Origin of the sequence: Butyrivibrio sp. ob235 (assembly GCF_900109475.1) — a bacterium.
Taxonomy (GTDB): Bacteria; Bacillota; Clostridia; order Lachnospirales; family Lachnospiraceae; genus Butyrivibrio.
Genome location: NZ_FOBE01000035.1, coordinates 1 through 42,199 on the forward strand (window position 1 = coordinate 1; position 42,199 = coordinate 42,199).

Annotated in this window: 48 protein-coding genes and 1 pseudogene; 3 read left to right on the top strand and 46 right to left on the bottom strand. The window is 41.0% G+C overall.

Annotation, left to right across the window (positions count from 1 at the left end; genetic code table 11):
* The 9 genes from BMW61_RS18240 to BMW61_RS18280 all read right to left on the bottom strand — a co-directional run.
* On the bottom strand, positions 1 to 342 hold a 342-nt coding region (locus BMW61_RS18240; protein WP_139176439.1), incomplete at its 3' end, for a GNAT family N-acetyltransferase.
* A gap of 26 nt (positions 343 to 368) precedes the next feature.
* Positions 369 to 644, bottom strand: coding sequence for a hypothetical protein (locus BMW61_RS18245; protein ID WP_242876809.1), 276 nt, complete (start codon positions 642 to 644; stop codon positions 369 to 371).
* 14 nt (positions 645 to 658) lie between these two features.
* A complete protein-coding gene (locus BMW61_RS18250; RefSeq protein ID WP_091824939.1) occupies positions 659 to 1,066 on the bottom strand; it encodes an iron chaperone in 408 nt (135 codons plus the stop codon).
* A 352-nt stretch (positions 1,067 to 1,418) separates the two neighbouring features.
* Positions 1,419 to 1,679, bottom strand: a complete 261-nt coding sequence (locus tag BMW61_RS18255; protein WP_091824942.1) for a hypothetical protein — start codon at positions 1,677 to 1,679, stop codon at positions 1,419 to 1,421.
* Positions 1,680 to 1,692: 13 nt separating this feature from the next.
* Positions 1,693 to 1,983, bottom strand: a complete 291-nt coding sequence (locus tag BMW61_RS18260; protein ID WP_091824945.1) for a flavodoxin — start codon at positions 1,981 to 1,983, stop codon at positions 1,693 to 1,695.
* Positions 1,923 to 2,168, bottom strand: a complete 246-nt coding sequence (locus tag BMW61_RS18265) for a hypothetical protein (protein WP_139176441.1) — start codon at positions 2,166 to 2,168, stop codon at positions 1,923 to 1,925. The genes BMW61_RS18260 and BMW61_RS18265 overlap by 61 nt, the downstream gene beginning before the upstream one ends.
* Positions 2,169 to 2,172: 4 nt before the next feature.
* Positions 2,173 to 3,015: an aldo/keto reductase gene (locus BMW61_RS18270; RefSeq protein ID WP_091824949.1), complete on the bottom strand. Its 843-nt coding sequence runs from the start codon at positions 3,013 to 3,015 to the stop codon at positions 2,173 to 2,175.
* A gap of 18 nt (positions 3,016 to 3,033) precedes the next feature.
* Positions 3,034 to 3,243, bottom strand: coding sequence for a nuclear transport factor 2 family protein (locus BMW61_RS18275; RefSeq protein ID WP_022762553.1), 210 nt, complete (start codon positions 3,241 to 3,243; stop codon positions 3,034 to 3,036).
* Between the two features lie 42 nt (positions 3,244 to 3,285).
* Entirely contained in the window at positions 3,286 to 3,807 is a 522-nt protein-coding gene (locus BMW61_RS18280) for a flavodoxin (protein ID WP_091824952.1), read from the bottom strand.
* Between the two features lie 146 nt (positions 3,808 to 3,953).
* Here BMW61_RS18280 and BMW61_RS18285 point away from each other — a divergent pair, with 146 nt between their 5' ends.
* Entirely contained in the window at positions 3,954 to 4,841 is an 888-nt protein-coding gene (locus BMW61_RS18285) for a LysR family transcriptional regulator (RefSeq protein ID WP_091824955.1), read from the top strand.
* A gap of 24 nt (positions 4,842 to 4,865) precedes the next feature.
* Here BMW61_RS18285 and BMW61_RS18290 read toward each other — a convergent pair whose 3' ends face one another.
* The 25 genes and pseudogenes from BMW61_RS18290 to BMW61_RS18410 form a co-directional block, all read right to left on the bottom strand.
* Positions 4,866 to 5,342: a pyridoxamine 5'-phosphate oxidase family protein gene (locus BMW61_RS18290; protein WP_091824958.1), complete on the bottom strand. Its 477-nt coding sequence runs from the start codon at positions 5,340 to 5,342 to the stop codon at positions 4,866 to 4,868.
* 52 nt (positions 5,343 to 5,394) lie between these two features.
* Positions 5,395 to 5,574 carry a DMT family transporter gene (locus tag BMW61_RS18295; RefSeq protein WP_049946215.1) on the bottom strand — a complete coding sequence of 60 codons (180 nt, stop codon included), beginning with the start codon at positions 5,572 to 5,574 and terminating at the stop codon, positions 5,395 to 5,397.
* Between the two features lie 234 nt (positions 5,575 to 5,808).
* Entirely contained in the window at positions 5,809 to 7,146 is a 1,338-nt protein-coding gene (locus BMW61_RS18300) for a serine hydrolase domain-containing protein (RefSeq protein WP_091824961.1), read from the bottom strand.
* 13 nt (positions 7,147 to 7,159) lie between these two features.
* Entirely contained in the window at positions 7,160 to 8,362 is a 1,203-nt protein-coding gene (locus BMW61_RS18305; protein ID WP_091824964.1) for a hypothetical protein, read from the bottom strand.
* Positions 8,363 to 8,381: 19 nt separating this feature from the next.
* Positions 8,382 to 8,858 (bottom strand): GNAT family N-acetyltransferase, encoded by a 477-nt coding sequence (locus BMW61_RS18310; protein WP_091825033.1) that lies wholly within the window; start codon positions 8,856 to 8,858, stop codon positions 8,382 to 8,384.
* 29 nt (positions 8,859 to 8,887) lie between these two features.
* Entirely contained in the window at positions 8,888 to 10,297 is a 1,410-nt protein-coding gene (locus tag BMW61_RS18315) for an MATE family efflux transporter (protein ID WP_091824966.1), read from the bottom strand.
* Between the two features lie 222 nt (positions 10,298 to 10,519).
* Positions 10,520 to 13,099, bottom strand: coding sequence for an ABC transporter permease (locus BMW61_RS18320; RefSeq protein ID WP_091824969.1), 2,580 nt, complete (start codon positions 13,097 to 13,099; stop codon positions 10,520 to 10,522).
* Positions 13,096 to 13,791: an ABC transporter ATP-binding protein gene (locus BMW61_RS18325; RefSeq protein WP_026498877.1), complete on the bottom strand. Its 696-nt coding sequence runs from the start codon at positions 13,789 to 13,791 to the stop codon at positions 13,096 to 13,098. Before BMW61_RS18325 ends, BMW61_RS18320 begins: the two co-directional genes overlap by 4 nt.
* Positions 13,792 to 13,904: 113 nt before the next feature.
* Positions 13,905 to 14,936, bottom strand: a complete 1,032-nt coding sequence (locus BMW61_RS18330) for a sensor histidine kinase (protein WP_091824972.1) — start codon at positions 14,934 to 14,936, stop codon at positions 13,905 to 13,907.
* A gap of 66 nt (positions 14,937 to 15,002) precedes the next feature.
* Positions 15,003 to 15,713, bottom strand: a complete 711-nt coding sequence (locus BMW61_RS18335; RefSeq protein ID WP_022762541.1) for a response regulator transcription factor — start codon at positions 15,711 to 15,713, stop codon at positions 15,003 to 15,005.
* Positions 15,714 to 15,902: 189 nt separating this feature from the next.
* Positions 15,903 to 16,622, bottom strand: a complete 720-nt coding sequence (locus BMW61_RS18340; RefSeq protein WP_091824975.1) for a CPBP family intramembrane glutamic endopeptidase — start codon at positions 16,620 to 16,622, stop codon at positions 15,903 to 15,905.
* A gap of 295 nt (positions 16,623 to 16,917) precedes the next feature.
* Positions 16,918 to 17,361, bottom strand: coding sequence for a MarR family winged helix-turn-helix transcriptional regulator (locus tag BMW61_RS18345; protein ID WP_091824978.1), 444 nt, complete (start codon positions 17,359 to 17,361; stop codon positions 16,918 to 16,920).
* A complete protein-coding gene (locus BMW61_RS18350; protein ID WP_175475291.1) occupies positions 17,348 to 17,956 on the bottom strand; it encodes an MATE family efflux transporter in 609 nt (202 codons plus the stop codon). The genes BMW61_RS18345 and BMW61_RS18350 overlap by 14 nt, the downstream gene beginning before the upstream one ends.
* On the bottom strand, positions 17,943 to 18,251 hold the full coding sequence (locus BMW61_RS18355; protein ID WP_139176443.1) for an MATE family efflux transporter: 309 nt from the start codon (positions 18,249 to 18,251) through the stop codon (positions 17,943 to 17,945). Before BMW61_RS18355 ends, BMW61_RS18350 begins: the two co-directional genes overlap by 14 nt.
* A 277-nt stretch (positions 18,252 to 18,528) precedes the next feature.
* Positions 18,529 to 19,071: a PadR family transcriptional regulator gene (locus BMW61_RS18360; RefSeq protein WP_091824986.1), complete on the bottom strand. Its 543-nt coding sequence runs from the start codon at positions 19,069 to 19,071 to the stop codon at positions 18,529 to 18,531.
* Between the two features lie 64 nt (positions 19,072 to 19,135).
* Entirely contained in the window at positions 19,136 to 19,864 is a 729-nt protein-coding gene (locus BMW61_RS18365; protein ID WP_091824989.1) for a 4Fe-4S binding protein, read from the bottom strand.
* A 590-nt stretch (positions 19,865 to 20,454) separates the two neighbouring features.
* Complete coding sequence (locus tag BMW61_RS18370; RefSeq protein WP_091824992.1) at positions 20,455 to 21,453, bottom strand: serine hydrolase domain-containing protein; 999 nt, start codon at positions 21,451 to 21,453, stop codon at positions 20,455 to 20,457.
* 107 nt (positions 21,454 to 21,560) lie between these two features.
* A complete protein-coding gene (locus BMW61_RS18375) occupies positions 21,561 to 22,256 on the bottom strand; it encodes a CPBP family intramembrane glutamic endopeptidase (RefSeq protein ID WP_091824994.1) in 696 nt (231 codons plus the stop codon).
* A gap of 58 nt (positions 22,257 to 22,314) precedes the next feature.
* Positions 22,315 to 23,178 (bottom strand): GNAT family N-acetyltransferase, encoded by an 864-nt coding sequence (locus BMW61_RS18380; RefSeq protein WP_022762534.1) that lies wholly within the window; start codon positions 23,176 to 23,178, stop codon positions 22,315 to 22,317.
* Positions 23,179 to 23,217: 39 nt separating this feature from the next.
* Positions 23,218 to 24,819, bottom strand: a complete 1,602-nt coding sequence (locus BMW61_RS18385; protein ID WP_091824997.1) for a hypothetical protein — start codon at positions 24,817 to 24,819, stop codon at positions 23,218 to 23,220.
* Positions 24,820 to 25,527 (bottom strand): ABC transporter ATP-binding protein, encoded by a 708-nt coding sequence (locus BMW61_RS18390; protein ID WP_022762532.1) that lies wholly within the window; start codon positions 25,525 to 25,527, stop codon positions 24,820 to 24,822. It abuts the gene before it with no gap.
* 866 nt (positions 25,528 to 26,393) lie between these two features.
* Positions 26,394 to 27,110: pseudogene (locus BMW61_RS18395) on the bottom strand (amino acid ABC transporter ATP-binding protein); the annotation flags it as partial.
* Positions 27,097 to 29,346 carry a transporter substrate-binding domain-containing protein gene (locus BMW61_RS18400; RefSeq protein WP_091825003.1) on the bottom strand — a complete coding sequence of 750 codons (2,250 nt, stop codon included), beginning with the start codon at positions 29,344 to 29,346 and terminating at the stop codon, positions 27,097 to 27,099. The gene BMW61_RS18400 and the pseudogene BMW61_RS18395, both read right to left, overlap by 14 nt.
* Positions 29,347 to 29,538: 192 nt before the next feature.
* Positions 29,539 to 29,979 (bottom strand): DEAD/DEAH box helicase family protein, encoded by a 441-nt coding sequence (locus tag BMW61_RS18405; protein ID WP_091825006.1) that lies wholly within the window; start codon positions 29,977 to 29,979, stop codon positions 29,539 to 29,541.
* A gap of 25 nt (positions 29,980 to 30,004) precedes the next feature.
* Positions 30,005 to 30,694 (bottom strand): aspartate/glutamate racemase family protein, encoded by a 690-nt coding sequence (locus tag BMW61_RS18410; RefSeq protein WP_091825009.1) that lies wholly within the window; start codon positions 30,692 to 30,694, stop codon positions 30,005 to 30,007.
* 238 nt (positions 30,695 to 30,932) lie between these two features.
* Here BMW61_RS18410 and BMW61_RS18415 point away from each other — a divergent pair, with 238 nt between their 5' ends.
* Positions 30,933 to 31,319, top strand: a complete 387-nt coding sequence (locus BMW61_RS18415; protein ID WP_091825012.1) for a hypothetical protein — start codon at positions 30,933 to 30,935, stop codon at positions 31,317 to 31,319.
* A 333-nt stretch (positions 31,320 to 31,652) separates the two neighbouring features.
* Here BMW61_RS18415 and BMW61_RS18420 read toward each other — a convergent pair whose 3' ends face one another.
* The 12 genes from BMW61_RS18420 to BMW61_RS22140 form a co-directional block, all read right to left on the bottom strand.
* The gene (locus BMW61_RS18420) at positions 31,653 to 32,594 is read right to left on the bottom strand and encodes an alpha/beta fold hydrolase (protein ID WP_091825014.1); all 942 of its coding nucleotides are present in this window, start codon (positions 32,592 to 32,594) and stop codon (positions 31,653 to 31,655) included.
* 22 nt (positions 32,595 to 32,616) lie between these two features.
* A complete protein-coding gene (locus BMW61_RS18425; RefSeq protein ID WP_022761821.1) occupies positions 32,617 to 33,273 on the bottom strand; it encodes a DUF998 domain-containing protein in 657 nt (218 codons plus the stop codon).
* Between the two features lie 124 nt (positions 33,274 to 33,397).
* The gene (locus tag BMW61_RS18430; RefSeq protein WP_049946212.1) at positions 33,398 to 33,880 is read right to left on the bottom strand and encodes a GNAT family N-acetyltransferase; all 483 of its coding nucleotides are present in this window, start codon (positions 33,878 to 33,880) and stop codon (positions 33,398 to 33,400) included.
* A gap of 66 nt (positions 33,881 to 33,946) precedes the next feature.
* Positions 33,947 to 35,260 carry an ABC transporter substrate-binding protein gene (locus BMW61_RS18435; protein WP_026498858.1) on the bottom strand — a complete coding sequence of 438 codons (1,314 nt, stop codon included), beginning with the start codon at positions 35,258 to 35,260 and terminating at the stop codon, positions 33,947 to 33,949.
* Positions 35,261 to 35,277: 17 nt separating this feature from the next.
* Positions 35,278 to 36,903 carry an ATP-binding protein gene (locus tag BMW61_RS18440; protein WP_091825017.1) on the bottom strand — a complete coding sequence of 542 codons (1,626 nt, stop codon included), beginning with the start codon at positions 36,901 to 36,903 and terminating at the stop codon, positions 35,278 to 35,280.
* Between the two features lie 198 nt (positions 36,904 to 37,101).
* Positions 37,102 to 37,902: an alpha/beta fold hydrolase gene (locus BMW61_RS18445; protein WP_091825020.1), complete on the bottom strand. Its 801-nt coding sequence runs from the start codon at positions 37,900 to 37,902 to the stop codon at positions 37,102 to 37,104.
* A gap of 64 nt (positions 37,903 to 37,966) precedes the next feature.
* Positions 37,967 to 38,644 carry a TIGR00266 family protein gene (locus tag BMW61_RS18450; RefSeq protein WP_022761826.1) on the bottom strand — a complete coding sequence of 226 codons (678 nt, stop codon included), beginning with the start codon at positions 38,642 to 38,644 and terminating at the stop codon, positions 37,967 to 37,969.
* Positions 38,645 to 38,768: 124 nt separating this feature from the next.
* Entirely contained in the window at positions 38,769 to 39,218 is a 450-nt protein-coding gene (locus tag BMW61_RS18455) for a DUF3795 domain-containing protein (RefSeq protein WP_207650202.1), read from the bottom strand.
* A gap of 1 nt (position 39,219) precedes the next feature.
* Positions 39,220 to 39,768, bottom strand: coding sequence for an NUDIX hydrolase (locus BMW61_RS18460; protein WP_091825025.1), 549 nt, complete (start codon positions 39,766 to 39,768; stop codon positions 39,220 to 39,222).
* Between the two features lie 15 nt (positions 39,769 to 39,783).
* Positions 39,784 to 40,125: a P-loop NTPase family protein gene (locus tag BMW61_RS18465; RefSeq protein ID WP_091825027.1), complete on the bottom strand. Its 342-nt coding sequence runs from the start codon at positions 40,123 to 40,125 to the stop codon at positions 39,784 to 39,786.
* Positions 40,122 to 40,955 carry a class I SAM-dependent methyltransferase gene (locus BMW61_RS18470; RefSeq protein WP_091825030.1) on the bottom strand — a complete coding sequence of 278 codons (834 nt, stop codon included), beginning with the start codon at positions 40,953 to 40,955 and terminating at the stop codon, positions 40,122 to 40,124. The genes BMW61_RS18465 and BMW61_RS18470 overlap by 4 nt, the downstream gene beginning before the upstream one ends.
* A gap of 558 nt (positions 40,956 to 41,513) precedes the next feature.
* Positions 41,514 to 41,666: a hypothetical protein gene (locus BMW61_RS22140; protein ID WP_155832016.1), complete on the bottom strand. Its 153-nt coding sequence runs from the start codon at positions 41,664 to 41,666 to the stop codon at positions 41,514 to 41,516.
* A gap of 162 nt (positions 41,667 to 41,828) precedes the next feature.
* Between BMW61_RS22140 and BMW61_RS18475 the strand changes: the two genes are divergently transcribed.
* Positions 41,829 to 42,199: DMT family transporter (locus BMW61_RS18475; protein ID WP_139176445.1), on the top strand; the 371-nt coding region annotated here is incomplete at its 3' end.

Consider the following 42,199-nt stretch of genomic DNA (forward strand, 5'->3'; position numbering starts at 1 on the left):
AGATGAGCCTATTCCCTTACTCCAGTATTTCGGCTCACCTATAAACTGATCCATAGCAAACACTATATGTCCATCGTCAGGATAGTCATATTCATCGAACAATTCACCACTCAATTGATAGGCCTGTGCATATCCGATGGGGGATTTCTTATACTCGATGATCATTCTGAATCCATCTGGAATTTCTTCCAAAAAATGTGCAGACAAAGTATCCATCGTAAACCTGACGTCACGACCTTCGTAATACTCCAGCACTCTCTTATCTGTCAACCATTTAAACATGAGTGGGAGATCTGTTTCCGTAAAATCTCGGATTGTTATTTCATCTTTTTCTATTTTCACGTAATCCTCCCCACAAACTGGAATTTCTAAAGCTCACATACCATGATGAATTCCTCATCATTTTCATTCATGATCCTCGTCCAGACAGCCCCAACTATTTTTCCGTCGTGGATCGCGACGAGGCAGTTGTCTCCAGACTTTGTACCGAAACCATCAGTGTATACGCGCAGCTCCGGTTTCTCTACAATATCTCTCGAAGGCGGCTCCACACCTTTCGGAATGAATATGGCTTCATATAAAAAGTCTTTGAGAAGGCCGAGTTCGTTTTCCCGAATACAACGGAACTCTATTGCGTTCTTCATACCATCTTTACACCTTATTTGGAATAGTTCTCAAAGCACCATTTTGCGATCCTTATGATCAGTGCTTCCGGTAAAGGCTGATCATAGGGGATCCGTATCGTGCCCTTGCTTACGTCATAATCGGAGAGTTCCTCCATAAATACAGCTGTAGCCTCATCACCGGGATAAATGCCCAGATGTTTCTTTGATGCTGCGAAATGAATGATATTACGACCTTTCCAATAAGTGGGCATCGACCAGGAGATCCGTTCCTCCGCGTCCGGTAGTGCATCACGAAGGATCTCCCGGATCTCCATTAATCTGGGCTTATATTTCTCATCCTGGGCAGCAATGTATTCATCAATATTCTGCGGTTTCACACAGTAATGGTCCTGGTTTTGTCTGCTGAACTCTCTGCCGCATTTCGGACATTTCCATGCCATGGCTTCACCTCTTCAAATCTCGATTCTTAATTTCACTGCCTTTAATTATACAGAATCCTTAGTCTTCACGAAATACCCTGGATCCGTCCAGCCATCTATGTCCCTCCTCTCCGTTCCACTTCGGTCGGCGCAAAGCCGATGTCCACTGGACATCGTGCGCCCTGATTTTGGGTAAAAGAAAAGAGCCGATTTCTCGACTCTCTCATTTCAGATATTAATCTTATTAAATTTAGTATTTCAAAAGATCCTCTGTTGTATTTGTCACTCCCAGAAGTTTTACCCCTTTTGGAGTAAACTTCAGATCAACATTCCAGCACTCCACGCCTTTTCCAAGCGCCTCGCGCATCACCGCTTATACTTCTTCAAAATTTGTGCTGAGAAGATGCGGCTTTATTTCAGTAGGCTCATACTGATGCACTGTCAGCAGGATTGCCCTCTCATGATCTTTAAGTGACATTGAATACCGGCACCTGTTCTGTAGAAAAATGAACAGAATAAAGATGAGACTCCCCGCGATCTCATGGAACAACTCTCCTATCAGAGAATATGCCATAAGCAGGGGCATCATGACCGTCATAGAGATATCAATTATGATCCTGATCTTCTTTTTCAAACAGCTCACTCCTCTAATATCCCAGTCCTGCTATCCATTCGCTGACTTTTTTCCTTACACTCTCCTGATCATTCTGACAGTCGTTTCCTCTTATGGCAAGTCCGTCTGAAACCGTTGCATCCGGGCATGCTGATGAGAGCTTCTTATCAAAGCCTGACAGCCCCGATCCTTCATGCGTTGAGAACGGGACTAGTGTTTTGCCTGCAAGACGATCCGCGTTATTTTCAAAGAAAGTGTACATGATCATCGGCCAGTCGCCCCACCAGACAGGCGCACCAATAAATATGGTGAAATACTGTGACAGATCAGGTACCTCCCCTGCATATGCAGGTCTGGCATTATCGTTCTGTTCCTGCTTTGCTCGTTTGCAACTGAATTATCCTGTTTTGCACCATCTTCTACACGGTTATCTGCGCTTCCACATGCGCTAAGACTTATTACCATAAGCGCTGTAAGAAACAGACTTAAGATTCTCACTTTTTTCTTCATATCATTATGCCTTTTCAAAATCAGGTTTCCATCCTGCAAACTGGACCAGCTGCTCATCTGTCCTGTGATAATATCTCTCATTCTTATCAAGTTTAGCGATCTTTCTCATCTCTTCGTCTGTCAGCTTAAAATCGAGAATGTTGAGATTATCCTTAATATGATCCACATTCTTGCTTCCGGGGATCACCACAAATCCCATCTGTGTATGCCAGCGGAGAATGATCTGCGCAGGAGTTTTTCCGTACTTCTTTCCAAGTTCGGCAAAAACCGGCTCATTTATCAGGCTCTTATCGCCGTGTCCTAACGGATACCAGCTCATAAGCTTGATCCCATACTTATCAAGAGTCTTTCGCAGTTCCTTCTGGGTAAAATAAGGATGCGCCTCCACCTGGATAAACTGCGGTGCGATTTCCCACTTCGTCTCAAGTTCTTCGATATACTTTCCTTCAAAGTTAGAGATACCGATGCTCTTTGCCTTGCCTTGCTTATAAGCCTTCTCAAGCAGTCTGTATCCTGCGAGCCAGTTGCCGGCCGGCTGATGGATATAAAGAAGATCTACGTAGTCTACCCCAAGGCGTTCCAGAGTCTCATCCACAGCATTTGGATTTTCATATTCACTGGGCCAGAGTTTGGTGGAAAGAAAGATCTCATCTCTCTTTACTCCGCTATCCTTCATGCCTCTTCCAACGGCCCGCTCGTTTACATATGCATTGGCAGTATCAATTAGGCGATATCCCATCTTAAGTGCTTCTCTTACACTGTTCTCTGCATCGACAGGCGAAAGCATAAAGGTTCCGATCCCGACTGCGGGACATTCCAGTTTATTATTAAGTGTTACATATTCCATTGCATAATCCTCCATTCATTAATATGTTGACGCCTTTGAACTCGTCAATTTCCATGTTCCATTTTCTTTTCTTAAGGTAAAATCTCCCTGCAGTCTCCAGCTTCCCTTTCCTCCACCATAAACCTCTGCGATCACTGTGCTGCATCCGATCATCCTTGCTGTATCTCCATCTATCATGTATTTCCAATAGAGCCTGTATAATTCTCTGATCTGTTCTTCCTCATTCATCGGCTCATTCCCTCTGCTCAGATGGATCCTGCATCCTTCTTCTTAAACCAGTCCGTTTGCTGCAAACCATTTTTTTACGGCATCTTTGGAATCTGCGGCTTTTGAACCCGTGATTGCAAGACCACTCTTTACTGTTGCCCCTTTAGCACATTTCTTTATATCACTCTCACTGGAACCCATACCGCTTCCCTCATTTGTGCAAAGCGGAAGGATGATCTTTCCTGTAAAGTCATATCTCTCAAGGAAAGTTGCGACTGCCATCGGGAAGGTCCCCCAGTAGTTCGGGTAGCCAAGTACTATGGTGTCATACTCATCAATACTATCAAGATAATTTGTAAGCTCAGGTCGTGCATTGTTCTGCTTGTCTTTCTTTGCTTCATCGATGCAGTACATGTATACCGGTGAATATGGATCCTTCATCTCGATCTTGAATGTATCCGCGTCGATCAGCTCTTTCATAAGACCTGCAACGATCTCTGTATTTCCGACCTTTACGTATCTCATTGCTCCGCCGAAATAGTTTTCATCCGCTCTTGAAAAGAATGTAATCAATGTTTTTGCCATCTTAATCTCCTCCGTTTATCTACAGGTGTTCACATTTATTTTTGTTTCTATGACTTGATTATCACGCAAAACACTTGAATAATCCAATTCAAATATCCTATAATTGATTTAATTTTTAAATAGCTGACTTTCAAGGAGATTTATCGATGACAACCAAACAGATAGATTACTGCATAGAACTGGCTCATACCCTTAACTTCAGCCGGGCGGCTGAGAACACATTTGTAAGTCAGCCAACCTTTTCTTATCAGCTAAAGCTTTTGGAGGATGAGGTAGGCTTTAAGATATTTGAAAGAAACGGCAAAGGAGCCACACTCACTCCGGCCGGGGCGCAGTTCGTAACCTATCTTTCCGGTATGCGTGAGGATATGAAACGCGCCATCGAACAGGGACAGAATTTCAGTGCCAGATACAGGGACAACATAACTGTTTCCATGATGGTCAGACAAGCCATATACTTTCTGCCCGAAGCTATCCGCATATTTGAAAAGGAGCAACCCGGTGTCCAGGTTACTCCTCTGTTTCAGTACGATAACGGTGTGGAAAGCTTTTTAAAGGATGAGTCCGACATCCTCTTTGCACTTATAGAACAGACTAAACATATCCCGGGAATCAACATCCACAAACTCTTTGATTCTGGTATCTACCTTATTACCGATAAAAACGATCCTCTGGCTAAAAAGAACATCATCACAGATGAAGACATCTACGGACGCACCCTCATGGTAGGCGGCGGCTCTCCGAACGCTTTACGATCCGTCCAGCAAAAACTAATCTCCTCCGGGAAGATCGAGTATTTTAACAGTCCCGATCACGACTCTACTCTTGTAAATGTCGCATCCGGCAAAGGTATCTGCCTTGCTCCCGGATTCTTAAACGACCATAGCGGGCAATTTGCGTGGATCCCTTATGACTGCAGGGAATGTTTTCACTGCGTCCTATGCACCCACAAGACGGATAGTCGTGAGAGCCTTGCCTCATTTATCAAGACGCTTCAAAAGCTGTACAAAGATGCAGTGGCTTTTCCGCTTTAACGTTCCGATATAACGCGCTTCCACTTATGACTCATTAACCAACTTTCCAGTCATATGTTCAGGTACAAACTCCAGGCATTGAACACGCGGTAATGCGTTCTTTAGCTCCTTTTCCATATATTCTTCATCATCGGTAAACTTTCTGACCAAAGCTGTGCATATTTCTCGCGCCTTTTCTTCATCTTCTACAAGGCCAATCCTGCCAAAAGTAATAACGCTCTTTATATTAAGAGCCCAGTCACCTTCTTTACGATAGCCTTCATCATAAACGCAGTAGCTGGCCTTATCACACGCTTTGATGGAGTCAATCTTATGTCCCTCTTTGGCTCCGTGAAAATAGATTTTCCCATCATCTTCGCAGTACCAGTGATCTATAGGAAGTCCGTATGGGTACCCATCATCACCTATCAATGAAAGTACGCCCCTCTTAGTATTCTTCAGTATTTCTATACACTCTGAATCAGAAATCTGCTGATTAAATCTTCTCATTTTTCTAAACATGGTAAACCTCACTCTTTCGCTAAAATCTTAAGTCCAGCAATTCCAACTACAATCAGAATAACACATATTGTGGCAGTTGTTTCAGCGCTATCGAAAGAAAAACTGCACTGGCTATATATCCTACGCCGGTAATGATCGAAGGTATCAGCAATGAGAAACCGTTCGACATCTTCATGGTTACAGCCCACGTAATCTCAAGAGCACCTGCAATAAACAAATAAATCCACTTCATAGAAACCTCCGTATAATAAAATACGCCATTTCCTTACCTGCTAAGACCTAACGGTAAAGAAATGACGTCAATCCCACTACTCGGTAGCAATGGGCGTCTGTTTATTTTGTTTCATCAACTATACTTGGTAACAAGCTATTTTGTCAATAATACTGTAATTGATGCTGTTTTATTTCCATAGCTTTTACCTATTACCTTGAATGCTTTTTTCATGTATATCTCCCTTGAATGTTATCATTTTTGTTTCCAACGCCCACAACCAATGAGCCAGGCTGCTAATGCCAATATGCTAATGATCATCAATCCAAAACTATAGGGCATCCAAACAAACATGAACCTGTAGCTAATATGCGAGATTATAGGAATCAAAATCAGCAAGGTCAAAATAAATAATCCACCGCATATGCATAATTTCTTTCTTTTATATTGCAGCAATAACGCGATGTACAAAATCAAAAGTATTCCCATTACAAATAAGAAGTCTTGAAGCTCGTGACCTGACACACAAAGTCCAATCTTTGCATTCATTCCCATGTGCATCCCAAAAATGCAGTCAGCTATTCTTGTGGCGATATCACCGGCAGAAGCAGATAAGACAAAAACCCCAAGATCACGCTCTCTCGAAATAATGACCTGCGTACTGTAATTAGGATTGTTTCCCCCATGGTGTACAGTCTCCGGATATAGATTCCAACCTGCATAGTAATTGTTCGTGTCTGTTATCGGAAAAGAGCCAAAATCAATATTTCCCCTGACATATCTCATCCATTTGACCAGATCAGTAGTATCCGACACAAGGTAACCCGCTGCAGTATTTCCATAATAAGTTGGAGCATCATATTTCCATGTTCTAAAAAAGCCTGCCTTACGCCCAGCAAAGATACGCTGTCTGTCAGAATCGGTAATCCTGAAAAATGACTCATTCATTCCTACATCTTTAAGAACAGTCTCGGTAATATAATCCTCATATTTTTGCCCAGTAACCTTCTCGATAATAAGTGCAAGCACATCATAATTGATTGTTGCGTATTCATGAACTTCGCCGGGTGCGTGAGCAAGTTTAACATCAGCGATTTTTCTAACTGTCTCCTCTATGGTTATCTCACCTTCGCTGCCCTCCGGGATAAGTGATATTGTCCACACCGGAATCCCGCTTGAATGATCCATAAGATGTCTGACTGTGACTACAGCATCGGAGCCTTTATACTGTGGTCTGAACCAGTCTATATAGTCTGTGACAGGCGAATCCGGATCAATCAAACCTTCTTCCTCAAGATTAAGGATTCCAAGCCCTGTGAATGCTTTTGTCGTCGACCCCAATTCAAAAAGCGTATGCTCATCCACAGTTTTCCCATCAATTTCACAATGTTCCAGAAATACATCTTCATCGCCGTCAATTATTCCTACAGCAACAGCCCTGTTATGTGTCATACTGCAAATTCTGTTTATATATTCCTGTTCATTTTGCTGGGTATATTCTTTTGAATCGTAATGTAAAATTAAAAAGATAGCCGTCGTAGCTATCATAATTATCAGAAGTATTCTTCTGAGTATTATTTTGATTCTTTTCATATATTCTCTCAATTTAATGTATCGAACAGATCCTAATCTTCTTGTTTATCGTGAGAACGCCCCACGCCTTTCTATTTGCCGGAGATGCCGGCGGAATGAATACGCCCTCTCTTATTACGCTGCTCTCTACCCTGCCAAGGTTCGTGATGCAATGGCCGTCACGCTTTTCATAGCCGAACATCTTGCTGCCGACAAATCTGCCGGCTTTGCTATCAAAGCTTCCAAGAGTCGATATAGCTATGGCATCGAGAAGCTCAGGATCCATATTGAAATAGCACGAGAGAACGAGCATCTCTCTATCGGGCTTACTGATGATGTTCCTGACTTCATGATCTACGGCTTTGGCGAGTTCCATGATCTCAGAACTTCTCTTCTTAACCACCACTCCAAATGCAGTAGCATAATTTCCAAGAGCACCTTCTTTATAGTTTTTAATCTTATTCCTTATGTCGGAAGCTATGACCACCTTATCTGTACCCTCATCGATCATCATCTTGGCGATAAGATAGTCGTTGAGCGATACGCCATTTCCTCTGCATAAATCAAGGAGCGTATCAAGCTCTTCTCCGTCTACATTCTTTATCTCGCGCTTTATATCCTGCTTTGAATCATATTCACGCTCAAACTTAAGGTACTCGTCGTAGCTAACCTTATGAGCTTCTTTACGCCACTTTTTATTGGAATTCTCTATCAGCATCTTGCTGATAAGCCCAAGGTCACTGCCGCTTGGAAGATCATCAAGACTTTCCATAAGCTTCTCGAAGGCGTATTGCGGCCGAGCACCGTTCGAATAATAATCCGCAAACTCCTGCACCAACTGGAGAAGTCCTCTTCCATCGCAAAGAAGATGATGAGTTATAAAAAGAACCCTCGCTCCGCTCTCAGAAGGATAAGCAAAGACCTTGAGCAGTGCCTCCTTTTGAACGTTCCACCCGGCTGAAGATACCGCATCATAATCGGTCTGCCAGTTCTCGCCTGCCTCTTTTATGGTTACCGGAATCTCAAGTTCCGGATGCTCCTCATAATATATCCCGGAACTTCCCTGCTCCTCTGCTATCAGACTTGTCATAAGCGGATGAGCTGATTTAAGAACACCTATACCCTCGATGATCCTGTTCGCATCAAACCCCGCCCCAATCTCTGCCATGATGCCAAAATGCATATTCGGACACATATAGTGCGCCCTTTCCGTATATAAGTATTTCCTATCTGCCATGAGTCTGTCTTTCCTCTTATTAAAAATTCATTTCCAGTTCCAGGCAATCCCAGGTTTCGCCGTTTATCTCATAGGTATCGGTATCCGGAAGATCTTTAAATCCAACTGCTTTGTAACAATAATATGCCGGCTCGTTGTTCTTAAATACACCCAAAGACACCTTTTTTGCACCATATATTTCTTTTGCAAAAACAAGCCCCAGCTGAAGCATCCTTTTGCCATAGCCTTTGCCTCTGATTTCAGGATTTACAATTACAAAACCAAACCTTAATTCATCATGAGACTTAGTAGGTCTTCGCATTGTGAAAAAGCCGACTATCTCATCATCGTCTACTGCCGTAAATGCCATCAGATTGCTTACTTCATTAAACTGTTCCGCTGTAAGAGGGAAGCTTCCAAGTACTCCTGCTGTCCACTTGTAAAATGCAGTTTCATCACTTGTCCAACTTAAAATTGTTTCCGCATCATTTTTATTATATGGTCTTAGTCTTAGCATGCATTTTTCCTCCATTCCAATCCTCTCATTCACCCTGCTTTTGCCGGTTCCAGATTAGAGTGCTCCACGGTAAGATTTTTGAGCCAGCGCTCTTTTTTCAGCCAAAGATGGAATATTCCAATCTTTACAATGTCCAGGATTTTTACACAAAGATACATCTGCACGGGACCGATATTAGTGTATCTGCCGAGCAAAAGCAGCATGGGCAGCATTACCATTATCGTTATTCCGGCATCTGCATAGGCGCCCATCTTTGTATCGCCGCCTGCTCTTGCAACTGCCTGCTGAGCGTTAATGAATACCCATACAGGCATGAAGAACGACATAAGTATTACCATGTTTCTGGAAATTGTAATGGCGTTGGGACTAAGTCTTACATAAACAATCGGTACAATAAACGTAGTTGCAAAACCCACGAAAGTCATGGCAAATCCAAAAACAGCAGAACCTGACAAAAGCCATGTCTTTTCCCTGCGTGCCTTATTTAGATTGCCCTCGCCGAGTGTCTTGCCGATTATGACACTTGTTGCTGAGTATATTCCGCTAAATGCAACAAAGAAAAGATTGCCTATTGCAAAGCTTGAAGCCATTCCGGAAACCACATCTGCGCCGCCCCTACCATTGTAGATAGCTGTAGTTAAGGTCTCCGAAAGAACCCAGGTCATCTCGCAGAACAGCATCAAAGCGCCCTTTTTAAATATATCTCTAAATATACTACCATCAATTCTAAAGTCTCTGCCAACATTAACAGCAAACTCCGGACTGGCCTTAAAATATATAATAGCAAAAATTATAAACTCCAGGGTCCTTGCAATTACTGTGGCAAGAGCTGCTCCTCTTACTCCAAGTGCAGGAAATCCCAAGTGGCCATAAATAAGCAGGTAGTTGAGCACTGTGTTTGTGAGCGTTGCTATAACGGTCACGACAAGTGGGGTCTTCACTTTTCCCATATCTCTAAGTGAACTTGCAATACATACTGAAAGTGTCATCGGAGCTCCGATAAGTGACATAATCCTGATGTACTTTACAGCTTCATCAAGAATGAGCTCTGCCTGCGTATTTCCAATTAACATAAGAGAAAGTATTTCTCTGGGATATACCAGGCAAACCAAAAAGTACGGAATCATTGCCGCGAAGCTGATTATCACCTTAAAAAGAAAGGCCTGTTGCATTCCGGATTTGTCCTTCGCACCAAAAAACTGAGTCAGGAAAATGCCGCCTGCAATGCTAATTGTGCTGACAAATACCATGAAAATAAAAAGCACCTGTCCTGCCACGTTAACTCCTGACATGGATATATCGCCAAGTCCCGATACCATAAAATTATCTATCAGTGAAACCATGCTCTGTATGAGCTGCTGAAGCATTATCGGCACAGCTATAGCAAGAGCACTTATATAAAATTTTAAACTTCCAAATACTTTATTCTTTTCCCTCATTTTCTTATACCTCTTTAAATGAATATCTCATACCGGAAATATACAGCCAAAATAGAAACAGCCCCATCATTACACTGATTTGGGGCTGTTCTGCACTTATTTAATTTTCAAAAACAGTTTTATTATCTTACCTGCAACTGCGCAAATGAGACATAGTGTTTAACATCGAATTCTTCTATCAATGTCTGAAATTTGCATAGTTTTGGTTTCTCCGTTTTTTATTTATACTGCATCCTCTTTAAGGGCTTCTATGATGTTGTCATCCTTGATCTTACTGATGCTGAGAGCCATACTGAGTCCCAGAATACCAAATACAGCGATCGTTGTGACAACGTACATAAGAAGATCCGGATTGAAGGTGTGCAGCCTTGTGTCGAAAGTTGTAAACATAAGGTAGCTCAGCAAAAGAGATATACTAATTCCCCAAACAAGTGCCTTAATTCCGTAAAGAAGCGTTTCAAGCCTTATCATCTTCTTAAAGCCACTGTTTTCAAGGCCTACTGATTTGTACATTGCAAACTCTTTTCTCCTAAGGAGCACTCCTGTTGAGATCGTGTTCACAATATTTGCGATAGCGATCAGTGTAAGAAGAATTGTGAACCCATACATAGCGGTCTTAAGCATAAGTGTGATGGTATCCATAGCCTTTACTGCATCTGTAAGGTCTCCGCAGTAATAGCTGTGATATCCATCGCTTTCCAAAAGTGCGTAAATTCTGTCATGAACCACTTCATGATCAGCTGTTTCAACCCCCAGATCCATAGTGAGCTTATCTTCCGGCAGTACTTCTTTTGCCTTCTCATAATACATGGAAACAGGTACAAATGCAGCGATGTTGCCCTTAGGTGATAGATCAAAGGTCTTGTTATTTTCATCATATCTTACAAAAGCTGCAATCTCTATTGCAGGTGGATACCCCTGCACCTTGTCGTAATGAAGAACTTGTCCTAAGATTCCATCATTAAAGACTTCACTGGATTTCTTTTCCCTGAAATAATCGTTAAGCAAAACGCCCTTCAGAGTATCACCGTAGTATTCATTTTTGTCCAGCCCATTGTCTTCAAGGATCTTGTTAAAGTCTTCATCATCAACTATGACAACATCCATTCCGCTAAAATACAGATCTGCAAATCCGGGCAAAAGAAACTTCGAATCAGCAATATCAGTATTGGCCAGTTCTATCTGTGACTCAGGAGCTTTTTTAAACCTAAACTGGATCATGCTGGCGCTGTAAACATCATCTACGTCTTCCATCTCGCTTATGGCGCTTCGGAGTCTGTCACTTTCGGAAAACGAGCAGGATGCTACAAGCTGGTATGGAATGTTAATCTCATAATCATTGGCTCTTGCTATGGAATTGCAGAAATAGTTTATTGTGAGGAACAGGATCACTGAAACTGCAATAGTAGCGGTAATGACTTTTCCCTTCACACCATTTCTTTTTATGTTCTTATAAGCAAGCTCTCCTTCATATCCGAAGATTTTACGGATAATAGGATTTACACGAAGGCTCTTTGCTTTTACTTTTACCACATTGCTCTGCCTCAGCGCATCAATAGGCATAACCTTGGCTGCTCTTATAGCCGGAACAAAAGTTGAAATAAGAATAGTAAGTGCTGCAAAAAACACGATGGCTGCGATTACAGACGGTTCACAAACAACAGGTATGCTTCCTCTGAGTCCCTCTGCCCCTACAAACATGTCAGCTTCAAGGATCTTGCTTCCAAGGACTGACAGCGTGATCTTTGTTCCCAGATAGCCAAATAGAAGTCCCAAAGGAATACCGATCATTCCGAGAACAAATCCCTCATAGTAAATCGAAAATCTCTTTTGCTTAGCTGTAGCTCCAACGCTGGCCAGCATCCCAAGGTATCTCATTCTCTCTGTGAGGGACATGCCTATGGAATTGAAGATCAGGATGACTGATGTGGCAATAACAATAGCAAGGGCAACAGCCATCATTACGAAAAATGATCTGTATGCACCGCCACTTCCCTCAAAAGCGAAACAGCTAAGGAGATACTCTGTGTTGTAATCGCACTTTGCTATTTCATAATCTGAGGCGATGCTCTTTAGCTGCTTAAGTGCAGTGTGATTGCAATTTTTCAGAGTGATAATTACCTGCGTCTTATCTTTTTCAGGGAAAAAGCCTTCATCTAAGCCGCGGAGAATGTCCCAGCTCCCGGTAGGTCTATTCCCGTGAAGAATTGCAGTCACTGTGCAGGTCTCGGTTGAAAGAGCTTTGAACTGTTCATCTGATCTGTAATTCCCACCAAGGTATATGAGCCCTTCCAGTTCATCGTATGTATATCTGTAGCCCTGTTCAAAGGTAAGGGTATCACCAATCTTCAGGTTCTCCAGACCATTGTCGATCAGGAACTGCTCCTCAATTGCTATCTCTGAAGAGTTCTTTGGAAGCTGTCCATCATAGTCAGTTACCACCCTCATAGTCATATAGTCATAATCTGCATGCATGGTATTTCCTACGCAGAAGCGCTCATCCTTACCACTTAGTAGCCTTACTCCGGTTACTGTTTCCTCTATATCGCAGAGTCCTACGCTATCAATTCTGTCGTCCTCTTTAAGCTCATTGAATTGCTGCTGCGTGATCTCACTGAACTGGGCATGTGCATTTCCATCCGACTGTATGGATATAAATCCAAAAAACTTAAAGAAAGAAAATACGCCAAGGACAATTGCACTTATAAGTGCTGTGGACGCTGCGATTCCAAGAATTGTTACAACGGATCTTTTCTTGTTTCCAAGAAGATGTCTTAGTGTCAGGGTTGATACAATATTCATGATGCCATCACCCCTTCCTGCTTACTGTCGCGGGTGATCTGTCCATCCTCAATTGTAATTACTCTGTCTGCAGAAAGAGCGATCCTTTCATCATGAGTAATAATGATAACCGTCTGATTGTTTTCCTTATTGAACTTACGTAGAAGAGCTATGATTTCCTTACTGTTCTCAGAATCGAGGTTACCTGTAGGCTCATCTGCAAGAAGCAGAGCCGGATGATTCATTAGTGCCCTTCCTATAGATACTCTCTGCTGCTGACCTCCGGAGAGCTGATTGGGAAGATGTGATAATCTCTCTTTTAATCCAAGCTTCTCTACCAGGTCACTCAGCAGCTTCTTATCAGGCTTTTTCCCATCCAGCAAAATCGGAAGCGTCATGTTTTCTTCCACATTCAGGATTGGGATAAGATTGTAAAACTGATAGATAAGTCCGATGTTCCTTCTTCTAAAAATTGCCAGCTTGGTCTCATCAAGCTTTCCAATATCTGTTCCTGCGATATTACAGGTTCCCGATGTAGGAACGTCTACTCCGCCAAGGATATGAAGCAGCGTTGATTTTCCTGAACCGGAGGGGCCAACTATCGCCACGAATTCTCCCTGTTCTATATCAAAAGAGACGTTCTTAAGCGCATCAACTCTTGTCTCTCCTGTTCCATATACTTTGCAAAGGTTTCTGATTTCCAAAATGTTCATTTCTTTTGTCTCCCTTCTCATTCATTTGTTGCTCATGAGAATAGGTTATTATTTTCAACTTACAATCAAGTGACTTTTTGATTACATTTTTGTAATATTCCGAGTCTTGTCTCTTAAATAATCGTCTTATAGAATCTCACAGAGAACCTTGTTCCCTCGCCTTCAGTACTCTCCACTATGATATCTCCGTGCTGACCGGTAATAATAGTTTTGGCTAGAGCAAGACCTATACCTACACTGTCTTTTCCTGCGTTTTTTCCTTTATAGAATCTTTCAAAAATATGAGGAAGGTCCTCTTCTGCTATTCCACAGCCGGAATCTTCAATGGATATTTCCTTGTAAATATTTGTGTCATTTACATTTATTGATAGTGCACCTCCGTCATCCATATGTTCAATGCAGTTTTTCACAATGTTCTGAAGAGCTTCTACTGTCCAATTTATATCACACTTAATATCAATGTCGTTTGCAGGTGCGTTATCATATCTTGAATCAGCTGAATATTTGCATGAATAGCTAATATTCTTAAGTTCCATCTGAATCTCAAAAGGCTTTATCACTTCCTGAATCAGAGCCTCTGCTTTTACTTCTTCCGGTTTCATGGTGATCGTGCCTGCATCAATCTTGGACAACTTCAAAAGTGTTTGAATAAGCCAGTTCATTCTGTTCAGCTGATTAGACTGTGTCTGCAAAAACTGCACTCGCTTTTCCTTATCATCCTCTGTCTTAAGAAGATCATTCATGACGATCATGGATGTCAGCGGAGTCTTAAGCTGATGACTGATATCTGCTATTGCACCCGCCAAGGCCACCTTATCTTTGGACAAAAGTTCTTTCTGATAATTCAAGGTTGAGGTAGCTTTATAGATGTTCGTCTTAAGAAGAGACAATTCACCCTCTTCCTGATCTAGTATGCCCGGAGCTTCATCTCCTGCAAGCACATTTACAAGATATGAATTAAGAGCATCTATATCGTCGTATCTGCGCTTGGTCAAAATGGCAAAAACCCATAGTAATCCAAATCCCAATAACATCAATAAAATAAATGCGGCTATGCCACAAATCACATATCCGCATACGGAAGCAGCAACTGTAAATACAGCTGCTGCAATTATCAAAATTTTAAAATCTTTGTTTTTTAACATTCCACAATCCCCAGTCCATCTATTCCAGTTACTTTTTTGTTAAATGTCTAAAATGCACTTCTTTTCCTACTTCTCCACAATATATCCAAGTCCTCTGACTGTTTTTATAACCTGAGGATTTGTCGGATCCTTTTCAATCTTATCCCTTAGTCTTTTTATATAAACAGTAAGCGTATTATCATTTACAAAATCTCCGCTCACATCCCACATATCTTCAAGAAGCTGACTCCTTGACATTACATTTCCTCTGTTGTTGCAGAAGGCAAGAAGAAGCCGGTATTCCAAAGCTGTAAGCTCGACCGTTTCCTCTTTTCCTGAAGACTCATCAAGCACACCAACCTTGGCTTCATTTGTATGAATTCGAACATTTTTTATCTCAAGAATTCCGTTCTCCTCAGAGCCGGAAGATGCCGCACTTTTTCTGCTCCTTCTAAGGACAGTCCTGATTCTGGCCATAAGCTCATTAATCCTGAAGGGCTTACACACATAATCATCTGCCCCCATCTCCAGGCCCATGACAACGTTTACTTCAGCATCACTTGCTGTCAAAAAGATTACCGGTGTATCTTCCTTTTCTTTGATATATTTGCAGACATCATACCCATTTCCATCCGGAAGATTGATATCCAAAATGCACATATCAAAAGTATTCGATTTCCATGTTTTAAGCGCATCTGCCTTAGTTCTCACATGGATGACTTCATAGCCCTCTTTTTCCAGGGAATACTTTAGCCCCATTCCTATGGCATCATCATCTTCCAACAAAAACAGCTTCATTCTCATATACTCCTTTGTTTACTCCCGAAGCAGTATTATTCATTCTTCAACAAACATCCCCGTCAGCTTCGGAACGTTAAACCTATTTATAAAAAGATTGCACTTACACAGAAACGTATAAAAGGCATGTCTGCCTTCCCCTGCGAAGGATTCATAATTTGCCTGTCCTACATGCACTTAGCACAGCTATCACTGAATTTCATTATTGGTCTCCACTTTAATCCTTGCAAGATATATGCAATAGACTACCGCAACAACAATGGTAGTTACAATATAAATCTGATCCACAAGTGCGTTGTCTGCTCCAAACAATGAAAAAGCATCTATCATTGAATGAGCTATTATGCACGGCCAAAGACTTCCGCTCTTATAAAAAACAAACGTAAGAATAAATCCCCAGGCAACAGCAAAGATTACCTGCAGGATAGTTTCAAAGCTTGTCTGTCCTGCAAACAGGTTAATAATGTGCCCCATACCAAATGTCAGTGCAGAAACAATTATAGCAACGGATGTCCTTTCCTCTGACAGCATTGCTTTAAAAAGAAATCCTCTAAATATCATCTCTTCCACGAACCCAACTAAAATCATGGACAGTACTGCGAAAACCATCTCTATTCCGAGGTAGGAAAGTGCAAAGCCATCCCATAGATTCCCGGTTGCCAGTATCCACATAGGGATAAAGAACAGAAATCTTCCGATGTCTCTTGGCCATGAGGCTATTCCACACTCTTTTTCAAGGTGATTCATCTTTACAAAAAGAGTAATTCCCACTGCAAAGGCATTTATGCCAAGAAACATTGCTATGCTCTGATAGCCGAAATTCCCTTTTAGATTGGTCATAACTACGCAGTACAGAACAATCCACAATACAGCAAACCATACCCTATTCTTCTCATAAAATTTTCTCATTGCTACTCCTTTTCAATCAAATAGCTGTCCCGTTTTTGCCTCACCGGCTAAACAGCCTTTGTTATAACTATTATTATATGCTCAGAAAAGAAAGTCATTACTAAGTTTCACTAATAATGCACTGTTTTTCACTGATTTATCATGAATAGATAAGCTCATTTACCTCAATATGAGGATTTCTTCTTCCACCGGGCAAAGTGATATTTTCATTCTGTTTTCTCCTTATATGTTTAGTTCTAAACTGTATAGTTGCTATACTCATTTGCTATAAAAAATGTGGTGACTAAAAAGCCACTCACATTTTATCCAGTGCGTCATCAAATGCTTTTAGAAACTGCTTCATGCTCTCCAACGTTTCCTCCGGTATCTGATCAAGCATTTTCTCATACATAGTCCCCATATTTTCATGGAGCTTTCGATGCTCGCTTCTCGCTTTTTTCCCTTTCTTTGTAAGGTAAAGGCTCACAGCTGCATCCGAGTCCGGAGACACTCTCTTCTCTACAAGTCCCTTATCCACAAGCTTATAAATCATCTGAGATGCAGCCCCCTTGGTGATGCCACGCATCTTAGCCAGTTGAGTGATACCTATTCCTTCGTAGTCTCCAACTATAGCTATAGTGTGAATCTCAGGCTGTGTCAGGATTATATCCTTGCAGTATACTTGCGGTTTTTTCTCAAACTGATTGTACTTATGGATGATACGTTCCATTAACCAGGCTAATTCCTTATAGTCCTTCATATAGCGGTCCCCTTATGGTGTCGTGTTTTTTATTCAATAATTGTACCATAATGGTCGCAACAATAAACGCCAGGATATGACTTAGCAGGAACGCAAACCAGATGCCATGAAGTCCAAAGACACTTCTTAAAATGACCGCCGCCGGTATTCTGATTACTACATAGTAGAGAACGAGAAGCACCATCGCCATTGAGGGATTCCCAAGTCCGGTAAGATATCCCTGTATGCAGCTTGTAAGCATATATAACACATAGCCAATGCTTATTATCTTAAAGAACACAGCTACGACTTCTGCTGTACCACGACCCTGCCCGAAAAGAGCTGTGAGCTGTCCGGAAAAGATAATTACCAAAACGCTGATTGCTGCAATAAGGCTGCCTCCAAGAACAAGCCCCGCCTTAAGATAATCTCCTGCCCTGTCATATCGCTTAGCTCCGACGCATTGTCCAACTATGGCTGTTATAGCCATGCACATTCCTGTTGTAGGCATGAACATGATAAGCTCAAGATTCCTGGCAACTCCGAATCCTGCTATTGCATCGATTCCAAAGGGTGTGATAAAAGAGATCATGATGGCTGAACTAAGCGCCGGCAAGTCCATACATCCTGATAAATACCGGATCCAGGATTGCATTAAAGATTGCTGTTAAGATCATCCCTTTCATCTGGAACGACGGATCACCAAAGGCTCTGAAAATTGAAGTAAACTGCATATACAGGAAAAGCGCTGTGTTACCGATAAGATACAGGCTCAGGTACAGGGCAGCATCGGCAAAGACCTGCTGAGGAGTTCCCATGATAGTAAGGATTGGTTTAACCAACAACTCACTATTGCGGTTCCTGCCGTGAGTGCCGACATTCCATGTTCTCCCAAGAGATTTCCTACCCACAAGCTGTCGACCATACTGTAGATCATTGTAAGTGTCATCGCTGCAAACAGCGGCATAAACATTTTCATCAGTGACTTGTATGTTTTTCCATTTATAAAGTCTATTTTGCTGTTCATCGTTTTTCTCTCCTTTACTTCGTTACGCGTAGAGCCATATTATGTATAGTTTATATACTGTATAGTAACTATACTCTATAGATGAGAAAAAACTTGGTTTACACTTGTTTAGTCTATTTTTACACTGATTTATCTTATCGCTATCTGTTTTGATTCAGATCTTAACCATCTCTCAGAAGTTTTTTTGCCTTGGCGCACCACTTAAGATACGCCTCGTAGGTGTCAATTCCAAAAGTCACTGTTAGATAATAGAAAATGTGATCCTCTTCATCCAGCACTTTTTCCAGATTATCTTTATACATGTTTAGTACTGTCAGGTTGCACTTAACATCCTCCTCAAAAATTTGGATATTCCTGATTGCAAGACTCCTATCTGCAGCCCCACCAAAATATAGTTTCAAGAGAGTTTCATATCGAAGTTCATTGGAAGTCTGCTCCTCCTGTAGCCATGCCTGAAGAGCCTTGATTCCCTGCTTGGTGATATGATAAGGTATTTTCTCCCTGCCCCCGGTCTTAGAGTTCTTCTTTTTTGAAACAAGTCCTTCTTTCTCCATTGCAGTCAGCGCGGGATAGATATTTCCAAAGCTGCCTTTCCAGAAAAAGCCTATCGCTCCATCCAGCCTCTTTTTAATATCATATCCGGTAAGGTCTTCGTGGGATAAAAGACCTAATATAACAACATCTATCTTCCTGTCTTTTGCCATGTCTTTTCTCCTGATTTTTTTCGTGACGATTTACTTCAAAAGCAGTTATTACCTCTAAGAGCAATTATTTCCAAAGCAGCTTATATTTCAGAACTGCTTTAGGACATTCGTCGACACAAGCGCCGCACTGAATACACTCGCTGCATTTGGCATTCTTTCCCTCTGCCACAAGTTTTTTGACATCAAGTCCCATAGGGCAAGCTCTGCTGCACTTTCCACAGGAAATGCATTTGTCCTTGTCTGCTTCAATATGGAGCTGTGGCAGATGCAGGAATCTGCCTATACTGCTGCCTATCACCATAAATGGCGCCATCCAACAGATGTAATGGCAGGCCGCTCTTCTGCCATGGATCAGCGCAGGCAACAGTAATAAAAATATAACGCCGTAATAAATAACATAGTTGTATATGCTTGCAATTGATATGCCATGATCCGTCATGTAGAAAGGGTTAATGGTCACATCATTCTTCCCCATCACAAATGTAGCAATCACTGTACATATCCAGATAATCCATATCACATATTTGATTTTATCACGTTTCCCCTGTTTTGCAGGCTTATCATTTATCCGCTGCGCGCATTCCTGAAGCCCTCCCGCGGGGCATAGATATCCGCACCAGACTCTTCCGAAAAACATCGAAAATACCAGCATCGCTACAAACACAATGAAGCTGCCGTTTATAATATGTTCCATCGCCGCATTTATGATTATGTAGGGCGAGAAATACCACATTGTAATTGGGAAGAGAAGTAATGATATTAGTAGAGTCGTTTTTCTTATTCTTTGTCGCATAACTGTAATCTCCTTTTGATTTGCACTAATAGATATATCTAAATGATATATCTAATTGATATATTAGATTTATTATCATTTTATGTCAACAAAGAAAAAACAGACCCTATTCACTTATTTGGGTCTGTTTTACACTGATTTATGTGCTCTTACTTTTTCCTTTACATCAGCAATTACCACGATAATAAAGTCTATATTTTATGCCATAATTTCAAGTAATACTCTTTGCGGCATACTATTTTAGCCGCAATTTTCTGCCTCTATTTCTATTTTGAGAATTTGCAGCAGTCGCTTTGTGAATTATATGACTACCGTTTTCTCTATTTCTCTAATTTGTAGCAGTCGCTTTATGTCTATATCCCACTGCCGCATATTTTTCTTTTCTAACTTGTGGCAGAAGATATATTCCAAAAACAACTGCTGCAATCAACCATTTTCATATTTGTAGAAGGCATTGTATCCAAATTTCAACTGCCCCTATTCTCATTTTCTTCTCTTGTAGCAGTAAAATCTTCTCCAAATATTATGTTTCTATCACTAAAGCTAAAGCTAACCTTTATTGCCCAAGAACATAAAACTGAAATATAAACCTATACAGTACATTCTATGGCCGGCAAAACCTTTTGTTCTATGAATTCCACTCTGTCAAAGATCCTGGGCTTAAATGTGCCTGTCATTCCCACAGATACATTTTTTTCTTTGTTTACATAGATGATATTCCCGCTGTCACCAATAGCAGCATAAACCTCTCTGTCATCATATGGCTTGTACCATAAGTAGCCGTAGTTCATGTAACCAAATCGCTCACCCAGCTTAATGTGAGGTGCCAGCATGTCTTCTAAGTATTCTTCAGAGATTATTCTTTTCCCGTTATACAGGCCTCCATCAAGAACCATTGCACCGATCACAGCCATGTCTTTTGCTGACATACATAATCCCCAGCCTGCGGTAACGCTGCCCTGAGGGTCAGAGTACCACTCGTATTTTCTTGGATTCTTGTTCATGAAAAAATCAAACTGATCCTCTTTGGAACTGTCTCCGTGCGGTATTCGCTTTGGAAGTCCCAGCGGCTCAAACAGGTTTCTGTTGGCAAAATCGATGCATTTCTCTCCGGATGCTCTCTCAATTATTCCTGCCAGGATCTGAATGCCAAGCGTCGCATACTTGAACTCTCCGGTAATTCCCTTACGTCCTCCAAGATAATCAAGTATAGCAATCGTAAAGTCCTGTGAAGTACACACCTTTTTCCAAGGCTCTGACTTACCTTTATACGGAGCTGTCATTGTAAGCAGATGCCTTATTGTAACATCGTAGATAGTTTTCTCTCCTCGCTTTACAGTATAATCCGGGAAAAAATCCATCACCTTCTGATCCAGGCTCTTGATATAGCCCGCATCCAGTGCAATTCCGGCAAGCAGCCCCATCACACCTTTGGTCACAGAGTTTACATTCATCGCATCCAGAGTCTTAAACCCATGCCAACAATCGTCATATACTTTATCACCATCTTTTATCGCAAAAATCTGACAGATGTTGCTCTCATTACCGGTGCTCCCTGAAATGTATGTGTATAGTTGTTCTTTATTCACTATAAAAGCCTCCTCTTAGAAAGATTTGGACGTCCTAAGAAAAGGCTAATATGATTAAAAATTGTTTTCAAGAAAAATCTTAAAAAGTTTTTTATGTCAGATATAACTCAGCCAAATATACCCATACTCATATCAACGCACCCATGCATAACCGTTGCTCCAAAGATATTTCCATAACGTCTGTAAAGCCATGTACACACGTAGTGCCATAAAAGTTGAAATGGCGCACTTGCAATAAACTCAGGCCAGTATTCCACAAACGACATTCCTCTTGCAGCCATCTGAAATGGATAATGCATTAAAACAAACAAAAGCCCGGCTACTAAAATAGTGAGCCACTCCCGCTTAAAAACAGGAAACAGCCTTGGCTGAATAAATCCTCTGAAAGAGATTTCTTCGCTAAATCCTATAATAACGAAGAAGTAGAAAATGTAATATGCAATCTGACTGACCGTCAAAAACTCCGCATGTGCGATAATCCCCGGAATAATTGAAATAGCCAGTAACACAGCCATTCCCAATATGAATGAAACAATGAGCGACTTTTTAAGGTTCCTTGCACTCAGGCCGGTCTTTGACAAATTGCGAAAGCAAAGAACTACCGGCAGTAATATAAAGGCCAGATTGACAATAGTTACGTAATACGCACCACTTTGATAATAGATTTTCCCAACAATATAGTAAACAATCATAAAGATTGCATAGAATGCTATGGCTAACAAAGTATCGCCGATAGTATAGGATTCAAGCTGGTTTTTGTACTCCTCATCTGCCACGAAAAAATTATCCAAAACCTTATTCATATTGATCTCCTGCCGTACTTCTGAATGTGAAAACCGTCCCACTAATGCTCCGTAATCATTATGCGTGTGTTATTGCCTGAAGCATGTATTCTTGATCTCGGTTTTCTTCGAAGAACTTTCCTTTTACAAAAAATGTTGTATCTTCCTCATGCAGTTCACTCTTCTCAAAGCCGCTGACATCCTTTGGAGTAAAACAAAGGATAACCTTTTTCACCTGAGAACCAAATGAAGTTATAACCTCATCAACCGCTCCTTCGCCAATAATTGTATGAAGAATCAGCGTATCATCCTCTAATTCCGCAACTGCGTAGCTGTCACAGTCCTCAATATAGAACAGGTTCTCCGTCATAAACTGCGACAGATAGAACATGTATAATCCGGTATTCCCGATCATATACAGCTCTGCATTCTGGCTCCTGGTGTCGAGAATTCGAACAGCCTTGTCAAAATCATCCTTTCCATTCAGAGCAATCATCTTGGCTTTATTTTCTCCTATTATACTTACTTCTTTTGAATACTGATATTCCTTTGCCTCATGAAAGCCAAATCTAGGGTAAAAATTCAGAACAGAGTCATTGGCAAAAAGATAGATTCCGTCTACCTTTTCTTCATAATCCTTCATAACCTCTTCCATCAGCATTCGGGCATAGCCCTTTCCCCTGTGATCAGGGTCAGTCATAATTGTTCCGAGCTGAATCAGTTTCACGGTTTTGCCCTTATAATTCATGTTGCAGGCATTTACTGAAACATTGGATACTACCTCTCCGTCATTCACAATAGAATACGGAATATAATTATCCTGCCAAAAACCGTTTTGATACCAGTTTTCAAAATTAAGACCAAAAGTCTTTTCCGCAAGTTTATTGAACGATGCTCTAAGAGCCTCGTTATTTCTGTAATTCTTTTCTATACAAACACTCATATTATTTCTTCACCTTTAAATTAGTAATTCCTATTACGGTTATGCCAGCTCGGAATAAATTCCGGCTCCCTTCGTACAGAGCCATACAATAATCAAAATCGATAAAACAGCAAATAACACACTCCAGGCTATCAGATACATAACGATTCCAAAACAGAAGCCCGCAAGCATGTAAACTGCTACAAACAGAATTGAAAGTCCCCAGAATGAAAGGATTGCCAAAAATGCTCCTCCGCTTTGTTTAATTGGCGCCATCTCATTAGTCCAGTTAAGTAGAGGGGCCTTTACAGCAATTGCAGTATCTATTGCAGCAGAGAACAGGGCAAATATCATAGGCATGATCACTATAAGCAATTTACAGATAAATGATTCATCTACAATCATACTGGTACATAAAGCCGCAATCAATGTAGGAATAGCTGCCAGAACAATCTGCAAAGTCATTTTTGAAAGAAGTACCTGCCGCGGCTTTACCGGCAATGAATGCGAAATCCATATACTTTTTCCCTCCAGAGATACAGAGGGAACTGCAGTATCTATCATGGATCCCATAAAGATCAGTCCTGTACATAGAAATGCTGTTGCCGATCCCGGATAATCTGAAAAAACACGCTCCACTGCTTCTATGATCACCTGTCCTTTGAAAAGCAGCAGTATTCCTGCAGCAGGCATCAGGATAATGCCGAGACCGCAGTTAAGCATATATGTAGGGCTTGAAGTGAACTTTTGCAGTTCTTTCCATATAAGTGCTTCAAACGGAGATTTTTCTTTTACTGTCTTTTCGACGTATTGAATTTTTTCAACCTTGCTTGAAGCTGTAGCTATAGAGATAAAGCTCTTTAACATGTGGTGCCACAACAGGAAACATGCTCCTGCAAATAAAGCTGTAAAAACAAAGCACCACACAATATTTCCTTCTCCGATCAGTCCAAACAAATACAGCGGATATGCGTATCTTCTTACATTTTCAGCATATATGGGCGCATTAACCAAGAGATCTCTGATAAAATCGCCGGCCTTAAAATAAAAGAAATAGTATGCTGCAACTGCTGCCAGTGTCACAAAAACCGTGATAAAGCTCTTATTCTTCAGCCTTAAGCTGATCTTTGCTATCACATACCCAAGGCCGCAGGATATCAGCATAACAATCGCTGAAATAATAAAGAAAAATAATATCCCACATAGTACCTTGGCTCCTGTAATACCGGTCTGCATAAAGTAAACTATCTCGGTAGGAATCGTAACGGTTAAAATATACATTACTCCAAGAAGGTACACGTTTATAAGCCTTGAGCCAACTATATTCCTCACAGGTATCGGCAATGATAACAAAAGATCATTATCTTTGGAAAGATAGAGTGCCGTATATGAATTGTATACACTTCCAAAACTACCAAGAAGCACTGCTACAGTTCCCATAAGAACGAAGTAAAACCATCCGGCATTGCAGCTTATCAAAGGTCCGCATAATGTCAAAGACAGTGCCAGAAACATTCCGCCAAGAACCCCCACCATGATGACCGCAAAAAATACAAACCATGCAGCTATCACAGATTTAGAGCGCATTTTGTTTCTCTTGGCATCATAAAAATATCCTTTGAAAACTTCAAATAACTGTTTCTTAACCAGCGTTTTCAGCATTTATACCGCCTCCAGTTCAAGAAATACTTCTTCTAAGCTGTCATCACCTTTAACGTCATCCATGGTTCCGACTTTTACCAGTTTTCCATGATTGATAATTGCAACCTTGTCACAGAGTTTCTCCGCAACCTCAAGCACATGTGTGGAAAAGAAAATTGCTCCACCATTATCGCAGTGCTCTCTCATCATCTCTTTAAGTAAATGTGAAGCCTTGGGGTCAAGTCCCACAAAGGGTTCATCCATTATTATGAGCTTAGGTTCATGCATCCATGCGCTGATGAGAGCAAGTTTTTGCTTCATTCCATGTGAATAAGACGAAATAGGCATTCCAAGATCCTGAGTTATTTCAAAAATATCAGCATATTTATGAATCTTTTCATTTCTCTCCGATGATGAAATTCCATATACATCCGCAATAAAATTAAGGTACTTTATCCCGCTCATGAATTCATACATATCAGGATTATCCGGGATATATGCCATCTCCTTCTTACAACCGATCGGATCATCCATTATGGATTTTCCGTCTATAAAAATCTTACCTTCATCAAATCTCAGAATTCCTACTGCACTTTTAAGCGTAGTACTTTTTCCTGCACCGTTATGGCCAATAAAGCCAAATATTTCTCCGGCCTTAATGTGAAGTGTCACATCATCTACAGCTTTCTTATCCCCGTATGTTTTTGTCAAATGCTCTATTTTCAACATATTTTAATTCCTCCTTTTTCATACATATAAGTTATCACACCGAACTACTGCCTATGGCATTTGCACTTATAACAATATATTTTACACTGATTTAAGTATATTCATACCCAAAATAAAAAATGACAGAGATTTTTATCCCTGTCCTTAGCTATATACTATTATAAAATGCTTAAGCTAAATCAGCCTAAATTCGCTATCCATTTTTGTAATCTTGCAAGCACCTCGGCGCTTTCCGGTAATAGCGGTGCAAACAACTCTAAGCCCCGGTCCAAACAATTCGCCCATATAAAAAAGAAAGTGCTTCTTGTAAGACGATTATTAGTTTCCATGAAGCCCCCTCATAAAAAAGTCTATTACTCGCCTATTATTTCACTGTTACCTAAAATTATACCTTCTATACCGGGCCAAACCTATTTATGCAATCTAAATAATGTATAAATTTATCGTAAATATGTATTAATCAACATGCCTACTCTTGCAAATCGTGGCTACTTTTGATATAGGGCAAACTCCAGATTGTTTCCATATTCTTTACTGTCGTCCCATGAATATTTCTCATCACTCACAATCTTTTTAAGAATTGAAACCGAAATCTCGTCACCATCCTTAAATACATCAAACGGCTGTCCACCATAAGCAAGAACAAATGCAGCATTCTCTTTTTCCTGTGAGTATTCAATGGAAAGATGTACCCTGGGCTTATCCATTGTGCTTACAATGCACTGATGCACAGCCTCTTCGAATGCAAGATGTATATGTTTTGCCAGTGAATAGGGCACCTGATTCCTGACACAATAATCCTCTATGAGTGTCTGCGTACCGAGGTAATCGTAAGTCTTACTATCTATATCAATCTCTATTACTTTCAGCCGTCTTACAAAGCGTCTTGTCTTCTCTTTTTGCGGATTGTCAAAAATCTCCTCGGGCGTTCCGTCATCATATATGCCACCTTCATCCAGGAAAAATATCCTGTTGCTTATAGCCCTTGCAAAAGACATTTCATGGGTCACGATCATCATTGTTTTCCCCGAGGAAGCAAGATCTTTTATAACAGCCTGAACTTCTCCCACCATGGTCGGATCAAGAGCACTTGTGGGCTCATCCAAAAGAATCACATCCGGATCCATGGCAAGGGTTCTTGCGATAGCCGCCCTCTGCTTTTGCCCACCGGATAGCTCATCAGGCCAGGACATAGCTTTGTCGTAAAGGCCTACACGCTGCAGAAGTCTCATGGCTTCGTCATATGCCTCCTGTGCTCCTTTTCCCAGAATATCCATTGCAGGAGCCATGATGTTTTCCACCACGGTCATATGTCCAAAGAGGTTAAAGGACTGAAACACCATTCCCATTTTCTTGTGGACTTTCTGCAGATCGCACGCGGGATCTGTTATCTCCGTATCATCCAAAAATATCTTGCCGGATGTTGGCTTTTCAAGCAGATTTATGCAGCGGATCAGAGTACTTTTTCCTGTTCCCGAAGGTCCGATTATTGATATAACATCACCATCATTTATCGTGACACTGACATCCTGAAGTGGTGTTGTATTCGGGTATTCTTTTCTCAGATTCTCAATCCTTATCATTCAGTCTTACCCCCTTAAGTATTTTAGGGATCTTTCTGTTTCTGTAATCAAGCCGTAAATCTATCCTGCTGATTATCATGCCAAGGAGCCCCTCAAGCACAAAGTATATTACTGCTATCGCTATAAGCGGGAAGAAGGCATCATAAGTGCGGCTTCTGACGATATCTCCTACTTTGGTCAGGTCCTGTACAGCTATGTAGCCGACTATGGCAGTGGCTTTTATAAGTCCTACGATTTCACCCTTATAGGAATTCATCACATGCGGCAACGCCTGTGGAAGGATTATCCTGAAAAAGATCTTTAGGTCCGGATAACCCAGAGAATATGCTGCTTCGTACTGTCCTTTGTCTACGGCACCTACTCCAAGCCGCAGAAGTCCTATGACCGAAGAAGCAAAGGTCAGTGTGAAACCAATGATTGCGATAACGATACCGCTGACAGAGACACTTCCAAAGATTATGTAATAGAGTATCATCAGCAGAACAACCATGGGCATACCCTGAACAAGCCACATAACTGCCCCCGTAATGCCGTTTGCAATCCTGTTATCATGTCTGCATAGCATATAAACAAGAAATCCCAGGGCTGTTCCAAATATTACAGTCATCACTGTTATGAGCAGTGTTGTCAAAACTCCTCTTACAAAGAGTTTCCATCTGTTTTCCCGGATGAAGGTTTTCTCAAAGCTTGATTTTACACTGTTCCAAAAAGATGTGGCTGAACTGCCGGCCTTTGCTCTCCTGACCACCAGTACAAATGCTGCAGGGTAATATTCTATAAAGTCAACTGCTTCTCTTCGCTCATCCGTAACTATGATGGATCCGATTCCCATCTTTGCCTTACCGGACTGCACATATGAGAGAATCGCAGCAAACTCCATCGGAACAAACTCAACTTTGACATCCATCTCTTTTGCCATAAGCAGAACTATATCTGCATCAAAGCCTATAACTTTACCTGACTGTCCCAGATAACTCATAGGCTCAAGGCTGTCGCATGCCGCAACCTTAACAGTGCCGGCTTCTCCTGCCCAGTCCTGCTCGATCGGAACTTTTTTCTCATTATCCGATCCTGTCCATTTTTCCCATAATTCTTCTAATGTTTCCTTAGGTATGGCATCATAAGCCTGCTGCCACTCATAGGTATCGTCAGCCTCTTTGGCAAACGCAATGCCAAAGGTGCTTTCCTTTAATATTTCAGGAAAATATGCCAGCTCATTGTCACGATTTACAGCCAGATCCGCAAGGGCATTATTCTGCAGTATTGCATCGGTTTTCCCCTGCTTAAGGGCCAGCAGTATATCCGGCATGTTGTTGTAATACGAAAACTCTGCCACATCCGGAGCAAAACTTCTTACAAGGTCCTCAAAAGGCGCACCGGTTATCATCGATACTCTTTTGCCATTAAGCTCTTCAAAGCTTTTTAGTTCAGGACCACCTCCGGTACTTTTAACTGCAATTCCAATTTCTTCAGTGAAAAGATCATGTGAAAAGTTCATCGCCTGAGCGCGTTCAGGTGTAACGTTGAGATTAGCCATAACGCAGTCTACATCTCCTGATGCAGCCGCATTAATGATAGAACCGTAATCATAAACCTTGAATTCCAGGCTGGCATCCAAATACAAAGCAAAGCGTTTTGCAAGCTCAATATCATATCCGTACAGCTCGTCCCCTTTATAGAAACTGTAGGGTGTAACTATACCGGTAGTACCGACTATGAGCTTTGTTTTGGGATTCTGCGGCTTTGAAATCTCAGGCATATCATAATCATTTTTCAGTACCCACCTGGAAAACATATCATCAAGAGTTCCATCGTCGTGCAAATCATCAATAAACGTATTCAGCTTATTCTCCAGACCATCAATCTTCGTCACAGGAGATATTCCCGCAGCGACATGGACCTTTTCATCCATGTTCTGTTCCAAAAGCACTGCGTTTATATTACCGCTCTTAAGTGCCAGTGTCAGCTGACGACGGTCATAGATATAAGCATCTATCTTTCCCTGTTCCAGCGCCTGTAGTCCCTCATTCATCTCTATATACACAAGTTCTGCCTCGGGAAGCTCATTTTCCACAACGACCATAGCTGCTGATCCCACGCCAACTCCAATCTTTTTACCCGGTTTGTTTAGCTGGTCTTTTGACGTGATTGGCTCTTTATCTCCGGCAGATACAGTCCTTCCGGGAATGCATATAATCAGTGACAATATCATGATAAATAGTAAAAGTCTTTTCATTGAATAATCTCTTTCCTCAATATCATGCTGATATCAAAAAATCGAAACAGCGACTCAAATAACGACATCTAACCACCTAAAATTTTACTATATTCCGCTATGTAATAATCTTAAATAAGTATAAAAAATGCCAGTCATCCATATTGAATGACTGGCATATCATAAAGGTACTTTCCTTATTCATATCAAGGCCTATACAGCGATGCGTTCTTCCAGTAACCTGCATAATGAAGATGCATCCCCATTTACTCCATCATATCTGAAATCCACAGATTCCGCATCAAACATTCCATGCTTCTTCTCAAGCATTTGTTCAACCGGCGTAGGAAGATTGCCATGAAGCCTCTCCTTAAAACGTTCCTTTATGGTATCAAGATCTGCTGTGACCAGCACTTTTACTGCCTCATCCGGAAGCAGCTTAATGTGCTCAGCATCTGAGATCACATATACGATATTGTCACTGTGGGCAGCATTGCAAAGCTTTTCTTTAAACAGTGCTGTCGCTTCACTCTTACTTTTTGCCATTCTGAGATAATCCTTTCCTGTAATAACCTCAGCTCCTATTTTATTCTGAATTTCAGTTGCAAGTGTGGATTTCCCACTGCAATTTTCGCCTATAATTCCTATTACCATTGCACTTATCTCCCTATTATCAAATTCATCTTAGCGCCTCATTTACAGCTGCTGTTGCATGAATAATTGTCGTATCAAACGTCGGAAGTGCGCTGTCCTCATCCTTTATGAGCATGCCGATCTCGGTACATCCAAGAATCACACCTTCTGCTCCTTGTTGCTTCATTTTTTCAATAATACGCTTGTACTCATTTCTGGAGGTGTCCAATATTTTACCCAGACATAACTCATTAAAAATGACATTGTCGACAATCTCCATGTCCCTTTCATCAGGCACCAAAACTTCAAGCCCTGCGTCTTTAAGTCTTTCAATAACAAAGTCCTGTGTCATTGTGAATCTTGTTCCAAGAAGTCCAACCTTCTTTATTCCGTTTTGCTTTATTGCACTAGCGGCAGCATCCGCTATATGAAGGATCGGTATACTGATTTTCTTTTCGATATCAGGAACAAGCTTATGCATTGTATTTGTTGCAATTACAATAAAATCAGCTCCTGCCTTTTCAAGTCTTGCCGCAGCATCTGTCAGAATCTCAGCATTACCTTGCCAGTTGCCCTTCCCCATATTTTCCTCAAGCTCTGCAAAATCAACGCTGTACATAAGGATTTTTGCGCTGTGAAATCCTCCAAGCCTTCTGACTACCTCTTTGTTTATGATCTCATAATATGTAACAGTACTCTCCCAGCTCATACCGCCGATAATTCCGATAGTTTTCATCCTGTTCCTCCAATCTAAGTCCGTCAAATCGTATCTCTCTTAGTAAATATCAGCATTCCTAACACAGAGTATAGTACCAAACTAAAAACATCCTTGTCATTACACTTATTTGGGGCTGTTTTTCACTGATGTTTTATTTTAGTGTAAAGCCATGCAAAATCAGTGCGTCTCAAAATATCTCATATTCCACATGGTAGTTTATTTCCAATAACTAAAATAAATATTTGGGAGGTTTGCAATGTTCGAAAGTGACTACGCTAAAATTGAATACATCGAAAAGGACAACGTTGTTTTTCATACCTGGAAAAAAGAAGCACACTATAACGACTACCGCGTTCCGGTAATGGCATCTTTAGATTTACTCAGAACACACAAAGAAAGCTACTTTGTCGTAGATGCAAGAAACGGATTCGAAGATGTAAAGGAAGATCTGGAATGGGGATTTGATTATTTTCTTCCAGAGCTTAAGAATACAGGCTGTAAGATTTGGGGATTTATTTTGCCTGAAGTATCCGACATAGAGGGTGAGATTGGTCTGTGGACAAGTGAAATTGAGAAGAACTTTCAGGTTATAAGGGCTGAATCATATGATAAGATCATCAAAAATATTAGTTCCAATCAGTGACTGCAGATCACAATTCTGCCGCTATTTCAATTATCCTTCTTTGAGGTAGTCTATTTTAACCACAATATTCTGCTGCATTTTCCATTTTTCAAGTTTGCAGTAGTCGCTATGTATATCATATGACTACCGCACTTTCTATTTTGCCCATTTGTGGTAGTAGTTTTTATTCAATGACAACTGCCGCAATCAGATATTTCCTTATTAGCGGCAGATTCATCAGCACAATTTGCACTGCCGCTATTAAGCTTTCCTACTTTTGTAGCAGAGAATAGCATAAGACAACTACTTTCACTTCGATATGTCTGACATTGTTTTGATCAAACATTTTTTCCATTATTCACCGATAAACTCCCTGATATCTTCAGCTATCCGGTCCTGCATAAAATTGTGCACATAGTGGCCGCAGTCTAATTCGATCACTTTTGCATCTGAAAGGTCTGAAGCATAATCATAATGGTTTTGGACCCAGTTGGTACCCTTAACTTCTTTTCCGTCGGAAATAAACATTATCATCGGCACATCCTGCTTAGGCTTGCTGTCAATCTCGCTGACAGCATCAGTAATCGAAAGACCTTCATTTATAACATCGATATTTACAGCTTTCCTGCACGCAATGGCCCTATACAGTTCCTTTTCCTCCTTCGAAAGTGCAGCTGGCAAAGAACTGTCTAAATAATAGAATCTGACAATACCCAACTTACGCGCAAGGGCAGCCAGCTTTTCAAATTTGAATACGCCATCAAAATCGAACTCGTCATAGGTACGTGGAAGAACCATGTCAAGGCCTATGATTGCTTCGACTTCATCAGGATAATCCTGAGCCCACATAATAGATTCAAGTCCGGACAATGAATGCGGGCAAAGGACAAACGGCCCTTCGATTCCGGCCGTTTCAAGTGCTTCCCTGTCCTGCCTTAAGATCGTATCAAAAGATCTCTCGTCATCAACTACATCACTGAATCCATAACCAAACTTCTCTATAACGACTATATGGTACTCATCTTTAAGAAGAGAATAAAGGCTCCTGAAATCTAGTATCGGCGAAGCAGTTCCCGAGCCTGACAAAAACAACAATGTATGCTCACCTTCGCCTTCTTCATAGACGCACATCATATGTCCGTCCACATCTACCATTTGTCCCAAAGGTTTCTCTAACAACGATTCCTCCTGCTTCATCCTTATCCTGTTATAAACAAAAATCACTAATAAGGACATCACCGGAACAATGATGAGTACTAACAATACTTTTCCCAATAACTTTAATCTTTTCTTCATAATAACCTCATCGTCATATGTTTCAGAAGGATTTCTCCATCCTCTGCAGCCCTTTAAATCCGTTGAAGAGATACAATCCAAGAACCGCATTAAATCCTATCGCGGAATATATGCTGAATCTTTCTGCTATACCAAAGTACTGAGGTGGAAACGCCTGCATACCTATAGGTCCCATCAGCATCATGACGAAGAATATAGCCGCCCAGATTCCGATTCCCCTCACTTCTTTATTCCTGCATCCGGCAATTATAAGCACGACAAGTGATACTATGGAAAGAATTACCACTAATGCAGTAACCACCATGTGCATGATTTCCTGAAATGAATCAATCCCCTTGCCGGCATCATCTAGTGCAAACATCGAATAGCCGACCTTTGAGATCCAGTTCATAACAGTAAAAAGATATATCCCAACACGGAACATTCTGGTTGAAATCTCTTTTTCCGAAACGTATATTGCTACGCATGTGGCACATACCACACTTCCGGCCGAATATACCGCTGCCAGCTTATCCCATAACTGTCTTGAAGGTGCGGACTCAGCCGAAAGATCACTGACTGCCTGTTCCATCCAGTTATATCCCGGGAAAGCGCCTCTGCAAAAGTACGCTGCAACTGCATACGATATCAATGCAGCAAGCCCAGTAAGTCCGACCCAGTTAATCAGTTTTCTGTTCATTATTTTCTCCTGTCTGGTGGCTGTCCCAAATTGTTACTCATTTTTGGAAATCCATTCTTGTTAATGCCTTTCCATTAGGAAGGTGGACCCTTGATTGGAGTATGCCTTCATCCGACAAACAATTTTATCGTTCAATCCCTAATATGAGAGATTTCATTTTGAAACCGTACTTTTCATACAAATGAATCACCTTGTTACCGTCGACTACTTTTACTTCGATATGTCTGACATTGTTTTGATCAAACATTTGCATTGCCCAATCCATGAGTTCTTTGCCAAACCCTTTTCCTCTGAATTCTTCCTTTACCACCAAATAATCAAGTTTACCGATTTCTCCGTTAATATCAACTTTGCAGAAGCCGATGATCCGGTCTTTCATTTCGATGACCGCGATATAGGATTCATTTTTTAGCAATGCTGTTTCAAATAATTCCAAGGTCTTTTCGTATGGTTTTAAAGGATAACATCCTTTGAAATTCACAGATGTTGTATTGTGATATTCTGATAACTCCCGAATACAGTCGTATAGTTTGCTTACCTCGTTATGTGTTATTTCTCTCATAGCTTTTTCCTTTATATCGTTGTTTGGAGTAATAGATGAAATCATTATCACGTCTTATTTCCGTATATCCCATTTTCGTATAAAATGAGCTTCAGTTGATTTTCACCAATGTCAGCGGATAACACTGCTTGATACCTTTTGTATCCGGCTGGCTGCTTCCTCCGGAGTAATATATGATAATGCCAGGTCTTCAAGTGCATCACATACGGCAAGGCTTAAGTCCTCGTATTTAATTCCTCTTGTTCCGGCAACATTTGTCTTTCCGTTCTCTATGATATAGTCAAGATTCTTTTTCCCATCTTCGCTTAGTCCCTGTATATTCAGCTCCATGTCAGCGCGGGATGGCATATATTCAAGATATCGATTAACAAGAAGCTCCTGTCCCTCATTTACCAAATATGACATAAAACGGAAAGCCGCCTCCTTCTGGCGGGACTCCGGATTCAGGCAAAGGATTACATCTACATTAGCTGTTACCGGAGACACTTTTCCATCATCATTCCAGTCAATCAGAAAAGCCTCGTGTTCCGCTCCCTCAGCATCAAAGACTGCTCGGGTTTTTTCATCGCTTACCGTATACATGTTCATGGCCCATGAGCCATTTACTATCATGGGAGCACTTCCTTCACGCTGAAACATGTCATTAACAGTATTATAAAATGGCATTTTTATTGCTTTATCCTGAAATACTCCGTTGCTAAATGAGTCCTGCCATATTCTGAAGGATTCTATTATAGGTTCCGACTCGAAGGTCGTTCTGCCCTCAATCGCATCGTACAAGGCATCGCTTCCGCAGTCAGCTGCTATGGACATCCACAAATCAAGATTCATCCAGGAATCCTTTGCGCCTATAGCTAACGGATATTGCCCGTTTTCACGAAGTTTGCTGCATGTTTCCTGCATTTCTTTATATGAGGTTGGCACTTTAAGACCATAGTTTTTCAGCATGTTGACATCTGCCCACATATATCCGGCATAGGTCTGTCCAAGCGGAAGTCCATAAATCTTGCCGTCAACATCGCTAACACGCGAAAGGCATGAATCAAGGAATTTATCCTGCCACTCGGATCCCCAGCTGTTCTCACAAAAAGGAGTAAGATTCTCCTCAAATAGCCTGAATGCATCAAAAGCGGAACCCGAGCTTATGCCATATACATCGGGTCCATCACCGTCTATAAGTTCTACCCGCATATGCTCCTGATATGCATTTGCCTCGGTAAAAACATAATTAACTTTTATATCGGGATTCTCTTTTTCAAAAGAATCTATGATCTTGTAAATCGGACTGTCCGGCCCATAATCTGCAGGATTCCATGTCTGAAAGGTTATGACGGTTTTCCCTTCCTGCTCCTGGGGCTTATTACAGCCGGAAAGCGTACTCAAGCATATGATCATAGATAAAAGAAACAACGCACCTTTTTTCATAAACACATTTCCTCGAATTAACCTACTATCATGCGCACCTTAAATTTATTATCCTCGGCGACGTATCTGATCTCACTGTTTGTCTTTTTAACAAAATCAAGAACACTTCTGGTTCCGATGCCATGGCCGTCTTCTGATGTGACAGGATGCCCATCTACATCCAGCTCCGCTCTTTCGTTACATGAATTAGATATCTCCAAAAGGAGCTGCTGCTTATATTTTGCAGTAACCTCAATAAAACGTTCACCTTCCGGCACTTTTTCGCAGGCGTGAATCGCATTCTCAAGCAAATTGCTTATCGCTATTGCAAGCTGCATCTCATCAACATCGGTTTTATAGGGAATATTTGTAGATACTGTAACCTTTATATCACTGCGCTCTGCAAGCGTCACATAATGCATAAGCGCAGCATTAACTGTGGTATTCTCGCAATAGCGGTGACTTCCGCGAGGTTCCTGAGATAATCTCTCCTCAAGGCATTTTCTGGCTTCATCCACCTTACCGTCCTGAATAAGTGCTAAAACAAGTGCCTCAAAGTGTCTCCTGTCATGACGCATAGCCCTGTCCTGACTGATGAGTTCTTCTGCAGCGTTAAGTCTGTCGCGCATACTGCCGGCAGCCATTTCCAGGATAGCTGCATCGGATTTTAGCTGATACTCCCTCTGCTTAAGTACAGTTGAATCGACGAGAGCATAGAGTTTTCCGATGACTTCACCATCTGCGAAAAGTTCTTTCTCCTCAGGAGTATAGTATTTATCACCAACCTTTATGGTATCGCCTCTTATGATAGCCTCACGAAGGGCATTAACAACATCCATCGGATCTTTAGTTATTTCCGGATAAAGCTCCTTGGCATGTTCGTTGTAATACTGCACACTTCCACTTTCATCCAATGCGATAACTCCTTCGGATAACCTGTCGACAATATAATCTCTTGCCATGTCGATAACCCCAAGCAGGTTGTATCTGAATATAGCTATAAACATAGAGATTGTGATTGCCACATTTCCAACAACGGAAATATCAAAATAGTATGTAATGAAAAATGCGTGTGCGATCTGCATAATATAAAGAGTTGCAGAAATGAAAAAGCCACCAAGGATGATACATGCGCGCTTTCTGGCCGTACTTCCGCTATGATTCTTTACAGACCTTATCAGTAAGAAAAGCATAATTATTATTGCAATGGCCTGATACTGCATAAACACTTTATGGACAATGCCATTTCTGTGAAGCAGAACCGGAAACATTCCGGTCTTGTCAAACCATATTTTTGAATAATAGAGAGTATGCTCCTGCAGAGAAAAAATCAGCACATATACCGCAGCATCAATCAGTATAAATGCTCCCGATAAAGCTCTTGGAATATTGATATGAACAAGCTGCGCAGTAAACATAAACAGAGAAAAAACGATCCAGACTCTTCCTACATAAGAAAACTTCAGCGCAGCAATATAGGCATCTTCCGTTTTTGAAAGAAGCTGCAAAAGATATCCTGTATTACTTATGAGCATTGCTATACAGTTGAGGAAAAGATATGCATGAAGCTTATTTTTCAGGTTTCTGAATACAATAAAGCCTTCAAAAAACATGGAAAATATGCTGAATATAATTACTGCTAAAAGAACGGTGCGCACTGTCATTTCGATATTTATCCTTCATTAAATTCACTTATATTTCTTCATAGAATATTATACAAAATATCGTCAATAAGATGTATTTGAATTTTATAGTGTTTATCTGATTTTCCACATAAAAATATATCATCCACACAAAAAAACAGACTCGGATACACTTATCCGGGTCTGTTTTTCACTTATTTACATAATCTCAAATAAAATTCATTCCATAAAAAAGTCGTATACTCTTTTCTTATAATCAGGTGCCGTGTCAAAGGAAGCATGGCCGAGTCCTGTGTACATGTACAGCTTGAACTCATGCTCTTCATCCAGCTGCTCCGCAATTTCCATTGTGGCGTCAGAATCAAGGACCTCATCTTCAAAGGTACCGGTTGTCATAACGGGACACCTGATTTCTTTGAGCTTATCAGTGATATTAAAATTCTGTGCGCCATTTGCAATGATGATGAATCTTCGAAGTTCATCATCTGTGACAGTCTTAGCAGAATTAATAAAGTAATCCCTGAATTGCTCAAATACTGCCGAAGGATAGACCATCTTTCCAAAGCATAGATAAAGTCCTTCCTTGTCACCTTTTTTCGCAAGCTCTATCCATTTATTCAGGGATTCAAATTGCTCATCGGTAACATGTGAGGATGTGGAAGCAAGCGCCAGTTTTTTGACAAGCTCAGGGTACTCTATGGCAATTGTCATGGCTATCATTCCGCCCTGAGATGCTCCGAACAGATAAATATCGGAAAGCCCCAGCTGTTTTATGACTTCAGCGGTATCCCTTGCCATATCGTAAACGCTGTATTCCGGCGGTAATTCTTTTCTCCTGTCAATGGTGTAGACTGTAAAATCATTGACTGCCATAGTGAAGGCATCTGCCACAGCATCGGCTGACCCCATAACGCTCTGAACACTAAGTCCCGGCAAGATCACCATATTGCGCGGTCCGGCTCCGAACTTGAAATAATCCATTGAAAAATCGCTTGCCTTAACCGTGTTAATGTTAATCACTATAACCTCTCCTTATATCTAACACTTCAATCACGGAAACTTAATTCGCGACATATATCTTGCCTTACTTCTTGTTTAAATGAAGCATTTCTGCCAGTGTTGATGCAAACTGAAGGAGCGGCTGAGTCTGAAGAATTACATGGCCGGGGCCTGTAACTACTGTATTGAAGAGACCTTCACCACCGAAGAGAACGTTGCCGATTCCTTTAATCATAACGATGTCTATAGATACAGTATCATCGCACATTACCAGGTAACCAGTGTCAATTGTCATCTTCTCGCCTGCAGCAAGATCATACTCTACAACGCCACCATCGATCTCAATAAGAGCCTTACCGTTTCCTGAAAGCTTGTTCATGATGAATCCTTCACCACCGAATAAGCCGGACCCGATCTTCTTCTGGAAGAAAATATCAAGGTTTACGCCTTCATCCATTGCAAGGAAAGAACCCTTCTGAACAACGATTGACTTACCTGTAACATCGATCTGTCGGATCTCACCGGGTGAGCATGCGCCAAGTGCAAGTATGCCGGGGCTATCAGCTACATAGCGGTTCATAAACAGAGACTCGCCTGAAAATGCACGGCCGATCATCTTGCCAAGTCCGCCACCGGTATTTGTTTCCATCTTAACGCCGCCACTGAGCCATGACATAGCGCCTGTTTCACACATGATAGCGTCTCCAGCTTCCATCTTGCAAATAGCTACCGGAAAGTTTCCACCTTTAATTTCACAATTCATTTAGTAACCTCCTTTAAAATATATGTTTATAAAAAATTTGTTCCTTAAATTTTTTCTTTTAGAACTCACCATTTTCATTGTAATTCATTATTGTGTTAGCTACAATCCCCGGTAACTTGCAATGCTAATGCATCCTTCGTAGAATTGACATTATCTTATATGCATACTGGTGGCTGTCGGATTCTTTATAAAAAGCTGCCATCTTATCACATGGAAAGCCATCACAGGATGCACACGAATCGAAGCCCTTTTCATTGCAGCACTTCACAGGCATACATTCATCTCCGCTCTTCCATTCCGTATGCCTGCACGACGGGCACTTCTTATTTAAAAAATCAGGGCATGCAGAACAATCCACACCACAATATGATAATTGTCCCAGCAGTTGTCTCTGTATTTCAGCTCTTTCTTCTGTTGACAGCTCTGAAATATAGATGCAATACTCATTTGGATACCCTCCAACAAACTTCATGTGTTCCATCCCGATCTGCTCTGGACGGGTTATCCATAATACCTGGTCTCCATAGTAATCATCTATGTATTTGAGCCTTTCACCTTTGTAAATGATATCCATATTACTCTTCGCCCTTTCCAAGACCATTGGGAAAACGCAGAACCTGAGCCTTCATCTCAAGTATCTCGTTATCACCTATCATCCCAAGAAATTTTTCTACAAGTTCCAGATCCATATCCTTAGCAAGGTCACAGTATCCTGCTATAAGCTGGAACATCTGATAGTTTTGCAGCATGCTGGGCTCAAGCACATGGTCTGATCTGAGAAGTTCTATAAGTGATATAAATGCTGCATTTGCATCTGTTTCACTTACATTTTCCGGAGAAATATCTTCTGTAATATATTCATAGAATTCTGAATCCTCTGTATTTACCCCGACAATACTATCGAGTGTTCCATACATGTTCATATCAAGATGAAACATCGACGGGAAAGACTCCTTATTAGCACTTCTCTTCTGAAGCAGCACCTGATATGAATCGCCGCTTTTTCTAAGTATCCATGTATGCGCTGTTCTATGCGGAATTCCTTTGTTATGCGCTTCTGATCTTGTCACCTGCTGCCCTGTTGGAAAACCATTATCATCGCTTACATCAAATATTTCTTCCATCAGCTCTTACCCCGTTCATAAAAAATCTGTCCTATTATCATAACAAAAATCGGGCAGATTTAAAGCTATCGACTTGAAAAAATAAAAACACTGCCGGATTCTGCATTCATATACATCCGACCTTTCTTTCCTTATTATGTCGATATTAGATGAAATGTCGTCGCTCTGAAGATACATTATTCTGTACTCTTTTCCGGAAAGCGCATCTATTACATCCTTATAAAAATCGACAATCTGTTGATCACTTGCTTTTTGGAACAAGATCATATCCTCAACAAAGTTTTGAAAAATGGAACACTCAAAGATATTCTTATCTCCGTTCCAATTGCGAAGCCTTCTACAAAATAGTTCATTCAAACTTCCTTTCTAACCTGTTTCCTGTAATCATAAATAATCCCACCTTCAATGCTCTCATGGCTAAGCCATTCAAAGCCTCTTGATGTCAGCTCACTGTCCGGTCCGGTGCGCTTAAACTCATCGTCTCCGTTGCAGATAACAAGCCATCCGCCATCCTTTGTGATACGTGTAATCTCAGCAATCTCTTCCTCATAAAAATCGCCAATTACGTGTCCGCTCAGAACAACATCAAAAGTGTCATTTTCATAAGGCAGGCTCAAAACCTCTCCATCCAGCACCTTCACGTTAGAGATTTCTTCCGCCTTAATTCTGTCTCTCATGTATTCACGCAGGCAGTCGCAAGGCTCGCTGGCGTAGACTCTCTTTGCTTTCTTCGCCGCTGCAAAGGCCAGACGCCCTGTTCCGGATCCAACGTCCAGAAGGATTTTGTCAGTTAGGTCAACCAGCTCGTATAAATATTTCTCATCCCAGTTTCGAATATAGTTGACCTGATTCATTACTTCCGGAAAAGCATAAACAACAAAGGTCTCGTGAGCCTGAAGAATCGCACTCTCAGCTTCCTTCATCTCGTCCTCTGTCCAGTTGCCATAGGGTATCTTCTTAATCTCATCGAGAAACTCTGTGCATTCCGGCGCCTTATTTCGCACGTACCACTCCACATGTGGATACCTGTAAAGCGCCATCGCCATGTCGAGCTTATAATCTCTGTCTCCATAGGAGAACCACTCGTTTGCACTGCAATCCGTAAATATCCATTTCAAAGCCCAGCGGTCAAATAACAGAAAACAATTCATTGTGTAGTCTTTTGCATTAATCCAGTTATAACTCATATTTCCTCCAAGTATATTCTTATGTATCAAATTGTATTTCATTCAGTTTTTTAACATTATTCTCAAGAATCAGATCATCAAAACCTGCAGATCAGATTCACTGAATCAGGCAGATCCTCATCTATAAATCCGGAGTCGACAAACCCGCACTTTTCATAGACTCGAAGTGCAGGCGCATCTTCCTTGTCCACACACACCTCTACATGATCATAGTGATGCTCCTTCTTCAGTTCATCCAAAAATTGTATGGAGACCTGGGTTGTGGATAAAAAAGAAAAACCGTGACTAATAAGCCACGGTTAAAAGACTGCTTTTAAAAATCCAAAATCAGAAAGCACAAACCGAGGTCATCATACTGTATTCATTTGCATTTCTCTTTGTCATTATGAACATACTGATTGCCTCGCTTTCTTTTAGATTTGTAACACAAAATTAAAGTTATCAAATTTCCGATAATAAGTCAACTCTGAAAATTTTAAAAAGGGCATTAAAAAAGCCGGCATTGAGCAGGTTCCTTCTTCGGTATCACTTACTTCTTCTGACTCGCCGCCTGTTTCATCATCGTTTTTTTTCGCCAGATGCATCAAGATGCTGCGCCTGAACATTCACCTGGTTTTTCTGAACTCCCATATCCGAAGGGTTCATACAGAATACAAGAGTCCCCGAAAGCGCTCCTGCGCATATCCTTGCAAATATCTTCTTAAAAAACATCTTTTACAATCTCCTTTTGAATCTCTGATTATCTTTCTCAAATATGAAATACCAACATTTTTTGGTTTTTTAAAAAATAAAGTGATTTTTTTATCCTGAAGATAAATTGAAAAGGAATTCTGATTGTGTTATATATGTTTTCTGTCAAGGAGCAGTAACACAATGAAAAGAAATCTAAAAGGAATAATATATACGCTACTTGGAGCATCTTGCTGGGGATTGTCCGGATCAATGGGCCAGTACCTTTTTACCGTACAGCAGATGGATAGCAGGTGGCTCGTGCCTATAAGACTTGGTCTTTCAGGAATACTTATCCTTTTGTATTGCCTGATAAGACATAAAGATACCGTGTTCAAGCCATGGAAATCTGTAGAAATGGCAAAATGGATGATTATATATGGAGTTGCGGGTGTAAGTATCTGTCAGTTCCTATATTTTCTAACAATCGAACTTTCAAATGCAGCCATGGGAACAATACTTCAGGATCTATCACCAATATTTATACTTATCTTTACATGCATGACCTCAAAGAG

Bases quoted from the DNA above. Each gene is read 5' to 3' on its own strand.
- BMW61_RS18245 (WP_242876809.1), bottom strand. From the start codon at position 644: ATGAAGAACGCAATAGAGTTCCGTTGTATTCGGGAAAACGAACTCGGC.
- BMW61_RS18250 (WP_091824939.1), bottom strand. From the start codon at position 1,066: ATGGCATGGAAATGTCCGAAATGCGGCAGAGAGTTCAGCAGACAAAAC.
- BMW61_RS18265 (WP_139176441.1), bottom strand. From the start codon at position 2,168: ATGAAGAAAAAAGTGAGAATCTTAAGTCTGTTTCTTACAGCGCTTATG.
- BMW61_RS18270 (WP_091824949.1), bottom strand. From the start codon at position 3,015: ATGGAATATGTAACACTTAATAATAAACTGGAATGTCCCGCAGTCGGG.
- BMW61_RS18275 (WP_022762553.1), bottom strand. From the start codon at position 3,243: ATGAATGAGGAAGAACAGATCAGAGAATTATACAGGCTCTATTGGAAA.
- BMW61_RS18280 (WP_091824952.1), bottom strand. From the start codon at position 3,807: ATGGCAAAAACATTGATTACATTCTTTTCAAGAGCGGATGAAAACTAT.
- BMW61_RS18285 (WP_091824955.1), top strand. From the start codon at position 3,954: ATGACAACCAAACAGATAGATTACTGCATAGAACTGGCTCATACCCTT.
- BMW61_RS18290 (WP_091824958.1), bottom strand. From the start codon at position 5,342: ATGTTTAGAAAAATGAGAAGATTTAATCAGCAGATTTCTGATTCAGAG.
- BMW61_RS18295 (WP_049946215.1), bottom strand. From the start codon at position 5,574: ATGAAGTGGATTTATTTGTTTATTGCAGGTGCTCTTGAGATTACGTGG.
- BMW61_RS18300 (WP_091824961.1), bottom strand. From the start codon at position 7,146: ATGAAAAGAATCAAAATAATACTCAGAAGAATACTTCTGATAATTATG.
- BMW61_RS18305 (WP_091824964.1), bottom strand. From the start codon at position 8,362: ATGGCAGATAGGAAATACTTATATACGGAAAGGGCGCACTATATGTGT.
- BMW61_RS18310 (WP_091825033.1), bottom strand. From the start codon at position 8,858: ATGCTAAGACTAAGACCATATAATAAAAATGATGCGGAAACAATTTTA.
- BMW61_RS18315 (WP_091824966.1), bottom strand. From the start codon at position 10,297: ATGAGGGAAAAGAATAAAGTATTTGGAAGTTTAAAATTTTATATAAGT.
- BMW61_RS18320 (WP_091824969.1), bottom strand. From the start codon at position 13,099: ATGAATATTGTATCAACCCTGACACTAAGACATCTTCTTGGAAACAAG.
- BMW61_RS18325 (WP_026498877.1), bottom strand. From the start codon at position 13,791: ATGAACATTTTGGAAATCAGAAACCTTTGCAAAGTATATGGAACAGGA.
- BMW61_RS18330 (WP_091824972.1), bottom strand. From the start codon at position 14,936: ATGTTAAAAAACAAAGATTTTAAAATTTTGATAATTGCAGCAGCTGTA.
- BMW61_RS18335 (WP_022762541.1), bottom strand. From the start codon at position 15,713: ATGAAGCTGTTTTTGTTGGAAGATGATGATGCCATAGGAATGGGGCTA.
- BMW61_RS18340 (WP_091824975.1), bottom strand. From the start codon at position 16,622: ATGAGAAAATTTTATGAGAAGAATAGGGTATGGTTTGCTGTATTGTGG.
- BMW61_RS18345 (WP_091824978.1), bottom strand. From the start codon at position 17,361: ATGAAGGACTATAAGGAATTAGCCTGGTTAATGGAACGTATCATCCAT.
- BMW61_RS18360 (WP_091824986.1), bottom strand. From the start codon at position 19,071: ATGGCAAAAGACAGGAAGATAGATGTTGTTATATTAGGTCTTTTATCC.
- BMW61_RS18365 (WP_091824989.1), bottom strand. From the start codon at position 19,864: ATGCGACAAAGAATAAGAAAAACGACTCTACTAATATCATTACTTCTC.
- BMW61_RS18375 (WP_091824994.1), bottom strand. From the start codon at position 22,256: ATGAATAAGGTTTTGGATAATTTTTTCGTGGCAGATGAGGAGTACAAA.
- BMW61_RS18380 (WP_022762534.1), bottom strand. From the start codon at position 23,178: ATGAGTGTTTGTATAGAAAAGAATTACAGAAATAACGAGGCTCTTAGA.
- BMW61_RS18385 (WP_091824997.1), bottom strand. From the start codon at position 24,819: ATGCTGAAAACGCTGGTTAAGAAACAGTTATTTGAAGTTTTCAAAGGA.
- BMW61_RS18390 (WP_022762532.1), bottom strand. From the start codon at position 25,527: ATGTTGAAAATAGAGCATTTGACAAAAACATACGGGGATAAGAAAGCT.
- BMW61_RS18400 (WP_091825003.1), bottom strand. From the start codon at position 29,346: ATGAAAAGACTTTTACTATTTATCATGATATTGTCACTGATTATATGC.
- BMW61_RS18405 (WP_091825006.1), bottom strand. From the start codon at position 29,979: ATGGTAATAGGAATTATAGGCGAAAATTGCAGTGGGAAATCCACACTT.
- BMW61_RS18410 (WP_091825009.1), bottom strand. From the start codon at position 30,694: ATGAAAACTATCGGAATTATCGGCGGTATGAGCTGGGAGAGTACTGTT.
- BMW61_RS18415 (WP_091825012.1), top strand. From the start codon at position 30,933: ATGTTCGAAAGTGACTACGCTAAAATTGAATACATCGAAAAGGACAAC.
- BMW61_RS18420 (WP_091825014.1), bottom strand. From the start codon at position 32,594: ATGAAGAAAAGATTAAAGTTATTGGGAAAAGTATTGTTAGTACTCATC.
- BMW61_RS18425 (WP_022761821.1), bottom strand. From the start codon at position 33,273: ATGAACAGAAAACTGATTAACTGGGTCGGACTTACTGGGCTTGCTGCA.
- BMW61_RS18430 (WP_049946212.1), bottom strand. From the start codon at position 33,880: ATGATTTCATCTATTACTCCAAACAACGATATAAAGGAAAAAGCTATG.
- BMW61_RS18435 (WP_026498858.1), bottom strand. From the start codon at position 35,260: ATGAAAAAAGGTGCGTTGTTTCTTTTATCTATGATCATATGCTTGAGT.
- BMW61_RS18440 (WP_091825017.1), bottom strand. From the start codon at position 36,903: ATGACAGTGCGCACCGTTCTTTTAGCAGTAATTATATTCAGCATATTT.
- BMW61_RS18450 (WP_022761826.1), bottom strand. From the start codon at position 38,644: ATGAATTGTGAAATTAAAGGTGGAAACTTTCCGGTAGCTATTTGCAAG.
- BMW61_RS18455 (WP_207650202.1), bottom strand. From the start codon at position 39,218: ATGGATATCATTTACAAAGGTGAAAGGCTCAAATACATAGATGATTAC.
- BMW61_RS18460 (WP_091825025.1), bottom strand. From the start codon at position 39,768: ATGGAAGAAATATTTGATGTAAGCGATGATAATGGTTTTCCAACAGGG.
- BMW61_RS18470 (WP_091825030.1), bottom strand. From the start codon at position 40,955: ATGAGTTATAACTGGATTAATGCAAAAGACTACACAATGAATTGTTTT.
- BMW61_RS22140 (WP_155832016.1), bottom strand. From the start codon at position 41,666: ATGTTTTTTAAGAAGATATTTGCAAGGATATGCGCAGGAGCGCTTTCG.